The organism is Aquirufa novilacunae, assembly GCF_045310505.1.
In the GTDB taxonomy this organism is placed as follows: domain Bacteria; phylum Bacteroidota; class Bacteroidia; order Cytophagales; family Spirosomataceae; genus Aquirufa; species Aquirufa novilacunae.
The window spans coordinates 1-57,489 of record NZ_JBEWZG010000003.1 but is presented as its reverse complement, the minus strand read 5'-3'; the positions used below and the strand labels follow the sequence as shown (position 1 = coordinate 57,489).

General features: G+C 43.2%; 56 protein-coding genes and 1 tRNA gene. 19 read left to right on the top strand and 38 right to left on the bottom strand.

Annotated elements, in window-relative coordinates; genetic code table 11:
• Positions 1-59: 59 nt before the first annotated feature.
• The 6 genes from V7S74_RS08400 to V7S74_RS08375 all read right to left on the bottom strand — a co-directional run bounded on the left by V7S74_RS08400 (position 60) and on the right by V7S74_RS08375 (position 5,559).
• Entirely contained in the window at positions 60-977 is a 918-nt protein-coding gene (locus tag V7S74_RS08400; protein WP_406778311.1) for an ROK family protein, read from the bottom strand.
• Between the two features lie 63 nt (positions 978-1,040).
• A complete protein-coding gene (locus V7S74_RS08395; protein WP_406778310.1) occupies positions 1,041-1,505 on the bottom strand; it encodes a YkgJ family cysteine cluster protein in 465 nt (154 codons plus the stop codon).
• Entirely contained in the window at positions 1,492-2,076 is a 585-nt protein-coding gene (locus tag V7S74_RS08390; RefSeq protein ID WP_406778788.1) for a thymidine kinase, read from the bottom strand. The genes V7S74_RS08395 and V7S74_RS08390 overlap by 14 nt, the downstream gene beginning before the upstream one ends.
• Before the next feature lie 48 nt (positions 2,077-2,124).
• Positions 2,125-2,883: a succinate dehydrogenase/fumarate reductase iron-sulfur subunit gene (locus V7S74_RS08385; protein ID WP_406778309.1), complete on the bottom strand. Its 759-nt coding sequence runs from the start codon at positions 2,881-2,883 to the stop codon at positions 2,125-2,127.
• A gap of 9 nt (positions 2,884-2,892) precedes the next feature.
• Complete coding sequence (locus V7S74_RS08380) at positions 2,893-4,872, bottom strand: fumarate reductase/succinate dehydrogenase flavoprotein subunit (protein WP_406778308.1); 1,980 nt, start codon at positions 4,870-4,872, stop codon at positions 2,893-2,895.
• 21 nt (positions 4,873-4,893) lie between these two features.
• On the bottom strand, positions 4,894-5,559 hold the full coding sequence (locus V7S74_RS08375; protein WP_406778307.1) for a succinate dehydrogenase cytochrome b subunit: 666 nt from the start codon (positions 5,557-5,559) through the stop codon (positions 4,894-4,896).
• Between the two features lie 171 nt (positions 5,560-5,730).
• Here V7S74_RS08375 and V7S74_RS08370 point away from each other — a divergent pair, with 171 nt between their 5' ends.
• From V7S74_RS08370 to V7S74_RS08355, 4 genes are all read left to right on the top strand, one after another.
• Positions 5,731-8,544, top strand: coding sequence for a T9SS type B sorting domain-containing protein (locus tag V7S74_RS08370; protein ID WP_406778306.1), 2,814 nt, complete (start codon positions 5,731-5,733; stop codon positions 8,542-8,544).
• 1 nt (position 8,545) lies between these two features.
• Positions 8,546-8,881, top strand: coding sequence for a thiol-disulfide oxidoreductase DCC family protein (locus tag V7S74_RS08365; RefSeq protein WP_406778305.1), 336 nt, complete (start codon positions 8,546-8,548; stop codon positions 8,879-8,881).
• A gap of 46 nt (positions 8,882-8,927) precedes the next feature.
• Positions 8,928-9,809, top strand: coding sequence for an ACP S-malonyltransferase (gene fabD / locus V7S74_RS08360; RefSeq protein ID WP_406778304.1), 882 nt, complete (start codon positions 8,928-8,930; stop codon positions 9,807-9,809).
• A 122-nt stretch (positions 9,810-9,931) separates the two neighbouring features.
• Positions 9,932-10,002: transfer RNA gene (locus V7S74_RS08355), tRNA-Gln, on the top strand.
• A gap of 49 nt (positions 10,003-10,051) precedes the next feature.
• On the opposite strand, the gene V7S74_RS08350 is transcribed toward V7S74_RS08355, so the two are convergent.
• Positions 10,052-10,969 (bottom strand): sugar phosphate isomerase/epimerase family protein, encoded by a 918-nt coding sequence (locus V7S74_RS08350; RefSeq protein WP_406778303.1) that lies wholly within the window; start codon positions 10,967-10,969, stop codon positions 10,052-10,054.
• 83 nt (positions 10,970-11,052) lie between these two features.
• On the opposite strand from V7S74_RS08350, the gene glmM reads away from it, so the two are divergent.
• Both glmM and V7S74_RS08340 read left to right on the top strand, forming a co-directional pair.
• Positions 11,053-12,441 carry a phosphoglucosamine mutase gene (gene glmM / locus V7S74_RS08345; RefSeq protein WP_406778302.1) on the top strand — a complete coding sequence of 463 codons (1,389 nt, stop codon included), beginning with the start codon at positions 11,053-11,055 and terminating at the stop codon, positions 12,439-12,441.
• Complete coding sequence (locus V7S74_RS08340) at positions 12,442-13,584, top strand: cysteine desulfurase family protein (RefSeq protein WP_406778301.1); 1,143 nt, start codon at positions 12,442-12,444, stop codon at positions 13,582-13,584.
• Here the strand turns inward: V7S74_RS08340 and proS are convergent.
• A complete protein-coding gene (proS, locus tag V7S74_RS08335; RefSeq protein ID WP_406778300.1) occupies positions 13,581-15,053 on the bottom strand; it encodes a proline--tRNA ligase in 1,473 nt (490 codons plus the stop codon). The two genes, V7S74_RS08340 and proS, sit on opposite strands and share 4 nt — an antisense overlap.
• Positions 15,054-15,171: 118 nt before the next feature.
• Between proS and V7S74_RS08330 the strand changes: the two genes are divergently transcribed.
• Together V7S74_RS08330 and V7S74_RS08325 are read left to right on the top strand one after the other, a co-directional pair.
• Positions 15,172-16,134 (top strand): hypothetical protein, encoded by a 963-nt coding sequence (locus V7S74_RS08330; RefSeq protein WP_406778299.1) that lies wholly within the window; start codon positions 15,172-15,174, stop codon positions 16,132-16,134.
• Positions 16,135-16,143: 9 nt separating this feature from the next.
• Entirely contained in the window at positions 16,144-17,697 is a 1,554-nt protein-coding gene (locus V7S74_RS08325) for a hypothetical protein (protein WP_406778298.1), read from the top strand.
• Here the strand turns inward: V7S74_RS08325 and V7S74_RS08320 are convergent.
• The 3 genes from V7S74_RS08320 to V7S74_RS08310 are packed head-to-tail and all read right to left on the bottom strand — an operon-like array spanning position 17,694 to position 19,878.
• Entirely contained in the window at positions 17,694-18,212 is a 519-nt protein-coding gene (locus V7S74_RS08320; RefSeq protein WP_406778297.1) for a shikimate kinase, read from the bottom strand. The genes V7S74_RS08325 and V7S74_RS08320 overlap by 4 nt on opposite strands.
• Before the next feature lie 5 nt (positions 18,213-18,217).
• Complete coding sequence (locus tag V7S74_RS08315) at positions 18,218-19,300, bottom strand: BT_3928 family protein (RefSeq protein WP_406778296.1); 1,083 nt, start codon at positions 19,298-19,300, stop codon at positions 18,218-18,220.
• Positions 19,300-19,878, bottom strand: coding sequence for a DUF1599 domain-containing protein (locus V7S74_RS08310; RefSeq protein WP_406778295.1), 579 nt, complete (start codon positions 19,876-19,878; stop codon positions 19,300-19,302). Before V7S74_RS08310 ends, V7S74_RS08315 begins: the two co-directional genes overlap by 1 nt.
• Positions 19,879-19,953: 75 nt before the next feature.
• On the opposite strand from V7S74_RS08310, the gene folP reads away from it, so the two are divergent.
• Both folP and V7S74_RS08300 read left to right on the top strand, forming a co-directional pair.
• Positions 19,954-20,823, top strand: a complete 870-nt coding sequence (gene folP, locus V7S74_RS08305) for a dihydropteroate synthase (RefSeq protein ID WP_406778294.1) — start codon at positions 19,954-19,956, stop codon at positions 20,821-20,823.
• Positions 20,801-21,616: an aminotransferase class IV gene (locus tag V7S74_RS08300; protein ID WP_406778293.1), complete on the top strand. Its 816-nt coding sequence runs from the start codon at positions 20,801-20,803 to the stop codon at positions 21,614-21,616. The genes folP and V7S74_RS08300 overlap by 23 nt, the downstream gene beginning before the upstream one ends.
• Positions 21,617-21,727: 111 nt before the next feature.
• On the opposite strand, the gene mog is transcribed toward V7S74_RS08300, so the two are convergent.
• Genes mog through aroQ form a run of 8 tightly spaced genes read right to left on the bottom strand, consistent with a single transcriptional unit; the run spans position 21,728 to position 27,354 of the window.
• Positions 21,728-22,243 carry a molybdopterin adenylyltransferase gene (mog, locus tag V7S74_RS08295; RefSeq protein WP_406778292.1) on the bottom strand — a complete coding sequence of 172 codons (516 nt, stop codon included), beginning with the start codon at positions 22,241-22,243 and terminating at the stop codon, positions 21,728-21,730.
• Entirely contained in the window at positions 22,221-23,012 is a 792-nt protein-coding gene (locus tag V7S74_RS08290) for a tRNA threonylcarbamoyladenosine dehydratase (RefSeq protein WP_406778291.1), read from the bottom strand. Before V7S74_RS08290 ends, mog begins: the two co-directional genes overlap by 23 nt.
• Positions 23,013-23,014: 2 nt before the next feature.
• Positions 23,015-23,968, bottom strand: a complete 954-nt coding sequence (locus V7S74_RS08285; RefSeq protein ID WP_406778290.1) for a glycosyltransferase family 2 protein — start codon at positions 23,966-23,968, stop codon at positions 23,015-23,017.
• 21 nt (positions 23,969-23,989) lie between these two features.
• Positions 23,990-24,709 carry a tRNA1(Val) (adenine(37)-N6)-methyltransferase gene (locus tag V7S74_RS08280; RefSeq protein WP_406778289.1) on the bottom strand — a complete coding sequence of 240 codons (720 nt, stop codon included), beginning with the start codon at positions 24,707-24,709 and terminating at the stop codon, positions 23,990-23,992.
• The gene (locus V7S74_RS08275) at positions 24,696-25,319 is read right to left on the bottom strand and encodes a ribonuclease H1 domain-containing protein (protein ID WP_406778288.1); all 624 of its coding nucleotides are present in this window, start codon (positions 25,317-25,319) and stop codon (positions 24,696-24,698) included. Before V7S74_RS08275 ends, V7S74_RS08280 begins: the two co-directional genes overlap by 14 nt.
• Positions 25,320-25,889 carry a MarC family protein gene (locus tag V7S74_RS08270; protein WP_406778287.1) on the bottom strand — a complete coding sequence of 190 codons (570 nt, stop codon included), beginning with the start codon at positions 25,887-25,889 and terminating at the stop codon, positions 25,320-25,322.
• Positions 25,879-26,925, bottom strand: a complete 1,047-nt coding sequence (locus tag V7S74_RS08265; RefSeq protein ID WP_406778286.1) for an aminotransferase class V-fold PLP-dependent enzyme — start codon at positions 26,923-26,925, stop codon at positions 25,879-25,881. Before V7S74_RS08265 ends, V7S74_RS08270 begins: the two co-directional genes overlap by 11 nt.
• A 3-nt stretch (positions 26,926-26,928) precedes the next feature.
• Entirely contained in the window at positions 26,929-27,354 is a 426-nt protein-coding gene (aroQ, locus tag V7S74_RS08260) for a type II 3-dehydroquinate dehydratase (RefSeq protein WP_406778285.1), read from the bottom strand.
• Between the two features lie 73 nt (positions 27,355-27,427).
• Here aroQ and xerD point away from each other — a divergent pair, with 73 nt between their 5' ends.
• Positions 27,428-28,336, top strand: a complete 909-nt coding sequence (gene xerD, locus V7S74_RS08255; RefSeq protein WP_406778284.1) for a site-specific tyrosine recombinase XerD — start codon at positions 27,428-27,430, stop codon at positions 28,334-28,336.
• 103 nt (positions 28,337-28,439) lie between these two features.
• On the opposite strand, the gene V7S74_RS08250 is transcribed toward xerD, so the two are convergent.
• Genes V7S74_RS08250 through V7S74_RS08235 form a run of 4 tightly spaced genes read right to left on the bottom strand, consistent with a single transcriptional unit; the run spans position 28,440 to position 31,200 of the window.
• Positions 28,440-28,862 carry a hypothetical protein gene (locus tag V7S74_RS08250; protein ID WP_406778283.1) on the bottom strand — a complete coding sequence of 141 codons (423 nt, stop codon included), beginning with the start codon at positions 28,860-28,862 and terminating at the stop codon, positions 28,440-28,442.
• 3 nt (positions 28,863-28,865) lie between these two features.
• Entirely contained in the window at positions 28,866-30,086 is a 1,221-nt protein-coding gene (locus V7S74_RS08245) for an alanine dehydrogenase (RefSeq protein WP_406778282.1), read from the bottom strand.
• Positions 30,071-30,502: a tRNA (adenosine(37)-N6)-threonylcarbamoyltransferase complex ATPase subunit type 1 TsaE gene (gene tsaE, locus V7S74_RS08240; RefSeq protein ID WP_406778281.1), complete on the bottom strand. Its 432-nt coding sequence runs from the start codon at positions 30,500-30,502 to the stop codon at positions 30,071-30,073. The genes V7S74_RS08245 and tsaE overlap by 16 nt, the downstream gene beginning before the upstream one ends.
• On the bottom strand, positions 30,499-31,200 hold the full coding sequence (locus V7S74_RS08235; RefSeq protein WP_406778280.1) for an SDR family oxidoreductase: 702 nt from the start codon (positions 31,198-31,200) through the stop codon (positions 30,499-30,501). Before V7S74_RS08235 ends, tsaE begins: the two co-directional genes overlap by 4 nt.
• Before the next feature lie 38 nt (positions 31,201-31,238).
• Here V7S74_RS08235 and V7S74_RS08230 point away from each other — a divergent pair, with 38 nt between their 5' ends.
• The gene (locus V7S74_RS08230) at positions 31,239-31,970 is read left to right on the top strand and encodes an MlaE family ABC transporter permease (RefSeq protein WP_406778279.1); all 732 of its coding nucleotides are present in this window, start codon (positions 31,239-31,241) and stop codon (positions 31,968-31,970) included.
• On the opposite strand, the gene V7S74_RS08225 is transcribed toward V7S74_RS08230, so the two are convergent.
• From V7S74_RS08225 to V7S74_RS08215, 3 genes are read right to left on the bottom strand one after another with little or no spacing between them, the layout of a single operon-like run.
• Entirely contained in the window at positions 31,967-32,821 is an 855-nt protein-coding gene (locus V7S74_RS08225) for a transglutaminase family protein (RefSeq protein ID WP_406778278.1), read from the bottom strand. The two genes, V7S74_RS08230 and V7S74_RS08225, sit on opposite strands and share 4 nt — an antisense overlap.
• Complete coding sequence (locus V7S74_RS08220; RefSeq protein ID WP_406778277.1) at positions 32,818-33,543, bottom strand: proteasome-type protease; 726 nt, start codon at positions 33,541-33,543, stop codon at positions 32,818-32,820. The genes V7S74_RS08225 and V7S74_RS08220 overlap by 4 nt, the downstream gene beginning before the upstream one ends.
• A gap of 59 nt (positions 33,544-33,602) precedes the next feature.
• Positions 33,603-34,565, bottom strand: a complete 963-nt coding sequence (locus tag V7S74_RS08215) for an alpha-E domain-containing protein (protein WP_406778276.1) — start codon at positions 34,563-34,565, stop codon at positions 33,603-33,605.
• Positions 34,566-34,680: 115 nt separating this feature from the next.
• Here V7S74_RS08215 and V7S74_RS08210 point away from each other — a divergent pair, with 115 nt between their 5' ends.
• The 3 genes from V7S74_RS08210 (at position 34,681) to lolA1 (ending at position 38,825) form a co-directional block, all read left to right on the top strand.
• Positions 34,681-35,709 carry a quinone-dependent dihydroorotate dehydrogenase gene (locus tag V7S74_RS08210; RefSeq protein WP_406778275.1) on the top strand — a complete coding sequence of 343 codons (1,029 nt, stop codon included), beginning with the start codon at positions 34,681-34,683 and terminating at the stop codon, positions 35,707-35,709.
• Between the two features lie 61 nt (positions 35,710-35,770).
• Positions 35,771-38,221, top strand: a complete 2,451-nt coding sequence (locus V7S74_RS08205; protein ID WP_406778274.1) for an FtsK/SpoIIIE family DNA translocase — start codon at positions 35,771-35,773, stop codon at positions 38,219-38,221.
• A 1-nt stretch (position 38,222) separates the two neighbouring features.
• On the top strand, positions 38,223-38,825 hold the full coding sequence (gene lolA1, locus V7S74_RS08200; RefSeq protein WP_406778273.1) for an outer membrane lipoprotein periplasmic chaperone LolA1: 603 nt from the start codon (positions 38,223-38,225) through the stop codon (positions 38,823-38,825).
• A gap of 64 nt (positions 38,826-38,889) precedes the next feature.
• Here the strand turns inward: lolA1 and purQ are convergent, their stop codons facing one another.
• The 4 genes from purQ to V7S74_RS08180 all read right to left on the bottom strand — a co-directional run bounded on the left by purQ (position 38,890) and on the right by V7S74_RS08180 (position 43,453).
• Positions 38,890-39,576, bottom strand: a complete 687-nt coding sequence (purQ, locus tag V7S74_RS08195; protein WP_406778272.1) for a phosphoribosylformylglycinamidine synthase I — start codon at positions 39,574-39,576, stop codon at positions 38,890-38,892.
• A gap of 246 nt (positions 39,577-39,822) precedes the next feature.
• Positions 39,823-41,139: an adenosylhomocysteinase gene (ahcY, locus tag V7S74_RS08190; protein WP_406778271.1), complete on the bottom strand. Its 1,317-nt coding sequence runs from the start codon at positions 41,137-41,139 to the stop codon at positions 39,823-39,825.
• A gap of 52 nt (positions 41,140-41,191) precedes the next feature.
• The gene (locus V7S74_RS08185; protein ID WP_406778270.1) at positions 41,192-42,490 is read right to left on the bottom strand and encodes a UDP-N-acetylmuramoyl-tripeptide--D-alanyl-D-alanine ligase; all 1,299 of its coding nucleotides are present in this window, start codon (positions 42,488-42,490) and stop codon (positions 41,192-41,194) included.
• Between the two features lie 30 nt (positions 42,491-42,520).
• Positions 42,521-43,453 (bottom strand): sulfite exporter TauE/SafE family protein, encoded by a 933-nt coding sequence (locus tag V7S74_RS08180; RefSeq protein ID WP_406778269.1) that lies wholly within the window; start codon positions 43,451-43,453, stop codon positions 42,521-42,523.
• A 118-nt stretch (positions 43,454-43,571) separates the two neighbouring features.
• On the opposite strand from V7S74_RS08180, the gene leuS reads away from it, so the two are divergent.
• The gene (gene leuS / locus V7S74_RS08175; RefSeq protein WP_406778268.1) at positions 43,572-46,388 is read left to right on the top strand and encodes a leucine--tRNA ligase; all 2,817 of its coding nucleotides are present in this window, start codon (positions 43,572-43,574) and stop codon (positions 46,386-46,388) included.
• Positions 46,389-46,418: 30 nt separating this feature from the next.
• On the opposite strand, the gene V7S74_RS08170 is transcribed toward leuS, so the two are convergent.
• From V7S74_RS08170 to V7S74_RS08140, 7 genes are read right to left on the bottom strand one after another with little or no spacing between them, the layout of a single operon-like run.
• Complete coding sequence (locus tag V7S74_RS08170) at positions 46,419-46,781, bottom strand: hypothetical protein (RefSeq protein ID WP_406778267.1); 363 nt, start codon at positions 46,779-46,781, stop codon at positions 46,419-46,421.
• 1 nt (position 46,782) lies between these two features.
• Positions 46,783-48,144: an alkaline phosphatase family protein gene (locus V7S74_RS08165; protein ID WP_406778266.1), complete on the bottom strand. Its 1,362-nt coding sequence runs from the start codon at positions 48,142-48,144 to the stop codon at positions 46,783-46,785.
• Positions 48,141-49,298, bottom strand: a complete 1,158-nt coding sequence (gene eboE, locus V7S74_RS08160) for a metabolite traffic protein EboE (protein WP_406778265.1) — start codon at positions 49,296-49,298, stop codon at positions 48,141-48,143. The genes V7S74_RS08165 and eboE overlap by 4 nt, the downstream gene beginning before the upstream one ends.
• A gap of 1 nt (position 49,299) precedes the next feature.
• Positions 49,300-50,445, bottom strand: coding sequence for a 3-dehydroquinate synthase (locus V7S74_RS08155; RefSeq protein ID WP_406778264.1), 1,146 nt, complete (start codon positions 50,443-50,445; stop codon positions 49,300-49,302).
• A gap of 4 nt (positions 50,446-50,449) precedes the next feature.
• Entirely contained in the window at positions 50,450-51,325 is an 876-nt protein-coding gene (gene eboC, locus V7S74_RS08150; protein WP_406778263.1) for a UbiA-like protein EboC, read from the bottom strand.
• A complete protein-coding gene (locus V7S74_RS08145) occupies positions 51,325-52,344 on the bottom strand; it encodes a TatD family hydrolase (protein WP_406778262.1) in 1,020 nt (339 codons plus the stop codon). The genes eboC and V7S74_RS08145 overlap by 1 nt, the downstream gene beginning before the upstream one ends.
• A 1-nt stretch (position 52,345) precedes the next feature.
• The gene (locus V7S74_RS08140; protein WP_406778261.1) at positions 52,346-53,113 is read right to left on the bottom strand and encodes an EboA domain-containing protein; all 768 of its coding nucleotides are present in this window, start codon (positions 53,111-53,113) and stop codon (positions 52,346-52,348) included.
• A gap of 118 nt (positions 53,114-53,231) precedes the next feature.
• Here V7S74_RS08140 and V7S74_RS08135 point away from each other — a divergent pair, with 118 nt between their 5' ends.
• The 3 genes from V7S74_RS08135 to V7S74_RS08125 all read left to right on the top strand — a co-directional run bounded on the left by V7S74_RS08135 (position 53,232) and on the right by V7S74_RS08125 (position 55,989).
• Entirely contained in the window at positions 53,232-55,079 is a 1,848-nt protein-coding gene (locus V7S74_RS08135) for a YgiQ family radical SAM protein (RefSeq protein ID WP_406778260.1), read from the top strand.
• Between the two features lie 38 nt (positions 55,080-55,117).
• On the top strand, positions 55,118-55,345 hold the full coding sequence (locus tag V7S74_RS08130; protein WP_130895301.1) for a zinc ribbon domain-containing protein YjdM: 228 nt from the start codon (positions 55,118-55,120) through the stop codon (positions 55,343-55,345).
• Positions 55,346-55,458: 113 nt separating this feature from the next.
• Entirely contained in the window at positions 55,459-55,989 is a 531-nt protein-coding gene (locus V7S74_RS08125; RefSeq protein WP_406778259.1) for a hypothetical protein, read from the top strand.
• Between the two features lie 59 nt (positions 55,990-56,048).
• Here the strand turns inward: V7S74_RS08125 and V7S74_RS08120 are convergent, their stop codons facing one another.
• Positions 56,049-57,308, bottom strand: coding sequence for a DNA recombination protein RmuC (locus tag V7S74_RS08120; RefSeq protein WP_406778258.1), 1,260 nt, complete (start codon positions 57,306-57,308; stop codon positions 56,049-56,051).
• Positions 57,309-57,489 lie beyond the last annotated feature (181 nt).

Below are 57,489 nucleotides of genomic sequence, written 5' to 3'. Positions count from 1 at the left end.
TTAAAGTTGAATTTATCAAACAAATTCAATTCTAATTGGTTTGTTCTGGGTTGTTTGTCCTAAAAACACAGCGATGCTGCCCCTAAAAGCCCCGCATCGTTGCCTAATAAGGCTTTTTTAATGGTTAATTTTTCTAAATAAGCCGGTGTTAACCAGTAATTTAATTGCTTCTCCATGCTTGGTAAAATGAAGTCGTAAGAGGCTGATAATCCGCCACCTATGAAGATATTCTTGATATCTAGGATGCGAATAAGTGAAACTAACATATCGCCTAACATCGTGCCTACTTCATTCCAAATCGCCAGCGCTAACTCATCACCTTCTTCTGCACCTACTACTAAGGCAGTCGTAGAAATAGTTCCATCGGCAGGAAGAGAGGTTTTACCTGTATAGGCTGCACGCATAGCTGTTGCCATGTGCAATAACTCTTTTTTACCCACATTACGCTCTAAAACTTTTCCATCACGTGAAGGGACGTGACCTGGTTCCATCGCATTGCCATCGCCACCTAAGAAGATTTTACGATCGATAACCGCCGCTCCACCTACACCTGTTCCCAAGGTAATGAAAACAAAGTCTTCTGGCATACTTGCCTTCTCTGGAGAGAAGTAAAATTCGCCTAATGCAGCTGCGTTAGCATCATTTTCCATGAAAAATGCGTGCTCAGGGAAACGCTTTTCAAGCATCTCAATCATAGGTGCACCATCAATTTCAGGGATAGCCGTGATCTCAATTAAGGTACGGCGGTCTTTTGTTAAGATGCCCGGAAGACCAATGCCTACTTTCTTTACATTCTTGTGCTGGTACAATTGCAAGGCAATTGCATCCGCAAGACGCTCTAAAAAGTGGTGGGATTCTCTCCAAGTAGCAGTGTCATAACTTTGAAAATTGTTGATTTGACCGGTGTCTGCATGGACAATGCCCATTTTTACACCTGTTCCACCTACATCGATTCCTAAGTATTCTGCTGCTGCCATAATTTTGATTTATTGAGTTACGAAATTGACGATTTTTGCCGTGAATTTCAAATCAAAACAGGCTCAATTATAAATTTGCTCGATTTTTTCCAGGATTTGTGTGACTGCAGGGCAGATGAGCGCGTTTTTCTGCGTTAAGCCTAGAATGCCCATGATGTTTTTGCGATCGGTGTGCGGGTATTCGCGGCAGGCTTTGGGGCGGTGGTCATAAATACCACACTTGTTATCATGTAGGTCTAAGAAAGGGCACGGGGCTTTTGGGTAAACCCAGTCTCCATCGGAATCTTGAACTAAATATTCGTCCAAAAAGGCAGATGTTTTCATTCTAAACAGATGAGAAACCCGCTGAATATCGGTGTCATTCCACATCGGACTCGTAGTACGACAACAATTCCCACAGGTTAAGCAATCGGTCTTTTTAAATACCTCCTCATGCGCCTGCAAAAATTGCTGGTCTAGATTCTTCGGTTTTCGAGCAACTAGTTTCTGAATTAATTTCCGGAAGGAGGGATCTTTAGTTTTCGCCATGGAAGCAGGAACGGCATCTAGCCTCGTAGGATTCTGTTTCGCCTAATAAGACGGTTTGTTGTTGTTCTACCTTGCGATATGAATAATGAGCCGCTGCTCCACAGTTCACGCAAACGGCGTGTACTTTCGTGACGAATTCAGCAATCGCCATTAAACGCGGCATAGGCCCAAAAGGATTTCCCTTAAAGTCCATATCCAATCCCGCCACGATGATTCGCTTACCTTGATTTGCTAAGGCATCGCATACTTCGACGATATTTTCATCGAAGAATTGTACCTCATCTAAACCTATGACATCGCAATCGCCAGCCAATAGCAGAATTTCACCTGAATTATGGACGGGAGTGGAGCGGATGGAATTTTGGTTATGCGAAACGATATCTTCGTCGTGGTAGCGCGTGTCTGCCACGGGTTTGAAGATTTCGACACGCATTTGGGCGATTTTAGCACGCTTGAGGCGGCGAATCAATTCCTCCGTCTTACCAGAGAACATGGATCCGCACACGACTTCAATCCAGCCAGCTGGAGCCTTGCGTTCGGTGGATTTAAAAAGATTGGGTTCTAAAAACAAGGGCGTAAAAAGCCCCTGAATTTGCACTCAGGGGCCATTAATTGAAAATTATTTAGACGAGAATGTCGCCGAGAAATATTCGCGGTTCATGCGAGCGATGTTCTCAATTGAGATGCCTTTAGGGCATTCAGCCTCGCAAGCACCCGTGTTAGAGCAAGCTCCAAATCCTTCTTCATCCATCTGAGCCACCATCGCTTGTGCGCGAGTAGCTGCTTCCACTTGACCTTGAGGTAATAAAGCTAATTGAGATACTTTAGCAGATGTAAACAACATCGCTGAAGCATTCTTGCAAGCTGCTACGCAAGCTCCACAACCGATACAAGCCGCTGCTGCAAAAGCCTCATCTGCATTGTCTTTCGGGATAGGAAGTGAATTTGCATCTTGCGCGTTACCTGTATTCACAGAAACGAATCCACCTGCCGCAATAATACGGTCAAAAGCAGAACGATTCACCACTAAGTCTTTGATTACTGGGAATGCACTTGCTCTCCAAGGCTCCACCGTAATTGTTTCGCCATCTTGGAATGAACGCATGTGCAATTGACAAGTCGTTACGCCGCGGTTAGGACCGTGAGGACGACCGTTAATGTACATTGAGCACATCCCGCAGATACCTTCACGGCAATCGTGGTCAAATGCTACCGGATCATCTCCTTCTTCGATCAAACGGTTGTTTAACACGTCAATCATTTCCAAAAATGACATATCTGTGGAGATGCCGCTTACTTGGTAGGTTTCAAACTTACCAGCTACGCTTGCATTTTTTTGTCTCCAAATTTTGAGTGTCAGGTTTAAATGTCCTTCCATTGTATCGAATTATTTATAAGATCTTTGAGCAATTTTGATGTTTTCGTATTTCAATTCTTCTTTGTGAAGTTTGAAAGTCGATTGTTTTTCGTACTCCCAAGCAGCTACGTAAGCGTAGTTCTCGTCATCACGAAGGGCTTCCCCGTCTTCAGTTTGGTATTCCGTACGGAAGTGACCACCACAACTTTCGTTGCGATCTAAGGCATCAATACACATTAACTCGCCTAATTCTAAGAAGTCAGCCACACGGCCAGCTTTTTCTAATTCAGGGTTAAGGTTATCGATTTCACCTGGAATCTTCACATCCGACCAGAACTCTTTCTGCAATGCTTGAATTTCCTTGATAGAAGCTTTCAAACCTTCTGCGCTACGAGCCATACCACACTCATCCCACATGATTTTACCTAAACGCTTGTGGAAATAATCAACTGGCTTTGAACCTTTGATGTTCATTAAAGTTTCTAGACGATCACGCACTGCTTTTTCTGCTGCTACGAAATCTTCTGAATCCGTTGACATCGCTGGCGTGCGAATCTCAGATGCTAAGTATGCACCGATTGTATAAGGAATCACGAAATAACCATCCGCTAAACCTTGCATCAAGGCAGAGGCTCCTAAACGGTTTGCTCCGTGATCAGAGAAGTTAGCCTCTCCTAAAGCGTATAAACCAGGAACCGTAGTCATCAAGTTGTAATCAACCCAAAGTCCACCCATGGTGTAGTGAACCGCTGGATAAATACGCATAGGCACTTCGTAAGGATCTTCTCCCGTAATTTGCTTGTACATATCAAACAAGTTACCGTATTTCTCTTTTACGACTGCCTTACCCATCGCTTGAATCTCTTCATCTGATGGATTGTGCATATTGTTTTTATTCGCCTCACCCTTACCGTAACGAACAATCGCCGCTGCGTAATCTAGGTAAACCGCCATTTTAGAAGCACCTACGCCATAACCTGCATCACAACGTTCTTTAGCCGCACGAGACGCGATGTCACGTGGTACTAAGTTACCGAACGCAGGGTAGCGACGCTCTAAGTAGTAATCTCTTTCGTCTTCTGGAATCTCGTTCGCTTTGCGGTTATCGTTTTGTTTCTTAGGAACCCAAATACGACCATCATTACGTAAAGACTCAGACATCAATGTTAATTTCGACTGGTGATCACCTGATACCGGGATACACGTCGGGTGAATCTGTGTGTAACAAGGGTTAGCGAAGAATGCGCCTTTTTTGTGTGCTTTCCAAGCCGCTGTTACGTTCGATCCCATCGCGTTCGTAGATAGGTAGAATACGTTTCCGTACCCACCTGTACAAAGCAATACGGCGTGTCCGAAGTGACGCTCTAAAGCACCTGTAACAGAATCACGAGCGATAATACCACGTGCTTTGCCGTCGATCGTAACGACATCCAGCATTTCGTGACGTGTGTACATTTTTACGTTACCCATTCCCACTTGGCGTTGCAAAGAAGAATAAGCACCTAATAACAACTGCTGACCTGTTTGGCCGGCTGCGTAGAACGTACGTTGTACTTGTGTACCACCGAATGAACGGTTAGAAAGCAATCCACCATACTCACGAGCGAAAGGAACTCCTTGTGCCACGCATTGGTCAATAATGCTTCCAGATACTTCAGCTAGACGGTGAACGTTCGCTTCACGCGCACGGTAGTCACCCCCTTTAATCGTATCGTAGAATAAACGGTAAACTGAGTCACCATCGTTTTGGTAGTTCTTTGCTGCGTTGATACCCCCTTGCGCGGCGATAGAGTGCGCACGACGTGGAGAATCTTGGAAACAGAATACTTTTACTTTATATCCTAATTCAGCTAACGATGCAGCGGCAGAAGCTCCTGCTAGGCCTGAACCTACCACGATGATTTCTAAGCTACGTTTGTTCGCAGGGTTTACTAGAGAAACGCTGGAACGAAATTTTGTCCATTTGTCGGCTAACGCGCCTTCTGGAATTTTGGCATCTAATTTTGTCATATCAATCGAATCGCTGAACTGTTATTGAATTAAATGGAAATAAAATGCTACTGGCATCGCAGCAAAAACCGCAGGAATCACGATAGAGAAAATAGCTCCGATCGTTTTAATCGTGGGGGTATATTTTGGGTGATTCCAACCGATCGATTGGAAAGCACTTTGGAAACCGTGTAATAAGTGATATCCTAAAGAAATACATCCTAACACATACACAATCACAACTACTGGGTTAGTGAAAACCGATTGCATCTCCGCATATAAGGTATGGTCTTCTAAACCTTCTGTTAAGCGAGAGAAGTACCAGAAATGCTTCAAGTGAAGAATTAAGAACAATAATAATAAAGTTCCTAAAAGGCCCATCGAGCGAGAGTACCACTTACTGTTTGCGGCACCATCTACTTTAGCGTAGGCCACAGGACGCTTTGATTTATTTTCAAACCAAAGACGCAAGCCATCAAAAATGTGTAATAATAAACCGGCGAACAAGACAATCTCCATCGTGCGGATAACTGGGTTCGTTCCCATGAACTCTGCACCTTCGTTAAAAGCCGCTCCACCATCATTTAAGAAGATTAAAGCGTTCAAACTGCAGTGAACTAACAGGAAGCTAATTAAAAACAGGCCCGTAATGGCCATCAGGAGCTTTTTCCCGAGAGATGAATTAAGTGATTTTGCTAACCAAGCCATAAATAAATGTATTTGTTAAGAGGAAATAAAAATAAACGAACAGGTTCGAATTTTTTAAGCATTCAAAACTACAATCGAAACGCCGCTCTATCAAATTTAAAACGTAAAAAATCCATTTTTTTTGAAAAAAACGAATTGCCTTCTTAACTTACAGCTAATCAAAAATGTTTTATGTTTTACAAAAGAATAAGCCTCTATTTCCTGTTTCTGTGCGGTTTTAGTTTCGTGGCGCAGGCAACCCATTTAAAGGGCGGCGAGATCACGGTAAAACGGGTTTCGGATAAAACATTAACCTTCGAGTTTACGCTCACCACCTATACGGAAAACAACCGAGCGAATGTGGAGCAAAATGCGGTCAACTTCTGTTTTGGAGACGGTTCTTCTATTTTATCCGCTAAGCGTTCTGCAGGTTATCCCATTAACTTAGGGAACGGGACCATGAAAAACGTCTACAAGATTCAATATACCTATCCCGCTGCTTCGCTTTTTTATAAAGTCTCTGTGGCTGTTCCTAATCGAAATGATGGCGTTTTAAATATCACCCGGTCTGTGGATGTGCCTTTTTATGTGGAAACCATCTTTTCTATTAATGCGGGTCTAGGTCTAAATTCAACACCAGTTTTGTTAAATCCCGCAGTTGATTTAACAGCCGTGGTAGGACAACCATTCATTCACAATTCGAACGCAGTAGATGCGGAAGGGGATTCTCTAGCCTACCGCTTATCTGTATCTAGAACGGGTGCTGAGTTGACGTGTGATCCGGCCGGAAGAGGTTTAATTGCTCCTAATTTCAAGCAACCGAATGAAGTATCTGCCACGCCGTCTTCTTTCACCATTAATGCGAAAACGGGTGATTTAGTCTGGAGATCTCCACAAGAAGTAGGGATGTATAATTGCGCCTTCATCGTGGAAGAGTGGCGAAATGGCGTGAAGATATCGGAAACTGTCAGAGATATGCAGATCGAGGTGAAGGACTTAGATAACCGAGGACCTATTTTAACGGTGCCTGCGGATGTCTGTGTTCAGGCGGGAACTCGTATCAATCAGCTCATTACGGCTATTGATCAAGTGTCAAAAACGGGTCGTGTAGATCCAATTACAATTACGAGTACAGGAAACGTATATGCCATCGATACTACTTATGCGGTTAAACCACCGAATGCCACATTTACGTCAGCCCCTCGCCAAACCAGTTTGAATGCCGTAGGTACTTTTAACTGGCAAACGGATTGTGTGCACATTCGGAAGGAAGACTATGATGTGTTCTTTAAAGCAGAGGATTTTCCTCCAGTGACGAATTCAGGGGTGAGTAATCTGGTGGACAGTAAGATTTGGAAGATTCGGGTGCTGGCTCCAGCAGTGAAGAACGTGACGGCTACTGCCGGGATAGGAACTCAGATAGTTTTAAGGTGGACTTCCTATGCTTGTTCACTTCCTAATGCTAGCTTGATTCTTTATAGAAAGCAAGGTGCTTGTGATGCGGTAACGAATGCATCTTGTACCACGGGTATGACGCAAACAGGTTATACAGAATTAGCTAGATTGCCTATTACGGCGACTACGTATACCGATAATGCCATCGTAAAAAATACCAATTACTCGTATGTATTGGTGGTGGCTTTCACGAATTCGAAAGGGGTAGATGATTTCAGCCCGATGTCGAATGCCGCTTGTTATTTAATCGCAAGTGCGTCGCCGATTATGACGAATGTATCTGTTTTGAAGACGAGTACGACGGCAGGGGAGAACCTCGTGCGTTGGACCCGTCCGGTGAAATTAGATACCTTGCAATATCCAGGTCCGTATAGCTATCAGTTAATGCGGGCTGTGGGAACGGGGGCTTTTGGTGCCATTGGTTCACCTATCAGTGCTTCGATTCGCACCGCTGTGAATGATACGTCTTATACGGATGCTGGTTTGAACACGACGGCTTTGACTTACCGTTACCGGACCGATTTTTATTATACCTTGAATGGGGTTCGTACCTTATTAGAGGCACCTACTCCGGCATCGAATGTGCGTTTGAGCTCCCAGGTGGCTATTGCATCAGTTAAATTAGCTTGGTCAGCTACTGTTCCCTGGACAAATGAGTTCAGAACGCATCGAGTGTACCGGGAGACGCCACGTGGATCGGGTAATTTTAACCGCATCGCCGATGTTCCGGTGACGACGGCTGCTTCGTTTAAGTATATCGACACCGGAGTCGATAGTTACGGGGCGGATGGGACGTTCACTATTTCGATGAAGACTGATTCCTCGTATTGTTATTATGTAGAAACTTTGGGCTCTTATGGGGCTGGTTTGCCGGCGATGGAGCTGATTAATAAGTCACAAATCATCTGTGGCATTCCGCAGTCTGACTTATTCCCTTGTCCTCCTTCGCTTCAAGTATATACGGTAGATTGTGCCTCCTTAGATGCGAAGGCTGATTGTTCGTTTACGAGCTTCACGAATCAGTTGAATTGGACGCCTACGGTATCAGGTGTATGCGATCCGGACATTGTGTCATATAAGATTTATTATGCCAAAGACTCCTCGTCTCCCTATACCTTATTAGCCACCACGTCTACCTTGAACTTCTCACACATATTACAGAATTCGTATCGAGGATGTTATTACGTGACGGCTGTCAGTGCCTTAGGCAAGGAGAGTACGCCTAGTACGAAGATTTGTGTAGAGAACTGTGCTTCTTTTGATTTGCCTAATTTATTTAGTCCAAACGGCGATGGCCTGAATGATACCTTCAAACCAATGCGCTGCCCGCGCTTCGTGACAAATGTGAATGCGAAGATCGTAGACCGCAACGGTCAATTGATTTACCAATACTCGGGACCTTTAGCTGGTTTTGGATGGAATGGAACGAATTCGAATGGCGTTCAGATGGCGGCATCGTCCTACTTCTATACTTGTGATGTAGTCTTCGATTTATTTGATAAAACGGCTCAAACGAAAAGTTTAAAAGGCTGGGTAGAACTAGTTCGCTAAGATGGACGGAATCGTTTTGATCGATGGGGGATGTCGTTTTTGTCGCTTTGCCTCGAAGGTTTTACGGCGTATGGTTTCAGGAGATCTGCAGATTATTCCAGAAACCTCCTTTACTGAATTTCCGCTGCCGGATATCGATAGTATCAAATGGGTAGTCGGTTCTGAGGTCTATGTGAAGTCAGATGCCCTGTCTCGTATTTTAGCTTTTTCCCATTGGTATTTTCAGCCCCTGCGTTTAGTGTTTATTTTGCCTGCTAGTCTCTTGGATAAAGGCTATGATTGGGTGGCGAAGAATCGATTATTTTGGGGTAAATCGGTGGACGATTGTGCCATTTAGGGCTTTTGGCCTATCTTTGTAAAAAATTAATCACAAAATTACTCCTATGAAAGCATATATTTTCCCAGGTCAAGGTTCGCAGTTTCCGGGTATGGCGAAGGATTTATACACGAATTTTCCAGTCGCTAAGCAAATCATCGATGAGGCAGATGCCATACTTGGTTTCTCGTTATCTTCTGTGATGTTCGAGGGAACGGACGAAGAATTAAAGCAAACTAAAGTGACGCAGCCTGCGATTTATTTGCATTCTATTTTGATTGCCAAATTAGGCAAAGACTTCGCTCCCTCCATGGTAGCTGGTCACTCCTTAGGCGAATTTTCTGCCTTAGTTGCTGCTGGAGGCTTAAGCTGGCAAGATGGATTACGTTTAGTGTATAAGCGTGCCTTGGCGATGCAAGAAGCTTGCGAAATCGAGCCAAGCACGATGGCAGCCGTTTTAGGTTTGCCAGATGCAACGATCGAGGATATTTGCAAGGCTTATGGTCCTTCTGTGGTAGCGGCGAACTTTAACTGCCCAGGTCAAGTGGTGATTTCTGGTTCTGTTGAAGGAATAGAAGCCGTAGGTGCTCAATTAAAAGAAGCAGGAGCGAAGCGTGTATTGCCACTTCCAGTAGGTGGTGCTTTCCACTCACCCTTCATGGAGCCAGCTCGTGTAGAATTAGCAGCGGCCATCGAGGCAACAGAAATCGTTCGTCCTATTTGTCCGATCTTCCAAAACGTAAATGCAAAGCCTTCACAAGATCCAGCCGAAATCAAAGCTAACTTGATCTCTCAATTAACGGGTGCAGTTCGTTGGACACAGTCGGTGGAGGCGATGGTAGCCGCAGGAGCAACTGAATTTATCGAATGTGGACCAGGTAAAGTATTACAAGGTCTTGTTCGTAAGATTCACGCGGAGGCGGTCGTTTCTTCTATTGAATTTGAATAATCGAATTTGAAGTGCTGATTTTGAGCGCTTAAGCAAAAAACGGGGGAAATAATTCAATTATTTTTCTGGGAACGTTTGATAATTTGGGCCTAAGCCCTTACTTTTGCATCAGATTTTGGAATTGACCTATGGTGTAATGGTAACACACCAGTTTTTGGTTCTGGTTTTCTAGGTTCGAGTCCTGGTAGGTCAACAGAATTTTAAAAGAGCTCATCGCAAGATGAGCTCTTTTTGTTTTATGGCTAAATCAAGCTTTTCATCTTCTCTAGCCCGGTCTTCGCCACCTTTAGTGGATCCTGCGCCCAAAGCTCTTTATTGAATAGTTCCAGCGATAAGATAACCGGTTTATCAGATGGCTTCAAACGCTTGATGATTTCCTTGATAGGTGCCTCGCCGTCGCCTGCGTAGATGCGGTCGCCATCCGTGATGGAGGTCGGTTTAATCGTAGTCACGTAATCATTCACATGGAAGACGTCGATCGAGTTTTCACCCACAAGGTGAAGGCAGTCGATAGAGGATTCGCCTTTGTAGATGTGGAATACGTCTAATAGAAGTTTTGCATTCGCTTGGCCGGCTTCAGCTGCCACGAATAGTACGTCAGCCACGCGGTTAAGGTTTTTCGAATGTCCCCACATCTCGAGTTGCGGTGTCACGCCGGTGCTGGTTCCTACATCCAGGATGGTGCGGTAGCGTTCTGCAGCACGACGAAGGTCAAGTCCTGCCTCTTTTGTGGCGCCCATAGGAGGGGCGGCGGTGCGAAAGCAGCCTAATTCGGCTAGCATACCCATTTCGCGTTTCATTTGTTCCACGCCTTGCTTGCGAGTCGCCTCATCATCTACAATCCATTGGGCGAAACCAATGGCGTTTTGGATGTTTATCCCTAGGTCATTGATGCGTTTTTTTGCCTCTACTAGTGTGCCTCCTGATTTCAAATAGGCCTCTAGGGTAGGCACCCAAATTTCACAATGTTTATAACCAGCTGCGGAGGCAATTTCGAGTTCTTTGATGAAGCCTAGTTTTTGGCCCATAATCGTACTCATGTTCAGAGAGAACTCGAATTTAGGAGACTTAGGGGCTGCTGAGGTAGAGAAGGGCAATAAGGCTGCTCCTGCAGCAGTGCCAGTGGAGAACAAAAGTTCTCTGCGGCTGATTTTTGTCATAATAGGTTTAGCTAAATTTTCATCGAAAAATAGGGATATTTTCTTTAATTTTGATCATCTATTCATTCTAATTCTTATTTGCTTTGGCACTAATAAAATCAATCTCTGGCATACGTGGTACGATCGGTGGAAAACCCGGTGAAGGTCTAAGTCCTATCGATGTAGTAACTTTCGCAGCGGCTTATGGCACCTGGTTAAAGAAAAAGGGACATCCGTCGAATTCGATCGTATTAGGTCGCGATGCGCGTATCTCTGGTGAGATGGTTAGTTCCTTAGTGGCGAATACCTTGATCGGTTTAGGCTGGGATGTCTTAGATATCGGTCTTTCTACGACCCCCACAGTTGAATTAGCGGTGCCCTGGACGAAAGCGGCAGGTGGTATCATCATCACCGCGAGCCACAATCCGGCACAATGGAATGCGTTGAAATTATTGAATGATCGTGGAGAATTTATTTCGGATCAGGATGGCAAAGACTTATTGACGATCGCCGAAAATCAAGACTTTGATTTCGCGGATGTGATGAAATTAGGTAAGCTAACGCAAGACGCTAGTTTCCTACAGCAGCACGTGGATCACGTGTTAGGCTTAAGTTGGGTGAATCAGCCGGTGATCGCAAAGGCGAACTTCCGTGTCCTAGTGGATGCGGTGAATTCGACGGGAGGAATCGTGGTACCTATGTTGTTGAAGGCTTTGGGTGTTCAGCACGTGGACGTGATTTTTGGGGAGGCGACAGGTCATTTTGGCCATAATCCAGAACCACTTCCGGAGAACTTGACAGAGATGATTTCCAAAATTAAAGGCGGCAACTACGATTTAGGTATCGTGGTGGATCCAGATGTGGATCGCCTTTGCTTTATTTCGGAGGATGGAATGCCTTTTGGCGAGGAATATACACTCGTTGCGGTAGCGGATTATGTGCTATCCGTGAAGCCAGGTAATACAGTTTCGAATCTTTCTTCTACGCGCGCTTTAGCGGATGTGACGCGCAAAGCTGGCGGCGAATACTTCGCGGCGGCGGTAGGAGAGGTGAACGTGGTGACGCAGATGAAAGCAGTAAATGCAATCATCGGTGGCGAAGGAAACGGAGGCGTGATTTTCCCAGAGTCGCATTATGGACGTGATTCTCTAGTGGGAATCGGATTGTTCTTGACGCATTTGGCAAACAAAGGCATCAAAGCCTCTGAATTGCGTGCCAGCTATCCGGCGTATGTGATTTCCAAAAACAAAATCGAATTATCTGCTGACCTAAACGTTGATTTAATTCTTGCGACTGTCGCTGAAAAATACAAGAATGAGCAGGTGAATACGATTGATGGCGTGAAAATTGATTTCCCAGATCGCTGGGTGCATTTACGCAAATCGAATACGGAACCGATCATTCGAATTTACGCGGAGGCATCTTCGGAGGCCGAAGCAGATACACTTGCACAACAAATTATAGACGTGATCAAAGAGATTGCGAAAGCCTAGATGTCAGACAAAACACCTATTTACCTAGATAATGCGGCGACCACTCCGGTGGATCCTGCGGTTTGGGCGGAGATGCAGCCCTATTTCGAGCATTTCACGGCGAATCCCTCGTCGATTCACTCCCACGGCCGCCAAGCGAAAGTGGCAGTTGAAAAGGCGCGCAAAACGATCGCGACCTTATTGAATGCCTCACCTTCGGAGATTTTCTTCACTTCTGGTGGAACGGAAGCCGATAATACGGTGTTGCAATCGGCTGTTTTGCACGGCGGATGCAAAGTGATTATCACCTCACCATTAGAACACCATGCAGTCTTACACACGGCGGAGGCCTGGGCGAAACTGGGTTTAGCGGAATTGAAATTAGTGCGGGTGAATGCAGATGGCGGGATTGATTTAGCGCATTTGGAGGAATTATTGTCTACTTCGGAGAAGGCGATCGTGAGTTTAATGCACGGCAATAATGAGATTGGGAATTTACTTGATTTGAACGCGGTGGGTGATCTTTGCGAGCAATACGGCGCCTTATTTCATTCGGATACCGTCCAAACCATGGGTCACTACAAACACGATGCGTCAGCCTTGAAAGTACATTTCATGGTAGGTGCGGCACACAAGTTCCACGGCCCTAAAGGCGTCGGATTCTTATATGCAAAAGCAGGAACTAAGTTCCATCCTTTAATGCACGGTGGCGCACAAGAGCGTAACCAGCGTGGGGGCACAGAGAATGTCTACGGGATGATCGGTATCGCCAAAGCCCTAGAAATGGCTTATGCTTCCATGGAAGAACATGAAGCTTATATCAAAGGCTTGAAAGCCTATTTCATCGAAGGATTACAAAAACAGTTCCCAGCTATCTCATTTAACGGTGCTTCTGGAGATGTAGAAAATAGCCTTTACACGGTTCTAAATGTACGTTTCCCATCCGTGGCTGATGGCGACATGCTTTTATTTCAATTAGATATCGAGAAGATTTCCGCTTCAGGTGGTAGCGCTTGTTCAAGCGGTACTTCCGTAGGCTCACACGTGTTATCGGCCTTGAATCCGACAGCGACGGGTGCGGCGGTTCGTTTTTCTTTTAGCAAAAATAATACCCGAACGGAGATCGATCGGGTATTAGAAGTTTTGAAAAAAATCGTGGCCTAGTAGGCGCGAGCAAAGATTACTCGGCGGCTGGAAGGTGCTCCTGTTAGGATGCATTTTCCAGCTTCTTCTTTTGCATCCAGAGGGATACAACGAATCGTTGCTTTTGTTAATTCTTTAATCTTTTCTTCCGTCTCGGACAATCCATCCCAGTGCGCTGAAAGGAATCCACCATTTTCGATTTTAGCGGTAAACTCTTCCCAGTTATTTACCTCGAAGGTATTCGCTGCTCTGAAGTCGAACGCTTTTTGATAGATGTTCTTTTGGATATCTTCCAAAGTGTCCACAATCACGTCTTCTATTCCTTCAAACGGCATACTCGTTTTCTCACGTGTATCGCGACGCGCTAATTCAATCGTGCCATTTTCCATATCACGGTTTCCGATCGCTAAACGAACGGGAACCCCTTTTAATTCGTATTCAGCAAATTTAAATCCAGGACTTTGGTTCTCAGCAAAGTCAAACTTCACCGAAACACCGCGCTTCTTCAAGGCCTTCACTAATGGATTAATACGTGCCTTGATATTTTCCAATTGCTCTTCCCCTTTGTAGATCGGTACGATCACAACTTGGATAGGAGCTAATTTCGGAGGCAACACAAGGCCTTGGTCATCTGAGTGCGCCATAATTAAGGCACCCATTAAACGCGTTGAAACGCCCCAAGATGTCCCCCAAACGTAGTCTAATTGATTTTCCTTGTTAACGAATTTTACGTCGAAGGCTTTGGCAAAGTTTTGGCCTAAAAAGTGAGACGTACCCGCTTGAAGCGCCTTTCCATCCTGCATCATTGCTTCGATGCAATAGGTTTCATCTGCACCAGCAAAACGCTCATTCGCCGTTTTAATCCCTTTTAAAACGGGCATTGCCATGAAGTTTTCTGCAAAATCAGCATAGACCTCTAACATTTGCTCCGTCTCTTCAATCGCTTCTTTTTTCGTCGCATGTGCCGTGTGGCCTTCCTGCCACAGGAACTCAGCTGTACGCAAGAATAAACGCGTACGCATCTCCCAACGCACCACATTCGCCCATTGATTAATCAATAAAGGCAAATCACGGTAGGATTGAATCCAGTTTTTATAGGACGACCAAATCACCGTCTCCGACGTCGGTCTAACAATTAATTCTTCTTCTAATTTCGCATCCGGATCAACGATCACGCCGCCACCATTTGGGTCATTTTTTAAACGGTAGTGGGTAACAACCGCACATTCTTTGGCAAAACCCTCTACGTGAGAGGCCTCCTTCGAAAGGAAGGACTTAGGGATGAAAAGGGGGAAATAGGCATTCGTATGGCCTGTCTCTTTGAACATATCATCCAAAGCGCGTTGCATCTTTTCCCAAATGGAATAGCCATAAGGTTTAATGATCATGCAGCCTCTGACCGCGGAATTTTCCGCTAAATCTGCTCTCTTCACTAATTCGTTATACCATTCAGAATAATTGTCTGCGCGGCTTGGTAGGGATTTACTCATAAAAAATGTTAAAATCGTAATGAAGTGTTCCTTTTTTCGTTTACTTTACATCAGTAAAATGGAACGTTGCAAAGATACGTTTTGTTAGGCTTTTAATTGACATCATCCGCTAAAAACCATGAAAAATCAATCCTTTGCTTATTTATTGCTTGTAGGATTTGGAATCCTTTCCAGCTGCGTGAATGTAAATACCATTTCTTATGCTTCGGATGATTTATATGATGAGGCGAATCGTTCTGTTCAAATAGCGAAAGTTCAAGCTGCAAAAGCGGCTAAACAAAAGAAATACCTTGATTTTCAAGATTTAGAGGAATCCGATGTGGAGGTGATTGAAGAAGAGGAGGGTTTAGCTCAAGAGTCGATTACGCGCGTAAATCCTAATTTATATCAATCGGCCTATCAGCAAGGTCTTTCAGATGGTTTATTTAATAGTCCCTATTTAGGATACGGTTACCGATATACTCCGTTCAATTATTGGAGTCCGTCTTATTCCTATTTTGTCAATCCTTTTAGGCCATTTAGTATTGGGATCGGTTTGGGTTTCTCCGCCTTTAATCCCTATTCATTTTACAGTCCATTTAACGACCCATTCAATCCGTTTTTTGATCCATTTTATAGCCCCTATTACAGTTCTTTCTATCGCCCATTTGGATTTAATTCCTTCTACCGGAATTACAATTACTATGGACCAGGCGGAAATTACACAGGATATAGTGGTCAATATATGACGAATGATACGCGGGAAAAACGGAATTTTGGACCACGTGATGATCGTTCGAATAACCGAAATTCAGGAGGAAATTACACTAATTCACCACGTGGAGGTAATAATTCCTATAATACGCAAGGAAATAACTTGCCGCGTGTGAATATGCAATCCGTTCCTTCAAACTCGGGTTCATCTTCTCAACAGTATGTAGCACCTCGTCGTAATTCAAATTATGAATACCGGGCTGCTCCGGTTGATGGAGGTGGTTCTCAGCGTAGTAATTCGACTTCAACGCCTTCATACAGTTCTCCAAGCTCTGGTGGTTCGAGTTCTGGTGGTGGCGGAGGTGGTTCTAGTCGCGGTCCTCGTTAATTATTGATCATGAAAAAAGCATTCATTTTACTATTCAGCGTCTTTGCGCTGCAGCAGGCCGTGGCCCAAATCTACACCTATCCCAGCTTAGGGAAGCAATTCTCGACTTCATACTCGACGGGTACAGCTCGTATGCAGGCATTAGGTGGTGCTTCGAGCGCTTTAGGGGCTGATTTAAGTGCCTTAACTGGTAATCCAGCAGGTTTAGGATTTTACACTCGTTCTGAAGTAAATATGAGCCTGGCTTACACAGGTATTCAAACTAAATCGTCTTATTTAGCTACCGCAGATGAGGCCTCCGAAAGTCAAATTCAGATGCCTACGCTAGGGATGGTGATTTCGAGCAATAATCTGGGTGGTGGCGAATGGCATGGGTCTTTTGGTTTTGGTTATTCCCGACAAGCGATCTTTATTCAGCCGATTCAGATTTCAGGAACAAATAACCGAAGCTCCCTATTAGATAATTTCATAGAGAAAGCGAATGACAAAGGAGCAACCGGTGCTACTTTGGACGATGAATATGACTCGTATTCGGGGACTGCGTCTTCTGCTGAGGCTTTAGCTTATCAAACCTATTTGATCAATCCGAATTCCGTAACAGGAGGTACGCCATTCGAGCGTTTTCAGCCTTTATTGCCCACGAATCAATATGGTACAGCCTCTAATTCAGGTGCTTTAACTTCCTGGGATTTTGCCTATGGGGCGACGTATCGGGATCAATTGTACTTAGGGGCAGCGTTGCATTTTTCTAAAATCTCATCGAGTTCATCTACCACCTGGGAAGATGAATTTGTAGGGGCGAAAAATGTGGCTGGCTTTCAATACGCGGAAACGTTACTGACGAATGGTTCTGGTATCGCACTTAGTTTAGGGGGTATTTACAAATTGAATCCATCGCTTCGTTTGTCTCTAGCCTTTAGATCTCCGACCTATTATGATCAGATGAACGAAACCTACGATGCACGTTTATTTCCAAATGTCATCGGGATTCCAGCCATCGGCTCTACAGGTAATCCTATCACGATTACGAAAGTAAATCCGATGCGATTAACGACGAATGAGTTTACCTATCAATTTTTAAGCCCGATGAAGGTTTCTGGAGGTTTCGCCCTGTTCTTCTCTAAGAAGGGTTTCTTAACGGCAGATCTGGAGTATGTAGGTTATGGCGGAATGAAGGTCTATTCTGCTGAATTAGGTGGGGGAGCTAATCAAGCCTTTCAGACCAAATACAATGGTCAAATAGCGCGTAATTTTGAGGGTGCTTTGAATATCAAAGTGGGATCTGAAATTCGGATTTCTCCTTCTCTCAGTGTGCGAGGTGGGGCTGCGCTTTTCGGAGGGGGCTATGCTGCTAGCTATGATACCATCGATCGCAATGCACTTCAATTTTCAGGAGGTATTGGCTACCGTAAATCAAATTTCTACCTTGATTTAACGGCCATCCAGCGTACACAGAAAGATGCCTACACGCCGTATACGCTAAAGAACGCAGCTGACTTCAGTTCTGCCACTTTAGATATCACGACTACCCAATTTATGCTGGGAGGCGGGATTTACTTCTAAACAGGGAGGTATTGGTCTAATAGCCAAAGCAATTGGCTGACCGTAATCTCACCATCTACCTGAATGTCTGCTTTTTGGTAGAAAGGTAGGCGCTCATCAAAAGTCTTTTTGATGGTGGCGATGACTACTTCTTCGCTTTGGGACTTATCCAACAAGGGACGATTATTGCCTTGCGCTTTGTATAGACGTTTTGCCAAGTCGTTTACATCCACGTTTAAGAAAATACTAACTCCATTGTCTTTAATGAAGTCCATGTTATCATTAAAACAAGGAACGCCACCGCCAGTAGCGATGACCATTGATTGATCTGGTTGAAATCCACGAAGGGTCTTTTTCTCTATTTCACGGAAATGTGCTTCGCCAAAATTGGAAAAAATCTCAGAAACCGTCTTCTGTTCACGGGTTTCAATCAATTTATCCATGTCCATAAAGGAGTATCCAATATTCTTTGCTAACTCTTTTCCCAAGGTACTTTTACCCGAGGAGGGCATTCCCACTAAATAGATATTCTTCATTCGTTTTATTCTAGGCTTTGTTGAATTTCATCCGCAGAGGGTAGGGAATAGGAAGACCATTTTCCTTTTACCGTTCCGTCCTTTAACAGCCACAATCCTGGGCTAGAGCGAACAATGGTTTTTAGTATTTTCGTATCCGCAGAAAGCGCTGGAAACGCTAACTGGTATTTGTGTCGCAAGGCGTTCACGTCAGCATCCGTAGAGGCAGAAACCAGCCAAACGGTGATGTTTTTCAAACCTTTCGTTAATTTTTCGATTTCTGGTAATGCCCCCTCATTCATGTGGTGGATGTTAGGGATAATGACCATCAATTTAGCTCCTTTGAAGCTTTCCTGGGTGTAATTCGTCGTGTCGCCTTCCGCCCACAATTGATAATCCGTAATCAAAGGTCTGGCCTCTTTCTCATTCGTCGCTTTCATCGAAATGAACTGCGCCGTCGTATCCGTGGGCATCTCATTTAATTCCGTTTCTACCCCTTTGATTTTGTACACATAGGAAAATTTCAAAGGCTCGCGTTCCTTCATATTGGTCGGAATATGGTCGCCTATGGCATAGGGTAAACCATCGCTGATGGGTAAGTGGAAATAGCAAAAAACACCTAGTGCCATACTAGCAATGGCTGTTGTTGCGACCCATTTGCCTGTATTCTTGTTTTGTGGTTTCTTGGAAATTAGTAAAATACCCGTCAAAACGAGTAAGAAAATATCTTTTCCAAAAGACGTCCAGGGCGTTAGTTTGATCGTTTCTCCAAAACAGCCACAGTCAGTTACCTTATTAAAATAGGCTGAATAGAAAGTGAGGAATCCGAAAAAGGCTAGGATACCTACAAAGGCATATAAAGTTTGCTTTATCCGGTAATTTAAGGCCAAAGCAACGGCTAGAACGATTTCTAAACTGCTGAGTAAAATCGACAAGATGAGCGCGTATGGAATCCAGAATTTCCAAAATCCTGCCATAAAAGCAAAGTCCACTGAGAACACCTCGAAGTATTCTTCTAGCTTCAGTTGGGTTCCGATCGGGTCATTTAATTTGATGAGTCCCGAAAAGATGAAAATCCCGACCAATAAAATCTTGGCGATTTTAGACATTATTGCTGTTGTTGCTGCTGTTGCTCGCCCTTCAATGTGATTAAGCAGAAGACGGCATAATTGAGCATATCTTGGTAATTCGCTTCTACACCTTCAGAAACAAGGGTTCTGCCCTCATTGTTTTCAATTTGCTTCGTGCGGAAAATCTTCATTAAGATTAAATCCGTCATGCTACTAACACGCATGTCACGCCAAGCCTCGCCGTAATCATGGTTCTTATTACGCAATAATTCAAGCGTTATTTCTACTTGCTGATCATAAAAGCCGCTCAATTCCTCTGGGGCAAATTCCATTTGGTCTGAACCCTCTAAAGACTTTTGAATGAGTGCGATGATGCAATAATTGATGATTCCGATGAATTCTCCTTCGATGCCATCTTCGATTTTTTGAGCTCCTTTTTCTTGGATGCTACGGATTCGTTGGGCTTTGATAAAGATTTGATCGGTTAAGCTAGAAAGTCGTAAAATTCTCCATGAAGTGCCGTAATCTTTGTTTTTTTTATCAAACAAGGCTTTGCAGTATGAAATTACTTGGCGATATTCGATTTCGGTTTGGGAAGGCGTTGAGTCCCTGTTCATAGATACAGTTTTTATACGATGCTCGCGTTTTTATAGCCTACAAAATTATTTAAATTATCCTAAAATTCACTCGATTTGGACGCTCTTTTTTCCACTAGTCAAACAATCCGCTTAAATGGCCAATTGATTGATTTTTCAGCGCCTAAAATCATGGGGATTTTAAACATCACTCCGGATTCTTTTTTCGAAGGAAGTCGTGTGTCATCGGTTGATGCAGCCTTAGAGCAAGCTTCCTCGATGATCGCAGCAGGAGCTTTGATTTTAGATATTGGTGGGCATTCCACACGACCAGGTGCGGCTCCAGTAAGTCCGGAGGAAGAAATTGCACGTGTGTGTCCGATTGTTTCAGCTATTTCCGCTGCATACCCTGCCGTGATTATATCGATCGACACTTATCGCGTGGCGGTGGCTAAGGCGGCTTTAGCGGCTGGGGCTCATATTTTTAATGATATCGGTGCAGGCCAAATGGATGAAGGCGTTTTCGATTACATTGTCGAAAATCAAGTTCCTTATATTCTCAGTCACAGCGTAGGTCGTTTCGAGCAAGTACATGAAGTGCCAGATTACCAGAATGTGGTAGCAGAGGTATTACATAATTTATTGCCTAAAGTCCAGGAACTGCGTTCCCGTGGATTCAAAGATTTGATTGTTGACCCTGGTTTTGGTTTCTCAAAAGCCCTAGATCATAATTACTCCTTATTAGCTCATTTACGCTCCTTTAAATTGTTAGGCGCTCCTATCCTAGCGGGCCTGTCTAGAAAGACGATGATCTGGAAGGAATTAGGCATTTCAGCGGATGAAGCATTGAATGGTAGTACCGTTTTACATACGATTGCGCTCCAACAAGGCGCCTCAATTTTGCGTGTTCATGACGTGAAACAGGCGAAAGAAACGATTCATTTAGTCCAAAAACTACAGCAAAATGGCCTATCCCATTTATTATAAAGGCGCGTGGCAAGACCCCGACAAAGTAACAGTCTCCATTAAGGATGTGGGCTTTCTTCGTGGTTTTGGTATCTTCGATTTCTTCCGGATCATGGAGGGTAATCCCATCTTTATGTCGGATCACCTAGATCGTTTTTTGAGTTCAGCTGCGAAGATGGGTTTGCCTCATTCGTATACGAAAGAGCATTTTGGCGCTTTAATTCAAGAAATCGCCGCGCAATCTGTCGATCCTTGCTTAGGAGTGAAGCTCGTTTTAACGGCTGGTTTTAGTCCCAATGGCTTCGATCCATCTGGCGATTCAGAATTATACATTTTTCCTGGGGTCTTCTCTTTTGCGGAACCGACTTCTGGATTGCGATTGATTAGCCGCGAATATAAGCGGGAGATGGCAGATATTAAATCTTTGAATTATGCCTTCGCCTTGCGCGAAATGCCTGCTGTGCGAGCGGCTGGAGGAGACGATTTGATTTATCATACACCTGAATTTGGGGTGTCGGAGTCGTCTCGTTCTAATTTGTTTTATGTCAAAGACGGTGTCATTCACACCCCTGGAGATCATATTCTAGAAGGAATTACTCGTAAAAAAGTGATTGCCCTAGCTTCGTCAGTTTACGAAGTTCGAGTGGGAGCCTGCTCGCTAGCCGATTTTATGAATGCAGATGAAGTGTTCACAACGGGTTCCACCAAACGCGTTTTACCTATTTTTTCCATCGATGGAAAGCAGATAGGAAATGGGAAAAGGGGTGAGGTAACGGAGACGTTGTATGGGATGCTTCTTAACTCAGAGGCTTGAGAAAGCATAAAGTACAAAGAATCAAAGTTGGAATCCTCTTCGAGGATGAATTTGTGAAATATACCTATACTTTTTTTATTCTTTATTCATTGTGCTTTGTAGAGCTTCGCTCTACTTCGGCCTAAAAGCCTTCATATTCTCCTCCCTACACACCAAAAAAGGTCCGCCGATCAAGTCGATGCAATACGGGATGGCTGGGAAAACGGCCTCAAGACATTGTCTGATGGCTTTCGGTTTTCCAGGAAGATTTAGAATTAATGTTCGATTTCGAATGCCCGCAGTTTGACGACTAAGAATGGCGGTAGGAACATATTGCAAGGAAACGGAGCGCATGAGTTCGCCGAATCCGGGCATCATTTTTTGGCAAACTGCTTCTGTTGCTTCTGGGGTTACGTCGCGTAAGGCTGGGCCAGTTCCGCCAGTAGTTACTAGAAGGCAGACTTCTTTAGACATTTCGATCATCTTCGCTTCGAGTTGATCTTGTTCGTCTGGAACAACGGCGTAGACTACCTCGAAATCAGATTCCAGGTATTCTTTTAATAATTCTACCACGGCTTTGCCCGGAATATCTTCGTAGATGCCCGCGCTTGCTCGGTCGGACACATTAATTACGCCTATTTTGATCATTCTTTTTGGGTAATTTAAGTTTCTTTTCCATCGGAATCGGCTCGTCTAGGAGATCGCGAATGACGATAGATGCGACTACGCCTCCGAAGGCTGCTGGTAAATAAGAGATCGTACCATAGGCGGACTTTTTGAAGTTGCTTCCGTCAGTCAGGATGAGTGATTCATCTTTGACTTTTTCCAAAGAGAAAACGGCCTTAATTCCTTTACCTACTCCCATCTTGCGAATGCGTTTACGCACTAAAGAGGCTAGATAGCATTCACGTGTGTTAAGTAGATCGGCTGTTCTGATTTGAGTAGGATCCATTTTGCCTCCTGCACCCATGGAGCTGGCGATTTTGAATCCAAGGTCGTAGGCTGTTTTCAATAACGTTACTTTAGGAGTTACTGAATCGATGCAGTCCATCACGTAATCGAATTGATTCGTTTCTAACAGGTTTTTCGCCTCTTCTGGGCTTAAAAATGTTTCGATGGAGGTTAATTTCAAAGCTGGATTAATGGCTAACAATCGGTCAGCCATAATTTGAGCCTTCGAAACTCCATGGTTAGTCGCTAGAGCGGGTAATTGGCGGTTGCGATTCGTAGGATCCACCACGTCACCATCCACGATGGTCATGGTTCCTACGCCGGAACGAGCAATAAATTCTGCGGCAAAAGAGCCTACGCCCCCTAAACCGACCACTAAAATATGAGAAGCTTGTAATTTTGCGATCCCCTCTGGACCGATCAAAAGTTCGGAGCGGCTGAGCCAGCTCAGATCATTGTTTGGCATAATTAGGATATTTCTTCCTTGATTTGATAATTCGTTGTTTTATCCGAGTTAGTAATCAGTAATTCGCCGATGAAACCGGCTAAAAACAACTGAACACCTAGGATAATGGCCACCAGGGCCAAAAAGAAGAGCGGATTGTCCGTCACATTGCGGTACTTGAGATTATAGGCAATGTTGTATAATTTCACACCAATCAGGTAAACAGTTAAGCAAGAACCCGTTAGGAAAGAAAGAATGCCTAAACTACCGAAAAGGTGCATTGGGCGCTTGCCAAAAATCTGCACAAATGAAATCGATAACAGATCTAAAAATCCGAATAGGAATCTTTCTAGCCCAAATTTCGTTACGCCATATTTGCGTGCTTGGTGCTGTACCACTTTCTCGCCAATCTTAGTAAACCCGTTCCATTTTGCTTGAACCGGAATGTAACGGTGCATTTCGCCGTACAAACGAATCGTTTTCACGACCTCTAATTTATAGGCTTTCAGACCACAATTGAAGTCGTTCAATTTAACACCCGAAAGTTTACGCGTGGCCGCGTTGTATAATTTGGTAGGAATTGTCTTTGATAAAGGGTCGTAGCGTTTTTGCTTCCAGCCTGAAATTAAATCATAATTCTCCTCCGTGATCAATCGATATAATTCTGGGATTTCGTCAGGTGAATCTTGTAAATCAGCATCCATGGTGATGACTACCTGCCCTGAAGCTTTGGTAAAACCCTCATGAAGCGCTGCTGATTTGCCGTAATTCCGGGCAAATGAGATGGCCTGAAGGGAGCTGTATTGCGTAGATAATTGCTTTATAACCTCCCAAGAATTGTCATTACTACCATCGTTTACGAAGATCATTTCGTACGAAAAGGCGTTTTCTTTCATCACCCGATCGATCCAAGAACATAGTTCTGGAAGCGATTCGGCTTCGTTATAAAGAGGTACTACGATGGATAGCTGTAACATACGAGCAAAAGTACGAAATAATTATGAAGGAAAAATGATATAATAGGGTCTTAATAATTCGATGAATTCTGTGCTGTAGTCGCCTTGTTCCGTTTTGATGGGTAGGCTGTGCTCTTCGTTTAACTCTTCTTTCCTCGATCCCCTCGCCATAACCCTTAGCACAGGGCTATCCGGTTTCGAAAGCACATTCACTTTCTCGTTGATGTATAAGCCTAGATTTTCTAGGGATTGTTCGAATAGCGCCAAAACATCAGCTGGATACAACACCGCAAATTCGCCCTCCGCAGCCAGCAATCGATCGATTGAATTCGCTAAATCCGCTGGACTCAAATGATCTGCATGGATTGCCATGTGCCTAGCAGGATCCGTTGCTGGAAGATGATTCGTGAAAAAGGGAGGATTGGAACAGATGAAATCGAATTTTACCTCTGAATGGTAGGCGCTAATGTCAGATTGTATGACTTGAAGGCGGTCTTTGAAGGGATTTTGCTCGAAGTTTTCTGAGGCCAAAATAGCTACTTCAGGATGGATTTCGAGCGCTTTAACGCTGCACTCAGTATTCGCTTGCGCCATCATAGAAGCTAAAAGTCCACACCCTGTTCCAATATCAAGGCATAAACCACCTGCGTGCAAAGATGCCCACGCACCGAACAGGCAAGCTTCTGTGCTGATCTTCAATCCCGGATTTCCGTGATCTAGTGAAAACTGTTTGAACTCGAAAGTGGATCTATTTTCGGCCATAATCTGCCGGATTTTCGCCCCAATCTTCGGTCTCCCACTTCAAGACTTTCGTCGAATAGTGATTACTTTTTAACCAAGTGATGGCATTGTCCACCATCTTGAAAAGCTCCTCTGTTCTGGCATTGCGCTCTAAATTCGTTTTGATGGCTCGATTTCGTACCCAGGCAATAGCGGTTCTCGAATCTGAATACAAAGGGTAGGGGCAATCTAATTTCTTTAAGTAGGCTAAACCGTGAACGATGGCTAAAAACTCACCTAAGTTGACGGTGCCTTCTGGGAAAGGTCCACGTGCAAATAAGACTTCCTTTGTTTCGGTATTTACACCTTGGTATTCCAATACGCCCGGGTTGCCGGCGCAGGCCGCATCTACCGAAATACTTGGAATGATGAATTTAGCCGCGTTTAATCGAGGAGTTTTAGTCTTTGATGAAGGTGATACACTAGCCCAATAGTTCTTTTTAGCCGCGCTTTCTGCCTCGACTTTTGACTCAAAAGACTTATATTGCGCACCCGCATAGCCTTTGATGTTTTTCTCGGTCTCTGCCCAGGAATCAAAGATTCCGGTCTGATGACCCGCCCAAATCACATAGTATTTTTGTTTTTTGGCCATCTACATCAAACGTGATTTAAAGATCTTAATCGCGATCGCAATCAAAATTACCCCAAAGATTTTACGCAAAATCTGCGTCCCTGCATTCCCTAATTTCTTCTCAATCCAAACGCTAGAGCGTAAAACGATATAAATAAACACGAGGTTGATAAAGATACTAACAATGATATTTTCCTCCTCAAACTGTGATTTCAAAGAGATCAAAGTCGTCATCGTTCCAGCTCCCGCAATAATCGGAAACGCTAAAGGCACGATCGAATGGGTATTCGTCTCAATTTCCTCACTCTTAAAAATGCTGCGGCCCAAAGTCATCTCCATACCGATCAGGAAAATGATCAATGCACCCGCCATCGCGAACGAATTCGTATCAACCCCTAATAAATGCAAGATGAATTTTCCCGCAAAGAAAAATCCAATCATGATGATTCCAGAGGCCAAAGTCGCTTGACCCGGGTGAATATCCCCATTCTTCTTACGCAATTCGATGATGATGGGAATAGATCCCAAAATATCGATGACCGAAAATAAAATCAGCGAGGAGGAGAGAATCTCTTTTGAATTAAAGTTCATGTCTGATGGTTTTGATGAGTGTTTCAATGTCTTCCACGGTATGTGCCGGGAAATTAGCAATTCGGAAACTCGAATTTTTCCATTCGCCATATCCTTTGCCCAGTTCGATGTCCGCAGCTTGACAACGGGCATGCAAGGCCTGAATCTTCTCTGCTGGCCCTTTTAAGGCTAAAACAGTAGGCAATCGTAAGTCTTCTCTTTGTATTAAATAACTAAATTCGCTTTGTTGATCCCAAAAATCTGTCCAGATTTTCATTTTTGCCAACGTAGCTTGATGCGTTTTTGATAACGATGGAAGCTGTTTTGTTAGGCGATTAACCAGATAAATGCTCAAGACATTCGGTGTCATTTGCGTTTGAAAGAGGCGTCTGTTCTCTTCTAAAAACAAGACATCGTTGTAATGAGTAGCGCGTCCCACTTCTTTCGCGCGCGCTAAAGCTTTAGGGGAGCAGATCAGTAGACCCAATCCTGCTGGAATTCCGATACATTTCTGAACCGAGGCCAACCAAACATCTGCCTCTAACCAAGGCAATTCAATGCCTCCCATCGAGGAAGTGGCATCCACGGCTATGATGGCGTCATCGGCTAATTGAAAATCAGACCGACGTATTTGCTGGCAAGTCCCATTTGAAGTTTCACTTTGGACTAAACATAAAGTGTCACTTTCTATTGGTCCTAATTTTTGACCCACTTCGGCTAGACTTTGTTCTAGTGTAAACTCAATTGACTCTGATGTCGCTTTCGCATACTGTGCCCATTTCTTGCCAAAAGCGCCATTATACAGGTGTGTGGATTTTTTTCTAACCAAAGACTGAGTCACAATCTCCCAAGCTTCTGTGGCTGAGGAGACAAAATAGATCGTATAATCTGTGGGAATATTCCACTTGAAATGGAGCTCCTGAAAGGTAGCTTCTAGCAGTTTCTCGAAGCGTTCACTCCGGTGATTTATACTCACAATACCCTGATCAAAAGCCTCTTGAATGTATCCAAGGGCCTCTGGATGAACCTTTGAAGGACCAGGGTAGAAAGATAACATGGTTTATAGGAAAGAATAAAGGCCTAATTCGTAACCACGCAGACCTAAACCTACGATGATTCCCTTTGCCTTAGGGCTTAAATAACTGTGATGTCTGAAATCTTCACGCGCATGCACATTTGAAATATGCACTTCAATTACCGGCGTTTTAATCGCGGCCACTGCATCACCCAAAGCCACCGAAGTATGTGTATAGCCGCCAGCATTGAATAAAATGCCGTCGTAGCTGAAACCTACCTCGTGTAATTTATTGATCAGAACCCCCTCTTCGTTGGATTGAAAATAGGAGATATCTAGTTGCTCACCGAACTTATCTTGTAAGATTTCCAAAAACTGCTCGAACGTCTGTGCCCCATAAATCTCAGGTTCACGTGTGCCTAATAAGTTCAAATTAGGGCCATTCAGGATCAATATTTTCTTTCTTACCATATTAATAAGGGGACATGCGGTGTAAAAATACGTAATTACTTTAAATTTACGGGATTCATGGTACAAATTCTATATGTGGGAGACAGAAATCCAGTCTTTTGGGGATTACTTAAAAATAGAGCGGGGCTTATCTAAGCACTCCCATGAAGCCTATTTACGAGACATTCAAAAACTAGCTACCTATCTTTCTGTTTCACCCATTGCTATTGATCAGGTAGATGAATCCCATATTTTGGCCTTCTTAAAAGACTTACACGCTTTAGGAATCGAAGCAAGTACGCAGTCTAGAACCCTGTCAGGCATCCGGGCCTTTTTTCAATTTCTCGTATTCGATGGAACCCTAAAAGCGGATCCCACAGTGCACGTGAAAAATCCCCAAATGGGCCGCAAACTTCCCGATACCCTTTCTTTCGACGAAATCACTGCCATTCTCGAACAAGCCGATCTTTCCAGTCCGGAAGGAGTAAGAAATCGAGCAATGTTAGAATTCTTATATGGAGCAGGATTGCGTGTTTCGGAGTTAATAGGGCTGAAAAGAGAGGATATATACGAAGATCAAGGCTTCGTCAAAGTTCGCGGGAAAGGCGACAAAGAACGTCTCGTTCCCGCTGGTCGTGATGCATTTAAATACCTTAATCTCTATCTGGAATCAGTTAGACCTTCCTTACCAGTGAAGAAAGATTCGACGCACGTTATTTTCCTGAATAGGAGAGGCTCTGGCCTAAGTCGGGTGATGGTATTTTTAATTTGTAAGGATCTGGCTGCAAAAGCCGGAATCACAAAAGTGATAAGTCCACATACCTTCCGTCACTCATTTGCAACCCATTTAATTGAAGGGGGCGCGGATTTACGTGCCGTTCAGGAGATGTTAGGTCATGAATCGATCTTGACAACGGAGATTTATACGCACTTGGATCGAGCGTATTTGACGCAGATGGTAAGGGATTTTCATCCGTTTTCTACTTTAAAGCATAAAGAATAAAGCACAAAGAATAAAAAGGAAGTCTGAAGTAAGCACTTCATGAATCCATCGCCATAGGCGATACCAACTCTATGCTTTATTCTTTGTGCTTTATGCTCTCTTTTTAAAGTTCTCTAATCTCTGAACCTTCCTCAGGGAAAGGAATAAACACAAAATTGGTAAACTGTCCATCCACCACAAAAAGGCAAGCGAACTCTTCGATGTCTTTGAAATTTTGGACGAATAGTTCCCTATTTTCTTCGGCGATCAGTTTGCGTTGCACGAATTCTTCCATCATGGAAGCGTGGTAATTCCACTTGTTTTCGTGCAATTCGCCTACGCCGATCAGCTTTTGGCCTATTTCGATGGGACGTTGTGAGGTGACGAAGATGGGGAAATCGGAGAAGCCGCGCTTCTTGATTTGGTAAGAGGCTTCCTTTAAAGCGTCTGCGACTTTGATGAAGTCGGACGAAATAAGGCCTAAATATTTCCCGTTCAAGTCAGGGGAATTGGGCGCGTTTGAGAGGGCGGTGTAATCTTCGATCATGATTTAACTCTTACTTAGTAATAATAATTGAATGTCTTTCACGGGTTTGTGGAACAATTTCCCCGTGCTTGCTTGCGTTACGAAGCCTCGGTAGCAGAATACGCCTTTCATGAAGGATTTTCCCTGCCAAAGCATTTCCTCCACTCCCCCCGTCTTTCCAGCCTTCAAGATGAAGGAAGTCATTAGGTTGCTGATGGCTAAACTAGCCGTATGTGCAACTAGGGAAGGGATATTCGGTACGCAATAATGTGTTACTCCGTATTTTTCGAAGGTGGGTTTTTGGATGGTGCTCGCTTCAGAGGTTTCAAAACAGCCTCCTTGGTCAATGCAAACGTCAAAAATCAAGGTTCCTGGATTTAGCTTGCTAACCATCTCCTCCGTTACAATACAGGGAGTAATTCCACTGTCGGAGCGAAGGGCTCCTACGATGATTTGGGCCTCTTGAAGGGCTTTCGCTAGATTTTCCGAGTCGATGACTTGAGTTACGACAGGGAAACCGAGCGCCGCTTTTAGGCGTTGTAACTTGTAAATATCTTTATCGAATACTTGGAACTGCACGCCTGCGCTCGCTGCCGCTCGCGCAACCTGCTCCACCACCTGCCCAGCACCTAAAAGCACCATATTGCAGGGAGGAACCCCAGTTACATTGCCTAAAAGCAATCCTTTCTTCTTTTGAATCAAATCTGTCGCAATCGGCAGAATCAATTGCCCAGCGATCTCCGCCATGATTTTAATGAAAGGAAAACCACCACCATTGTCTTCGACGAATTCGAGTCCGATGGCTAATAGTTTTTTGGCGTTAATCGCATCGATTAATTCGGAGGATAAATGCTGGTAAGAGGCACTAGAAATAATGGCCTGTCCCTCTTTCATGCGCGCTATTTCCGCGATGGTGGGAGGGGTAATTTTTAAGGTTAAGGCACTCTGCCAAATCATCGCCACATCCTCACTCACACTGGCTCCGGCTAATAGATAATCTGAATCGCTAAATCCGGCTCTTTCGCCTGCCCCTTTTTCGATCACAATTTCATGGCCATTATTGGTTAATAAGGTCACCGCCTGCGGGCTTAATGAAATGCGATTTTCGTTCGGATCGGATTCCTTGGGAAGGCTGATGCGGATGCTTTGGGCATTCTGCTTCGTCCACGCCATCGCCTCTAAAGGCGCGATTCCTTGCTTCGAAAGTAATTCCTGAAACGGATTATGTTCTAGTATCTTCGCCATACGACTTGTAATTTACGGTGCGCATCATCCACGTGTGACACGTTTAATTCGAGGTGTTCAAAGGTCCAAAACTCCTCCGCCTGCTCCGGCCATTCAATTAAACATAAATGACCTGAGTCTAAATATTCTTCTAATCCGATGTCAAAAGCCTCTTGGGCGTTCTTCAGACGGTATAAATCAAAATGATAAACCGGTTGCCCCTTCGCGTCCACATACTCGTTCACTAAGGAAAAGGTGGGGCTTTGAACTGATTGAGCCACGCCTAATTGATGGCAGATCTCTTTAATTAAGGTCGTCTTTCCAGCCCCCATTTCACCACGAAATAACCAGACGTTAGGGTAGTCTTTTGTCTCTCTGATTAAGCTAGACGCTATTTCAGGTAATTCTGTGATGCTGTACTTGTCCCAGGGTCTCATAATTCGATATCTCCTAATTGAGGTCTGATCAGTATTTCTTCTAACACGGTCGAAGGATTCATCGAGTAAGCCGAGTATATGGTCGAAGCCACGTCATCTGCCGGGATAAATCGCGTTTCAGGTAATTCCACTCCATCCCAAGCCGGCGTTAAAGTAGCGCCTGGTAAGATGGCCGTTACTTTGATTCCTTGTGTTTTCGTTTCTTCTCGCAAGACTTTAGTGAAGCCTAGTAAAGCAAATTTACTGATGCAATACGATCCACCAGCCGTATAAGCGGTGATGGAGGCGGTAGAGCAAATCGTAAAGATGTGCCCTGATTTTTGGGCCTGAAATGTCGGCAAAAAGGCTCTTGTTAAGTGATAGGCACTGTATAAGTTCGCCTCGATTTGGCTTTCCAAAACCCCATCTTCCTCATTCTGAATCTGTCCAGGCATAAAAAAACCGGCATTGTTGATTAGGACATCGATGGATTTGGTTTGGCCTAAAACCCAGGATGCAAAATCTTGACATTGCGTTTTAACGCTTAAATCTGCCACAAAAGTGTGCAAAGCGTTCGTATTGAATTCAGTTGAAAGGGCTTTTAATTTATCGCCATTTCGAGAGCAGGTAAAAACCCTAAATCCTTCAGATAAGAATTTTTTTACCAAAGCTTTGCCAATTCCCTGGCTACCCCCACTAATTATTGCCGTTTTGTTCATTATCTTTGAAGAATATCGATGTGTAATATACCAATCAGATGTCAAAATTAGGTAAATATTTAATCTTCCTGGGTAAGCTTTTTACAAATCCAGAAAAATTTCGGGTATATCTCGCCTTGACATTTCAGGAATGTGTAGACATCGGTATTAATTCTGTGTTAATTGTGGCGATTGTGTCCACGTTCTTAGGGGCCGTAACCTGCGTTCAAACAGCGGCAAACATGGACAACCCTTTCGTTCCACAATATATTATCAGTCTAATTGTACGTGATTCAACCATTTTAGAGATGGGTCCTACGATTACTTGCGTCGTATTAGCGGGTAAAATCGGATCGAATATCGCGGGTCAATTAGGAACGATGCGCATTACTGAACAAATCGATGCCTTAGAGGTAATGGGGATTAACTCCCGGTCTTATTTGGTTTTGCCTAAAATCGTCGCGGCGATGATTACGTTCCCCATGCTTGTGACTCTGGCTTGTTTTCTAGCTATCTATGGTGGGTATCTAGCGGGTTGGTTAACAGGTTCCATCTCTCCGCAAGAATACATTAAAGGTTTGCAATTCCAGTTCAAAGGAAATTACATGATTTTTGCCTTGACAAAATCAGTGGTTTTTGCCTTTCTAATTGTTACGATTTCAGCTTTTAAAGGCTTCTACACAAAAGGAGGAGCATACGAAGTAGGGACTTCGAGTACCGCTGCAGTGACTAATTCGTGTATTGCGATTTTGATAGCAGATTATCTTTTGGCCCAATTATTAGTCGGCTAAATTCTTTCAATAAACACATTAGTGCTTAATAGCGATGTCGCGGCTCCTCGATAGGAACCAAAGACAGGTGTGATTTCTTCCGGCAAACATGATGCGGCTAATGGAATGTGATTTCCTGAAACGACCTCATGCTGCGTCGGGTCATAGCCTCTCCAGCCACCACCAGGCAAATAAACTTCCACCCACGCGTGCAAATGATGTGTCTGATTAGGCACATCCACTGGTGCCACCCCAATGTAATAGCCAGAAACAAAACGCGTCGCTAAGCCCATCGCTCGACATAAGGCAGAGAATAATACCGCATAATCGCGACAAGAACCCTTTCGGTTAATCAACGTGAATTCTGGTGAATTAGGGGCTCCTTCCTCTCTAATCTCATAAGCAAAATTACTGAAGATGAATTCGTTCAAAGCAGATAGATAGGCAGATGTGCTGTAGCGAACTCCTGAGGCAATTTGGCGTGCCATTTGTTCTACCGTGGGTGTTACACCCTCCAAGCCTAAATAGGGGCTTAAGGTTTTTTGATAGGAATTCGAATAGGTAATGGGTAATGTTTTGCTTTCAAAGGGGAAATAGACAAAATCAAATGGATTGAATTCAGTCGTTTCTACCGTCGCTTGCACCTCAATGGAGAGGTAAGAGGTAGGTTCTTTAAAAAATAAGATGTTTTGAATATTTCCCTCTGGGTCTAAATTCTTGGAGATTTGGACAGGAGCAGGATCTATTTGTAAGTTAAATTCTTGGACAGATAAAAGGGCACTTTTTCTTGGGTGCAAATACAGGATATGCGGGTCCAACGTGACCGATTCACTGTATTCATAGCGTAAATGGTGCTTGATGCGAGCGATCATTTCGAGGGAGAGATTAAATCTTTCATCCAACCTTCATCGATTCTCGCTAAAGATTGACGCAAAGCCTCATTCCAGTCATCAGAAATGGCCTCCATGTCTTCTTTGTGTAATCTGACCTCTCTTGCCTTGAAACTACCTTTCTCATAAACCACCACATCGATGGGATAATCTACATCGTTCGCACTCACTTGTGTCGCATCAAAAGAAAGGAATCCCATCTTCAATGCCTCTTTTAAGGAGGTTTCGTGCGTCAAATTTCTATTTAGAAGTGGTTTTCCGTAATTGGAATTACCAATAATTTGGTATTTTAAACCATCATTAATTTCAATCCAATTGCCTTCCGGGAACACGAGGAACAATTTATGCTCACTGTCTTTCGGCATTTGGCCTCCTACAATGGCATGTAGATTAAACGCATAACCTTCTTTTTCTAAAGTCTCCCGGTCTTCCGCTGCGACTTGTTTAAGTTTAGTCCCAAAGGACGTTGCGGCCTGAAACATATAATCATAGCTTTCTTCCTCGTCCTCGATGGCTTGATTAAAATAGGTAACCGCCTTATCTCGCACGGAACGTAATCCGGCCGTCATGATGAAAAGGGAATGGTTTTTAATCTCGTGAATAGAGATTTTTTTATTTGAATATACCTCGTTTCCAGCGGTGATACGCGTGTCTGCGATGGCAATCAATCCTTCCTTAACGGTAATTCCTAAACAATATGTCATACGATGATGGGTGGCAAATGGGAGCGCAATATTACAAATTTTTGACTTAAATGACGGATTTAATTCACGGGCTTCAGGTCAAAATAGGTGTTGTGAATCGTTTGGCCTATATCATTATTCGCTAATTGGAACTCATCTAAATATTGATGCAAACCGGTCTTTAAAATATCTTCAATCTCCGTGAATTGGACCTCTGATAAAATTTTGGAAAGTTTTTTCTCTGCTTGATTTGAATAGCCATGATCGAATGAAGTGCCTGAAATGGCATAAAGCGATTGCTCCGCTTCTGTTAGACAGTGCACGACAGAACGTGGGAAACCTTTGTCAAGAATCAAAAACTCCACGATGTTCGTTGGATTAACCACCTTGTATTGCTGCCGGAACATGTTGTAGGCAGATACTGACTTTAACACCGACGACCACAACAAAAGGTCCAAAGGCGAGCCCACCGCATCGACATTGGGTAATAGCGTGAAGTACTTCACATCTAAAAAGCGTGTCGTCTTGTCTGCCCGTTCTAGTAATTTACCTAATTGACCAAAATGCCAACCTTCCCCACGCGTAATCGTCGAGTCAACAATGCCATAGAATAGTTGACTTCCTGATTTGATTTCCTCTAAAAAACCTTGGTAGCGGGCCAATTCCCAGCTTTTGCTGCCTTCCACTCGGTCTTTCACTTTCCAATAGATTTGGTTCACATATTCCCACATCTCTTTGGAAATACTCTCTCTAATCGTACGGGCATTTTCACGCGCAGAATAAAGACAGGATAGAATGGAATTCGGATTATTGACATCAAAAGTCATGAAGTACAAGACGTTCTCTCGATTGGCTTCTGAATAATGCTCAAAGAAATTATAATGATCAGCGGTTGCCACAATTAAAGGCTCCCATTGTTCGGGAACGTTAGGCGGTAAATCTAATGCGAGATTGAAATTCACCGAGATGAAGCGGGCATAATTGTCGGCTCTCTCGATGTACCTGTTCATCCAATAAATGGAATTGGCTACACGACTTAACATAGGCTATAAATTTTATAAAATGCTTGATATCTTAAAATTAGGATTTTTTTTCAGAGTGAGGCATGAGCCCGTCCTTTTTTGTATTTTTGTCCTTTAATTCGACAAAAAAATCCACATGTTTTATCAAATTTTCATAAAACCACTTTTCTTTCTTTTCAATCCGGAGCGTGCACATTATGTAGCAGCTGATTTAATACGCTTTACGTTGCGCATTCCTGGAATGTCTTCCCTCTTTAAAGTCTTGTTTCAAGTGGAAGATAAACGATTAGAACGGACGGTTTTTGGACTTCGTTTCCCTAATCCAGTGGGTTTAGCGGCGGGCTTTGACAAAAACGCTTTGTTGGTAGATGAATTTGCAGAATTGGGTTTTGGCTTTATTGAGGTGGGAACCGTAACACCAAAGCCGCAAGATGGAAATCCCAAGCCCCGTTTATTTCGCCTGATTGAAGATGAGGGAATTATCAATCGAATGGGTTTTAATAATGAAGGTTTAGCTGCGATGAAAGCGCGTTTAGAAAAACGCAAGTCTAAAGTAATCGTAGGTGGAAATTTAGGGAAGAACAAAGTGACTCCGAATGAGCTTGCGGATGATGATTACCGCCAAGGGTTTGAGGCCTTGTATGAGGTGGTGGATTATTTCGTGGTGAATGTGAGTTCTCCCAATACACCTAATTTGAGAGCGCTACAAGAAAAAGAGCCCTTAAAACAACTGCTACAGACTTTACAAGATTTAAACGCAGCGAAGCCGGCACAGAAGCCGATTTTATTGAAAATCGCTCCGGATTTGAGTGATGATCAACTAGATGACGTGATCGAAATCGTGTTAGAAACAAAGTTAGCTGGGGTAATTGCTACAAATACGACCTTATCTCGCGGGGGTTTACAATCGGCTCATAAGGAAGAGACGGGAGGTTTGAGCGGTAAACCTTTGACGAAACGCTCGACTGAAGTAGTGGCCTATTTGCATCAAAAATCAAACGGCCAATTCCCAATCATCGGGGTGGGCGGAATTCATTCTGGGGCAGATGCTGTGGAGAAATTAAAAGCCGGAGCCTCCTTAGTGCAAATCTATTCTGGCTTCATCTATGAAGGTCCGGGTTTAATTAAAGAAATTAACCAAGAAATTTTAGCCGCTGGCCTCTAATTTGATTTTGTAAATCGAATCAAAAAAGCGAAATTTATAAGATTAACTCCTTGTTCCTTCAATGGCAAAAAAGATCAGTAACCCTACGAGCACCTTACAACTTAATTTTGAGCAAGATAAGCCCAAAAGAAAAATGGACGGCGCTGTTCTATATCGCTTTCAGTTAATTGTTGCGGCATTTTTATTCTTAATTGGTACGTTATTATTGGTCTCTTTTGGTTCTAGTTTTTTCGTAGGCGTTTCAGACCAAAGTGAAGTAGAGCGCGGAGTTGTGGATACCATCAAAGGTTCAGATATTCCGATTAAAAACTTAGCAGGACTTTTAGGGGCAAAAATTGCCCACTTCTTTTTATTCAAAACTTTCGGTTGGTCGACCTTGTTGTTGATCCCATTATTCTATTTATCTGCCCTGAAAGTGGGCTTTAAGAAAGAGATTTACTCTCTAGAACGCCTTTCATGGCAGGTGCTTTTCTACATTTTATGGCTTAGTTTATTAGCTGGATTCTTTGTTTTCTCGTTGGATTTGCCCCATTCTATCGGTGGTGGTGTGGGTTATTTCCTAAATGAAAAGCTGTACCAGTTGCTTGGGTATTTATCCATTTTTGTGATTGGTTTCGGTGGTTTTATCTTCTTAGTTTTATTCTATCAATTGAATCCTAAGAAAGCCAAAGTGGTAGCTCCCGTAGCGAAAGAAGAAGAGGAGGAAGAGGAAAGTCTGTTTATCGATGAAGATGGCCCGGCTATCCATGCGGACAATGATGATATAGAGGAATTTAGGCCAATCGTTCCTCCGGTGGTGGAAGAAGTTGCTCCAGAGCCTGAAACTTTGCCAGAGCCAGAGCCTGAGCCGCTTCCTATGCTTGCAGAGGCTGTAGAAGAAAAGAAAGAGGATGACTTAGACTTCACCTACAAAGTAGCCGATGTAGCTGACGAAGTAATCGAGGAGGAACCTACGCCAGTTTCGAGAGAAATTAAGGCGAACGATTTAGTCGAGCAGTTTGGCCTATATGATCCGACTGCAGATTTGCCTAAATACCAGTTTCCTACGATTGATTTATTAAAGGAATACGACCAAAAGAATCAGACATCGCAAGTGACGATGGATGAGTTGAAGGCGAATAAGGAGAAGATTGTGGAGACTTTATTGAATTACGGCATCGGAATTCAGAAGATCGAAGCGACGATCGGGCCCACGGTTACTTTGTATGAGATTGTTCCAAAGGCAGGCGTTCGTGTGAGCAAAATCACTTCATTAGAAGATGATTTATCGCTTTCATTAGCTGCGATGGGCGTTCGTATTATCGGTCAAATGCCAGGTAAGGACACCATTGGTATCGAGGTAGCTAATAAAAACCGCGAAATGGTTCCAGTACGTGCGGTGATTGGTTCTGAGAAGTTCCAAAAGTCCACCTTCGATTTGCCTATTACCTTAGGAAAGACCATTTCAAACGAGATTTTTGTAGCTGATTTAGCCAAAATGCCTCACCTTCTTATGGCCGGAGCCACAGGTCAAGGTAAGTCAGTAGGTCTAAATATGTTGTTGACTTCCTTAATCTATAAGAAGCATCCAGCGACTTTGAAATTCGTATTAGTGGATCCGAAGAAGGTGGAATTATCGCTCTTCAATAAACTGGAGCGTCACTTCTTAGCTTGTCTTCCAGATTCTGCTGAGGCTATTATTACGGATACCAAAAAAGTGGTTAATACGTTGAATTCACTTTGCAAGGAGATGGATTTGCGTTACGATAAATTGAAGGACGCAGGTTGCCGTAACATTAAAGAATACAACCAGAAGTTCATTAACCGTCGTTTGAATCCGAATGAGCATGATTTCATGCCTTACATCGTCTTAGTCATTGACGAGTTAGCGGATTTAATGTTAACGGCAGGAAAAGAAGTGGAGCACCCGATTGCCCGTTTAGCTCAGTTAGCTCGTGCCATTGGTATTCACTTAGTTGTAGCCACGCAACGTCCATCGGTTAACGTGATTACGGGTACGATTAAGGCGAACTTCCCAGCGCGTCTATCGTTTAAGGTAATGTCCAAAATTGACTCCCGCACCATCCTCGATGCCGGCGGCGCCGATCAACTAGTGGGAATGGGAGATATGTTATTGTCCATGGGCTCTGAAGTGATTCGTTTGCAATGTGCTTTTGTAGATACTCCTGAGGTAGAAGATATCTGCGATTTCATTGGCAATCAACAAGGATATACATCAGCCTACTTATTACCTGAACCTGATTCAGAGGAAATGGGTGGCCAGGATCGCGGTGATTTTGATCCGAGCGATCGGGATTCCTTCTTCGATGAGGCAGCTCGATTAGTCGTGATGCACCAGCAAGGAAGTACCTCGTTAATTCAACGTAAGTTGAAGCTTGGCTATAACCGGGCAGGTCGATTGATCGATCAATTAGAGGCGGCTGGAATCGTTGGTTCTTTTGGTGGATCGAAGGCGAGAGAGGTATTAGTTAAGTCAGAAACAGAGTTAGAAGAAATTTTGAAAAATTTATAAGATGAAAAAGATAGCCTTATTTATTTGTTTAGGTTTTAGTGTTTTTGCGCAGTCTAACAAGGCCGTGAGCCTGATCGACGGGATGCAGAAGAAATACAAGGCCATGGGTTCCTTTTCTGCGAATTTTACCTACCAAACCGAAGGAGCAGGCACCATGTCAGGTTCCATTACCGTGAAAGGGACGAAGTTTCGTTTAAAGACTGCAGGTCAAGAAATCTTTAATAATGGCAAAGAAGTAGCGACTTACATTAAAGAAATTAACGAGGTAAACATTTCCAGCTTTGATCCATCGGAAGGGGATTTGAATCCGGCTAAGATTTATACCTTCGACAAGAAAGCCTATAAGATTGCTTTGAAAGGGGAGTCTGCAGGTATTGCGACGGTAGAGTTATCTCCTGTAGCGAAAGGCACTCAGGTGAAGAGTATTGCGCTTAAAATCAATACCAAAGATCTTTCAGTCAACGAATGGACAATCATTAACAAAGCCGGAAAGAAACAATTCTTCAAAGTGGCTAAATTAAATCCGAAAGCTAACGCTGAAGACAAATTCTTTAGCTTCGATAAGAAAGCCTTTCCAGGTGTCGAAGTAAACGACCTTCGCTAAGATAAAGCAACAAATAAAAAAGGCTCTTCTTGCGAGGAGCCTTTTTTTATGGGGTTTCGGTAGCTTATACCGTTTGCAAAATCAATTGCTTCATTATCTCTAATCCATCCGTATTGTTCAAATCCGGATCAGCTGCTCTTTCAGGGTGAGGCATCATCCCAAATACATTTCTTCCTTCGTTACAAATACCTGCAATGTTCAGTAGACTGCCGTTCGGATTTGAATCCTCAGTAACCTGTCCATTCTCATCACAATAGTAGAACAAGATTTGGTCGTTTGCCTTCAAAGAAGCTAAAGTCTTCTCATCCGTAAAATAACGGCCCTCTGCGTGTGCGATAGGTATTTTGTAGGCTTTATTCGTATCTAACTCCTGCGTTAACAACGAATTGTTAGTCGCAGCCTTCAGGTAGATGTTTTTTGAAATGAATTTTTGCGAGTTATTTCTCAAAAGCACTCCCGGCAATAAATGCGCCTCTACTAATACCTGAAAACCATTGCAAATTCCCATTAAATAGCCGCCATTCTTGGCATGCTCAATCACATGGTCCATGATAGGGGAGAAACGGGCAATAGCGCCAGAACGTAAGTAATCTCCGTAAGAGAAACCGCCCGGAACGATAATGAAATCACAGTTTTGTAGATCCGTTTCCTTGTGCCAAAGCTTAACAGCCTCGTGACCTAAACTTTGAATAACTCCTACTGTATCATCGTCACAATTGGATCCAGGGAATACGACTACGCCAAATTTCATATATTCTTTGCTATTATTTGTGCAAAAATACGGCTTTTGGTGGAAAAATGCAGACGCTCGGTAGCATTTATTTTACATGTAGCTTCCAATTAATTAGGTGGATATTTCCCATATAAAGAAATACTAGCCGCCGGATCTAATGAACAGGAGCTCAGGAATAGAATACCAGATTACCAAGTACTTTATATAAGCAAAAAGCCGCGACTTTTCGAGTCGCGGCTTTTAAAACTGATCAGGAAATAAATCCTAGTATCTGTAGTGCTCTGGCTTGTATGGACCTGCTTGATTTACACCAATATAATCCGCCTGCTCTTTTTCCAAGGTCTCTAATTTAGCACCAATGTGCGCTAAGTGTAAAAACGCTACTTTCTCATCTAAGTGCTTAGGAAGAATGTATACTTTGTTCTCGTAGTTCGCTGAGTTAGCCCAAAGCTCTAATTGAGCTAACGTTTGGTTACAGAACGAGTTCGACATCACGAATGATGGGTGACCCATCGCGCAACCTAAGTTTACTAAACGACCTTCTGCTAAAACGATGACGTTTTTGCCATCGATCGTGTACATATCTACTTGTGGCTTGATTTGATCTTTTGTAGAACCGTAGTTATTGTTCAACCACTCCATATCGATTTCGTTATCGAAGTGACCGATGTTACAAACGATTGCTTTGTCCTTCATTGCTTTGAAGTGACGATCACGAATGATTTTCACGTTACCTGTTGCCGTTACAAAGATGTTTGCGCGAGTCGCTGCCTCATCCATTGGAACTACTTCGTAGCCATCCATCGCTGCTTGTAAAGCACAAATAGGGTCGATTTCAGTCACTAATACACGGCAACCAGCACCACGTAATGAATCTGCTGAACCTTTTCCTACGTCACCGTAACCAGCTACTACCGCTACTTTACCTGCTAACATTAAGTCAGTCGCACGACGAATCGCATCTACTAATGACTCTTTGCAACCGTATTTGTTATCAAATTTAGACTTCGTTACCGAGTCATTCACGTTGATCGCTGGCAAGAATAACGTGCCATTCTTCATACGCTCGTATAGACGGTGAACACCAGTCGTAGTTTCTTCTGATAAGCCTTTGATGCCTTCGATTAACTCAGGATACTCATCAAAAACCATATTTGTTAAATCACCACCATCATCTAAGATCATGTTCAATGGTTGACGATCTTCTCCAAAGAATAGAGTCTGCTCGATACACCAGTTAAATTCCTCTTCGTTCATACCTTTCCAAGCATAAACAGGAATGCCCGCTGCTGCGATAGCCGCTGCTGCGTGATCTTGTGTAGAGAAGATGTTACAAGATGACCAAGTAACGTCAGCTCCTAAAGCTGTTAAAGTTTCGATTAAAACCGCTGTTTGGATAGTCATGTGAAGACATCCTGCGATACGCGCACCTTTTAAAGGTTGTGCAGCACCGAATTCAGCACGTAATGCCATTAAACCTGGCATTTCTGCTTCTGCTAATTGAATTTCTTTACGACCCCAGTCTGCTAGTGCAATGTCTTTAACTTTGAATGGTACATAGGTACCCGATTGTGATGCCATTGTGTGTATTTTTTGAAAGGTATTTTCTTAATAAAGTGCAAATTTAATGCAATTATTTGGAATTTTCTAGAAATGCCAAAACACTTTCCAGCTGAATTCCTCTAGAACCTTTAACTAAAAGAAAACTGTCAGTTATCGGATGATCTTGAAGCCAAGTATGTAGGCCAAATTTATCTGGGAAATAATAAGCGGATGGTAAATGAACTAAGGCGTGTTGCATGTGCGAACCCACAAGTAAGACCTTTTCAAAGCCTAGTGGCGCAATTAATTGGCCTAGAGCCGTATGTTCTGAGGCGGAAGAATCTCCTAATTCAAACATATCGCCTAAAATGACCATCTTAGGAGTTCCTTCCGTTTCTGCAAAATGAGAAATAGCCGCAGACATGGAAGATGGATTCGCATTATAGGCATCCATCAAAACTTGGTTTGATCCTATTTTGATAAACTGAGAGCGGTGATTATTCGGAATATAGGTCTCTATCCCTCTATTGCATTGTTCGTCACTCAGTTGAAAGAATTTACCCACGGCAATCGCTAATTGGATATTTTCGAAATTGTAGATGCCAGGTAAGTGGGAATCAATTATTTCTCCAGAAGCAAGGGCATAGCGAACCATCGGTTTTGCTTCTACTAAAGTCGTAGGAAGAGCCTCGTTGACGATGACCGACTTATTCATTCCTCTTTCCTGGTACATTTCTGTCACGGCACTTGCTTGCTGAGGAAGAAACGTAATTCCGCCTGATGCTTTTAAAAAATCTAAAAGTTCACCTTTCCCTTTGCGAACGCCTTCTATTCCGCCAAATCCTTCCAAGTGTGCCTTCCCGATATTCGTAATTAAACCATGGGTAGGCTGCGCGATATCTACTAATTCTTTGATATCTCCTTGCTTATTTGCGCCCATCTCGATGACCGCAATCTCGTGTTCTTTTTTAATGGAAAGCACAGAAAGTGGAACACCAATATGGTTGTTTAGATTGCCTGTAGTGGCAAAGCAATGGTATTTTTGAGATAAAACAGAGAAGATTAATTCTTTCGTGGTAGTCTTGCCATTAGATCCAGTTAGACCTACGATGGGGATCGTTAAGGTCAGGCGATAAGCAGTGGCTAAAGCTTGTAAGGCTAACAGGCCATCTTCGACAAGTAATGTGCGTTCTCCAGCTAAATAATCCGCATCATCGATAATTGCGTATTGAGCGCCCTTCTCCAAGGCCTCTTTCGCCATGGCATTGGCATTGAAATTAGGTCCTTTTAAAGCGAAGAATAAATTCCCAGCTTGGATTTTACGGGTATCGGTAGAAACTCCGGTGGAGGATAAAAACTTTTCTAAAAGTGTAGCTGTGTTGACAATCATTAGCCTATTGTGACAATTGACTGCAAATATCTACAAAAATTTTGGAACCCCTAAGATAATCTGACGTAGACTGACGATGATGATGACGATACCCACGAGAATCATCATGGATTTCACCGGTAACTTATTTGCTAACCGTGCTGCGATAGGAGCTGCAATGACACCACCTAGAATTAAACCGATGATGACATGTAAATAACCTAGGCCGATCACAGCGAAAAAGGTTAAAGAGGATGCGAGTGAAACGAAGAATTCGGTTAGGTTCACACTCCCGATCGTGTATTTCGGGTGACGTCCTGAAGCGATAAGGGTAGAGGATACGATAGGTCCCCAGCCGCCACCACCGATGGAATCTAAATAACCACCAAACAAGGCTAACCAACCAACTCGTTTCAATTGTTTCTTTTCTTGGCGTTTAATGATCGCTTTACGGATAATAATAGCCCCTAAAAAGAGCGTATAGATAGAAACGATGGGTTTAATATATCCAGCGTATTGTTCTAAACTTGAAAGTAAGTAGGCTCCTAAAATGGCTCCAATGACACCCGGAATCACTAACGTTTTAAACAATTTGGAATTCACATTACCAAACTTCAAGTGCATATAACCAGAAACGCCTGACGTAAATACCTCTGAAGCGTGAACGCTGGCAGAAGCTGCGGCAGGGGTGATGCCCACGGATAAAAGAAAGGTGGTGGCTGTTACGCCGTATGCCATACCTAAAGCTCCGTCAATCATTTGGGCAATAAAACCACCCAAAACATAATATAGAATCGAGGAGTCCACCGTATTGAAAACGGCTATTACTTTCTCTGCTGTTAAATAGGTAAATAAAAGATGCCCCACGATCATCAATGCAAGGGCATTACTGATGTGAATAATGACTTCGGTGATACTGCGATCCCGCATCCAGATGGTTTGGATGGCATTAAAAATACTCGGAAAATTTCTTTTTGGAGGCATAGATTTACTAATTCCCTACAAAGCTAATAGACTTTATTTAATCTACCAACAAAGTAGAGTAAATATTTTTTCATAAAAAAGGCGTAATTTGCATCTCCTTTTACAATAAAAACATTTTATGCGTACAGAGTATCAGTTCAGAGAGATCGAGAAGGCGTGGCAAGGATTTTGGGAAACCCATAAAACTTTCCAGGCTCAGGTGAATCCGGCAAAGCCGAAATATTATGTCCTAGACATGTTTCCTTATCCATCCGGAGCAGGTTTACACGTGGGCCATCCGCTAGGCTACATTGCCTCTGATATTATGGCGCGTTACAAGCGTCTACAAGGGTATGAGGTGTTGCACCCAATGGGTTTCGACTCTTTTGGACTTCCTGCTGAGCAATATGCGATTCAAACGGGTCAGCATCCGGCGATTACGACGGAACAAAATATCACGCGTTACATTGAGCAATTAAAGAATATGGGCTTCTCCTTCGATTGGTCGAGGGAAGTTAGAACGTCTGACGCGTCCTATTATAAGTGGACGCAGTGGATTTTTATGCAATTATTTAATTCTTGGTATAACCAGGAAAGTGATAAAGCGGAGTCCATTGAGACGTTGAAGACTATTTTAGGGGCCAAAGGTTCCATCGGCTTAAAAGCTGTTTGCGATGAAGATGTTCAGCGAATTTCGGCATCCGAATGGAATGCGATGTCTGCGGACGAGCAATATGCCTATTTATTGAGTTTTCGTTTAGCCTATTTGGATGATTCAGTAGTGAACTGGTGCCCGCAATTAGGAACCGTTTTAGCGAATGACGAAGTGAAAGATGGCGTTTCTGAGCGTGGCGGTTATCCTGTCGAGCAAAAGAAAATGCGTCAGTGGTCAATGCGCATTACGGCCTATGCAGATCGTTTATTGCGTGGTTTGGAGGAAGTAGATTGGGCTGATTCCTTAAAGGAACAACAGCGCAACTGGATCGGGAAATCAGTGGGAACGGATGTGGAATTTGCCATTGAAAACGTTTCAGACAAGAAAATAAAGGTATTTACGACGCGTGTGGACACTATTTATGGTGTTTCCTTCATGGTCTTAGCGCCTGAGCATGATTGGGTGGCAGAACTAACCACTGTTGAGCAGAAGCAAGCGGTTGAGGAATATGTGAATTGGGCCAAAACCCGTTCAGAACTCGACCGTGTCTCTGAGGTAAAAACTGTTTCTGGTGTTTTCACTGGAACTTATGTGATCAACCCTGTGAACCAAGAACGCGTTCCCTTATTCCTAGCAGACTATGTATTAGCGGGTTACGGAACAGGTGCGGTGATGGGAGTTCCATCAGGTGATCAGCGTGACTGGAACTTTGCGAAGCATTTTGATTTGCCTATTCCTGCTATTTTAGATGCCCAAAAAGACATCGACATTCAAGCGGATAACACCAAAGAAGGCAAATACATTAATTCAGGAATGATTAATGGCATGGGCTATAAGCAAGCGACTGAAACCTTGGTGGCTTGGTTAGAAGCGCAGGGAATAGGAAAAGGAAAAGTACAGTATAGAATGCGCAATGCCGTATTCAGTCGCCAGCGTTATTGGGGAGAGCCGGTTCCGGTCTACTTCAAACCAGCAGCCAATGGTGAATATTTGCCTTATTTGATAGAAGAATCAGAATTGCCATTGGAATTGCCTAAGATTGATAAATACCTACCTACCGAGACAGGGGAGCCACCTTTGGGTCGTGCTGCTGCGGAATGGAAGTACCAAGGTCAATACGATTACGAATGGTCGACGATGCCAGGTTGGGCAGGTTCTTCGTGGTATTGGTACCGCTATATGGATGCCTTAAACGAGGGAGAATTTGCTTCGAAAGAGGCAATTAACTATTGGAAAGCCGTTGATTTATACATCGGTGGATCGGAGCATGCGACGGGTCACTTGTTGTATTCTCGTTTTTGGAACAAATTCTTAAAAGATTTAGGCTATGTGCCAGAAGAGGAATTTGCGAAGAAATTGATCAATCAGGGGATGATTCAGGGTCGCTCGAACTTCGTTTATCGCTTGAAGGATGCAGCGAAAGTGACTTTTGTATCTCACGGATTAAAAGATCAATACGACGTTGCGGCACTCCATGTGGATGTGAATATCGTAGAAAACGATGTATTGGATATTGAAGCCTTCAAAAAATCCCGTAATGATGTTCCTGCAGATGCAGAATTCATCTTAGAGGACGGCAAATACGTGTGTGGTTGGGAAGTGGAGAAGATGTCTAAATCGAAGTTTAACGTCGTTAATCCCGATGATTTAATTGCCAAATACGGCGCCGATACCCTGCGTGTCTATGAAATGTTCTTAGGGCCATTAGAGCAATTTAAGCCATGGAATACGAATAGTATCTCTGGTTCACACAACTTCTTACGCAAGGTATGGCGTTTATTCTTTGACGATCAGGCAAATACCTCGAAAGTGGTGGATACGCCTGCTACCCCTGAAGAATTAAAAGTATTGCACACGGCGATTCGTAAGGTCCAAGATGATTTAGACCGCTTCTCGTTTAATACGGTGGTTTCTACCTTAATGATCTGTGTGAATGATTTAGGGGCCTTAAAGTGCGCGAAGAAATCCGTTCTTCGTGAATTAGTTATCTTATTGTCACCTTATGCGCCGCATATTTCAGAAGAATTGTGGGTGGCTTTAGGAGAGGAAGCAGGAAGCATTTCTTCCGCTAAATTCCCGGTGTTTAATGCCGCTTTCTTAGAGGAGAATGATTTCAATTATCCGATATCATTCAACGGCAAGGTGAAATTGACGCTTGCATTTCCTGTGACGGCGACACCAGCAGAAATCGAGGCAGCCGTTTTAGCAAATGATCAGGTTAGCAAACAGTTGGAAGGTAAAACTCCTTCCAAGGTAATCGTCGTCCCGAAACGGATCGTGAATATCGTTTTAGGTAAATAAAAAAAGCTCCTCGATTTGAGGAGTTTTTTTTTATTCTCTTGGTCCGCCACCGCCGGGTCTCGCCTGGCTTTGCATCGTTTTGTATTTCTCTAATTGCTCTGGCGTTAAAATCGCTTTGAATTGCTCTGCTTGTGCATCGTTGATTTTTTTCATCTCAGCCATCATTTCTTCTCTCTCCATACCTTGCTGACGTAATTCCATCATCTTGTTCATCCGAGCTTCGATGAGAGGTTCAATTTTAGCTACTTGATCTTTCGATAAACTTAATTCTGTTGTCATGCGATCTACTTGACGCTGAATCATCGCTTGAGGATCCATTCCTTGTGCATGGATGTTCGTGCTGAATGCCATCATGGCTACCACAAAGGCAAAAATGGTGCTAATCTTTTTCATGTTATTTTGGGAATATGGTTTCCCAAATATATTGATATACTTGGGTAGGTTGTATTTGTTGATCAATATTTTGCGACGAAATGAAAACAGGATAGTAAGCCTCATCACAGAACGGACTTCCGTGAGAGCCCTTAACTAGGGTTGCATCAAGAGGAATTACGTCCATTCGATAGCGGAACCCTAACAGCTTGCGAGCTAATTTATAGGCCGCTCTGAGCTTTATAAGCGGATTTTTAGGATCCATGAACATTTCGACAGGATCGTAACCTGGTTTTTTGAAGATGTCCACGCAGCGTGCAAAGTCGGGAGCTTTGGCATCATCTAACCAATAATAGTAGGTAAACCATTTATCAGAATCTGCGACCAAAACGATATCACCGCATCGCTCATGGGCTATTTGGTACTCATCTAATTCTTTTCCGCTAAGCACTTTCGCGATTCCAGGTACTTTTTCGAATAGCGCCTTGATCTCCTTTACATTCTTACAATAGATATGAGCGATTTGGTGATCAGAAACAGCAAAGGCCTCACTTGCACCCGGATCTAATAATTCCAATCCTTGTTCTTCTCTTATCGCAATCTTCCCTGCCTCTCGCAAAATACGATTCAAGTGAATAGGCGTATTTACGTCATTTATGCCGTACTCCGAAAGTAGAATAATCTCCGCATTTTTCGACTCAAAATGGTTAATCAATTGCTCTAAGACTTGATCAATTTCTTTCAATTCTTTCGCAATCGCCGGTAAATCCACTCCAAATTTCTGTAAACAATAATCTAAATGCGGCAAATAGATTAGGTTCAACGTGGGATTGTATTTCTCATCCACATAAATGGAGGCATCTGAAATCCATTGGGTTGATTTGATATTCGCGTTAGGTCCCCAAAAATTGAACAACGGGAAGGTACCTAGCTTAGCTTGTAATTCGTCTCTTAGACTTGCTGGATGTGAGTAGCAATCTGGAGCCTTAACGCCGTCCGAATGGTATTGGGGGCGTGGAGTAACTGAATAATCTGCGCTGGAGTACATGTTGTACCACCAAAACATTTTGGCGCAGGTAAATTTTGAATCCTTTTTCTTCGCCGCTTCCCAGATTTTTTCAGCTCCGACTAAGGGATTTGATTGCTTCCAAAACTTCACTTCAGAATCCGTTTTATCGTACCAACCATTTCCCACGATACCGTGTTCGGATGGATTTTTCCCTGTTACATACACACTTTGGGAAGTCGTTGTAACAGCAGGAAAGGGAGGTTTGATTTTTTGAAACTGCCTTTTCTGGATGTAAGCATATAAAAATGGCGTGTATTCAGCCGAAATTACACTTTCGCTGAGTCCTACCACATCGATTACAGCGGTTTTTTTCATGAGCCTAACAGTTCTTGAATCGTTTTGATTTCGCGGCTAATGGAATCCGCGATGGGTACTTGAAATGCAGCTGGCAACACTCCCCAGGTATAGGTTTCGATTTCCAAATGGTTAGTAAATGGATTTTCCTTCTGAATGGCAAGAGTCTCTCTAATCTCTTTTTGAGTCGAGCCTAATAATCCATAGTTTTCCAAAAACAAGGGCACATGGAAATGTACTCTCCATTCGTCATAGGTCTCCGGCTGATAGGCATCGAAAGCCTCATCCAAGTCTTTGAATTCTTCGTAGGTGCCGTTTTTGCGCAAGGCTTTGACCTGATGCAAATACACCGGTTCCCTATACTTCTTTAATTCGTCTATTTTCGCCTCTTCCTGATTTCGAAGATCGATGTGCAGTGCGGAACTGATTTGAATCTTGCCTACCGGAATATTTTTTGACTTTAATTCAGCGATACTTGTCTCCGGTTCATCAAAACTTACCCCATAGTGACAGATATCAAAACACAATTGCACATGTTTGCGAATGAGAGACGCATCTCCTGAAGTCAATAAAACCTCCTCGTACCAGTGTACAAACTCGGTATGGTTACTTAGTAAGCCATCCGGTTCTGGTTCGATATCGATGTGAATTACCTTACCCGTTTTTTTTGCGATTTGGTCTAACACCTCTACTACCTCTAGCAAATGCTTAGTTGACTTCAGCTTCGCATCCTCCCGTTCTTTCTCCGTTTTAAACCAATAACGATAGGAGAGTGGGGAAGTGGAAATACCCCCTTCGTTCTCCTCTAAAAGCTGGGCTAAAATATGAGCTAAACGTATCGTATAATCCCTGCGCTCCGTCGTCGTCCAATCGGGTGCGTGTACTTGGTCTTTAACAATCGTGTTGTGAAAACCGCCGTAAGGGAAGCCATTGAGCGTAAAAACGTATAAATTTTCTTCCTTCAGCCAGTTCTTTAATTCACTAATAAGGGAAGAATCTTGCAAATCGATACTGGCTTGATTTGCAAATCGCAGACCTAAACCCATCTTCTCGTCAGGTGAAACCTGTGCTTTTACCGCAGGAACATGCGCCTGTAATTGCGCAAAGTGCTCCGTCCAAATCTCCCCTGTATGGATATTACTACAATAACTCAGGTGTCCGTAGGGCGTTTTCATATTACGCGATTTGGGCTAAATAATCGACTGATTTCTTGATGATTTCGAAATCCATTTCATGCACTTCGACTCCCTTGCCTAGTTTTTCGAGTAAAGTGATGGTTAATTGGCCACCTAAATGCTCTCTAAACTCGTTCAGTCCGTTCATTAAGTTTACTTTATCGTTTTCTGTCAAAGCCGGGTGGAAAATAGCAAAACCTAATTTTTGTAATAAATCTATAACACGGTCTACCTCTTCTTTTGTTAAATATCCCATCAAGTGGGAATAAACGCTGTCCAAGGCAATACCTATCGCCACCGCTTCGCCGTGACGGATTTTGAAATCACTTAAGTATTCTAATTTATGCGCCGCCCAATGTCCAAAGTCCAAGGGTCTAGCCGATCCTAATTCAAATGGATCACCACTGGCGATATGTTGCATATGCAGCGAGGCACAGCGGTATATTTGCTCGATCATGACTGATTTGTCACGCTGATTCATCGCATCGGCATTTACTTCTAACCAGGTAAAGAAGCTGATGTCTTTGATGAGGGACACTTTCACTGCTTCTGCTATTCCAGAACGCCAATCGCGATCCCCTAAGCTTTCAAGGAAAATGTAATCATTGAATACAGCCACCGGAGGTGCAAAAGTCCCTAGGAAGTTCTTTTTGCCTAAGTAGTTCACGCTATTTTTAACTCCCACACCTGAATCGTTTTGAGACAAAACAGTCGTAGGAATTCGGATGAATTTAACGCCTCTGTGGGAGATTGCCGCTGCATATCCAGCCATGTCTAAAAAGGCACCTCCTCCGATGCAAGCCACAAAAGAATGCCGATCAATTCCGTGCTCATCTAAGGCCCGTATCACTTCTTCGTAAAACCTTGGGTCATTTTTGCAGACCTCTCCTCCGGGTAATACTAAGATTTCAGGGGCTAGATCAGCTGGTGAATGCGTTTGGAAATAGGCTACAATTTCAGCTGTGAGATTGGGTTGAATATCCGTTACCCCTTTATCTATGACGAAAAGAATTTTCTTGCGAAAAGTAGGGTTGCCGTAGTTTTGAATGAAATCCGCAAAAACGCGATTTTCCGCCGCAAACAGGCGCTCTGTGAAGAATACCTCGTAGGAATACGGTACTTGAAAATGTTGTTTTAAGGATTGCATAGGTTTACGTAACGGCGAATTTCTTAGCTAAACCCAAAGATACGGGTAATAAGGCTAAAACAAAGAGGGCCATGATCCATTGTCCGCTCGATGCTATCCAAGCTGCATTCATCAATATAAGGGTCAATACCCCCGTTTTTACTGTTAATCCGATGTTTTTGCCGATTGGTTCTACGATCGCTATGCGTAATTTTCTGAAAATCAGGATAAAGTGGGCTAGCACAAAAACGAGCGCAAATTCAATTTTTTCTGCAAAATAAAGTTGTGAGGCATGGACAAGTAAAAACAAGAATCCAGCAAAATAAAGAGTAGTTGCTTTGCCACCATGTACTTCACCCCGACTTACAAGGGTAATAGCGGCAATGTAAATCAGAGGAATGAGGATAACAGGAAAATGCTCTAAAACACCTAATTCATATACGCTCATCCCTAAAAGCAAATTATAGGCACGGCATAAACCCATATTGATTGGGCCAAAAATCCGCATATGCTTCCCTTTCCAATCGTAAAATAACGCTAAAAGGGTAATCAAAATGGCTACAATCCCACTCAATCGACTTTGCCAGAACGCGAGAAAAATCCCCGCCGACAGCAATAAAATGCCACCAGCTACGGCTTCAGAACGTTTAATTCGCCCGCTAGGCAAGGCTCTCTCAGGTCTTTCCGTTGCGTCTAATTCGTGATCAAAAATGTCATTGAATACCACGCCACCGGCATAGAGGCACATACTAGAAAGTCCTAAAAATAGGGCAGGGTAGAACTGATAATCTAAGCTACCAAAAGTAAAGCCCACGATCGCTAAACCCGCCATAATATCGGACAAGGCAGTCACGACGTTTGCAGGCCGAGTTAATTCAGCAAAAGCTCTTAATTTACTCATTAGCGGATGAAGATGGAGTTTTTGTCAACTCGAGGAGCTTGGCCACCACGTAAAACGGTGTTACCATTGAACTTCAAAGATTGATCAATTTCTAAGCCATGAATGAAGTCTGCTTCGTTGATCTGTCCGCTTTGGGCGAAGGAATCCAGGGCGTTTTGGTAAGTCACCTTCTGAATATCTGCTACTGAAATGCCTTTAATTTTCATCAAGGCAGCTGTTTTAGGAATCGCTAAGGGATCTGAAATGCCCCAATCCGCAGCGGAATTCACCATAATTCGCTCTGAACCGTATTGTTTTACAATCTCTACCATTCGCTCATTTCCCATCTTTGTAAATGGATAAATGGTGAAAGCCGCATAGAAACCTTGATCTAAAACAGACTTCACCGTCTCCTCATTATTGTGATCAATCACCACCATATGAGGCGCTAAGCCATGTTCTAAAGCGATGGCCATGCTGCGTTCCGTTCCCTTTTTCTTATCTCTATGCGGTGTATGGACTTGCACCGGCAAATTCATCTCTTTCGCTAATTCAAGTTGCGCACGGTAGTATTTTTCTTCCGCCGCTGTTTGGTCATCAAAACCAATTTCACCGACACCTACCACACCTTCTTTTTGCAGGAAAAGGGGTAAAATGTCCATCACTTCCTCCGCTAGGGCTTCATTATTCGCTTCTCTGGAGTTCAACCCGATGGTACAATAATGCTTTATGCCAAACTGAGACGATCTAAAACGTTCCCAACCCACTAAACTCGCAAAATAATCCTTGAACGAAGCTAAACCAGTTCGAGGTTGACCTAACCAAAAAGCCGGTTCAATGATGGCCACCACACCCGCATCGGCCAAAGCTTGGTAATCATCCGTCGTACGCGAAGTCATGTGCACGTGTGGATCGAAAAACTTCATCCCCTGCGTGTAGGCTGCAAAGCCGCCTTCCACTTCTTGAGCCGTTTGTTTTTCTTCAGAGGATCCTTCGAAATGCGATGGATTTCTTGGATGTTCGTTTGGATTTTGGCACATATTAATAGGCTGTTTCTTCTTTTTCTAACACCTTCCAGGCTTCTAGAGGGCTATTGTTGAGAACTAACTGGGCTGCTTTTTGATCGTTTGGATCCTGGCTTGCAGCTAGTCTTTCGAGGTCTTGTTTTTTTGTTTTTGTATCAAATTCACGAATCAATCGCCAAACCTGTGAAGGAACGCGCCTTCCAGCTGACCATCTCTCCTGCGCAAAATCTGCTAAGGTATCTGCCAGAGCTTGATTAGCCCGCTCATCCAATCCCTCAATCAGGTGAATCGGCTTGTCATTAAAGATGCATTTTAAGACTAATTGATTCCAAGCTAATTCACTGAAATAGGTTTTAGGATACGGATTACCAAAAGCAATTGCATCAAATACCGGCCCCATATTCGATCTTACAGCATCCGTGGCACGATGTAACCAGATTTCTGGTTTAATTAGAGCAGGTAATGCACGATAAAGAGCGACTAATTCATTCATCTCTGCCGTATCGAATAAGGTCTCGATTTGAGACTTGCCCTCCTGTTTATCTGCTAATTGAAGTAAGAAATAAACGCGAACGAGTTGATCTACAGTTCCGTGTTGCCAATTCCACCCTGTCAATAATCCTAGATCTTTCTGAATGGGGGTTTTTGAAACCTTCCGCGGCACCATTACGAAGGCCAAAGCCAAGCCTTTTGCATCAGCTTCTCTTTTTTCCTCTATCCAGGCTAATTCTGTCGGATTAGCAAGGGATGCAATGGATTGATAGATTAATTCGGCGGTAGTCAATTTAAAATAGGTTTGATTCTTCTCTTTGAACGAATTTACTAAAAAAATGTGAATTGGTTCCTGATTTTTGGCAGGATGTGCAATAGGTTTAGCCCCTAAATTCCGTTAATTTTGTTTTATGGAAGAAAGACCGATAACTGACTGGCTGCCCCTCACGAAAAAAGAGGTAGAAAAACGTGGCTGGGATGAACTGGACGTGATTTTAATTTCAGGTGATGCCTATGTGGATCACCCGGCATTTGGCACGGCAGTGATCGGGCGAATCATGGAAAGCGAAGGTTTGAAGGTGGGCATTGTAGCACAACCCAACTGGAAAGACGATTTACGTGATTTCAAGAAACTGGGTAAGCCCAAATATTTCTTTGGAGTGACTGCCGGTTGCATGGATTCCATGGTGAATCATTACACGGCGAATAAGCGCCTTCGTTCGAATGATTCTTATACTCCAGGTGGTGAAGCCGGATTTAGACCCGATTATGCGACCACCGTTTACACGAAGATTTTAAAAGAAATATACCCAGATGTTCCGGTTTTGATCGGTGGAATCGAGGCTTCTTTGCGCCGCGTTACACACTATGATTACTGGGCTGATAAATTATTCCCTTCCATTCTTGTCGATTCAGGGGCAGATATGCTCGTTTATGGGATGGGGGAGCAGCCTTTGCGCGAAATCATGCGCGGAGTGAAGGAAGGAAAGAAATTAGGTGAGTTGACCCATATTAATCAAGTCGCTTTCTTAGGAAAAACAGCACCTACCTGCGACTGGGAAACGGTTGAATTAGCGAGCCATGAAGTTTGCTTAGAAGACAAGATCAAATATGCTGCTAACTTTAAGATAGTAGAAGTTGAATCGAATAAGTGGCAAGCCAACCGCATCATCCAAAAAGTAGGAGAGGACGTCCTAGTCATTAACCCTCCCTTCAAGACGATGGAAGAGGTCGAGATGGACAAATCCTTCGATTTGCCTTATACTCGTCTACCACATCCAAAATACCGTAAGCGTGGACCTATTCCCGCTTTTGAGATGATTAAATTCTCGGTCAATATGCACCGCGGATGTTTTGGAGGTTGTAGCTTCTGTACGATTTCAGCTCACCAAGGCAAGTTTATTGCCTCTCGGAGTGAGAAATCAATCATGAAAGAAGTTGAGCAGATCACCAAAGCCCCTGACTTTAAAGGTTATATCTCTGATTTAGGTGGTCCATCTGCCAATATGTACCGTATGAAAGGGAAGGACGAGGAGATTTGTGCGCGCTGTGTGAGCCCATCTTGTATTCACCCAGTGATTTGCAATAACTTAGATACATCGCACAAACCTTTGACGGATATTTACCGCAAGGTGGATAGCCATCCAGCCATTAAAAAGGCATTTGTAGGCTCTGGAGTTCGTTATGACCTTCTGGTAGATGATTTCAATAAGAACAATCAGGATGGAAATCACGATGAATACATGGAGCAATTGATCACTAGACACGTGTCTGGTCGTTTGAAAGTGGCTCCGGAACATACGTCTGATGCGACTTTACGCATCATGCGAAAGCCATCTTTCAAGTATTTCCATGCGTTTAAGAAGAAATATGATGAGATTTCTGCCAAATTTGGCTTAAAACAACCCCTCATCCCGTATTTCATATCCTCTCACCCAGGTTGTGAAGAAGAGGATATGGCTAACTTAGCTGCAGAAACAAAAGACTTAGGGTTCCACCTAGAACAGGTGCAAGATTTTACCCCTACACCCATGACGGTGGCTGAGGTAATTTATTATTCAGGCGTTCATCCTTACACTTTGCAGCCTGTAAAAACGGCTAAAACGAGAGAGGAGAAGCAAAATCAAAACAAATACTTCTTCTGGTACAAAGCAGAATACAAGGATTGGATTCGCAACCGCTTAACGCAGTTGAAGCGTCCCGATTTAGCTCAGCGCCTTTTAGGATTTAGAAACAATAAAAATAGCTGGAATAAATAATTCAGCCTTTCATTAATTAACCAAAAAACAAGAATACAATGGATGAGAATGAAGAATTAATCGTTCGCGATAGCAATGGTGCTGTTTTGAAAGATGGCGATTCGGTTACAGTAATCAAAGATTTAAAAGTACGTGGTTCTTCCAGCGTAATTAAGCGTGGTACCATGGTGAAGAACATTCGACTAACAGACGATGCTGACGAAGTAGAAGGCAAAGTAGAGAAATCGATGATGGTCTTGAGAACGGAGTTTTTGAAGAAAGCATAAGTTAGTCACTAGTCAACAGTCGCTAGTCACTAGTCATTAGTCTGTGGACAGTGGTCTGTTGACAGTAATCGGTAGTCAGTAATCAGTAGTCGGTAAACCTTAAATTCTAATATATGAAAGCGAATGTTATGTTATCACTTGTTGTAGTTGGGGGATTGTCATTCACTACTTATCAATCAATGGGCGAAACAACTGCGAAATCTACTCCAAAAACGTTAACAGTGGCAGAAAGCAAAGCCGCGTTGAAGAAATGGGAAGCTAGTCCAGATGGCATTCAATTCAAAAATTGGGAAGCATCTCCAGCAGGTAAAAAAGTACATGCAGGTGCAGCCAAAATCAGAAAATTTGTTCGTACTAACGCTAATATGCAGGGAATTGTGACTTCGTTATCTCTTCCTGATGGATCTCGATTAGGTTATGGTCTGATGGTTAAGATTGATCGTGAAGACTACATTCTTTCCTTAGGTCAAGTATCTAAAGCTGAATTAGCTCAATTAAAGAGTCTAAAAGTAAACGACAAAATTGTCATCAGAAGTCGTTTTGTATCCAAAGCATCTAAGTATGCTTACCCAATCGTTAACGGTGACTATCTTGAAAAAGACAGCAAGGTGGTTTACAAGCGAGTGGCTAAAGGAGGTTGCTAAATAGGAGAGTAGAGATTATAGAGTAGAGATTATAGATATCAAATTCTACTCTTTACTCTCTACTCTAATTCTTCTGGTTCGTCGTCCTGAACTAATCCTTGATTTAATTTCTTGGTGGATTTGATACCTAGTTTGTGTAAGTTTTGAGCTCTATTAATCAAGTTGCCTTTTCCAGTGCTCAGTTTGTTTAAGGCATCGTTATGGGCATCTTCAGCCTTTTTGATGTATTTCCCTACATCTTCCATGTCTTTCGTGAAGCCCACAAATTTGTCGTACAGATCTCCCGCTTGACGAGCAATTTCAATCGCATTTCTAGTTTGATATTCCGTTTTCCAAACGGAAGCAATCGTTCTTAATGTCGCCAAAAGGGTAGAAGGGGAGACCAATACAATTTTGCGATCCCAGGCATAGTTAAACAAGCTGGTATCCTGGCTAATAGTAGCCACAAAACCCGATTCAATTGGGATAAAAAGCAAAGTAAAATCAGGACTAGTCAAATCTAAGGCAGTATGATAATCCTTAGAAGAAAGCTCCTTAATATGTGTTTTCAAGGATTCAATGTGCGCTTTTAAAGCAATATCTTTTTCCACAGTTCCTTCCTCAGCGCTCGTGTATCGCTCATACGCCACTAAGGAAACCTTACTATCAATGATTAAGTTTTTATTGTCTGGTAAAAAAATCACCGCATCAGGTTTAATCGTATCCTGGTCTTGGTTTTTAGTGACAAATTGAGTCTGGTATTCCATCCCATTTTTCAATCCGGAGCTTTCTAAAACGCGCTCCAAAATCATCTCTCCCCAGTTTCCTTGCGATTTATTCGACCCTTTGAGGGCATTCGTTAAATCTTCTGTTTTTTGAGTAACCGTCTGATTTAAGCTTGTTAGGTTTTTAATTTGCTCCATGAGCACGGTACTTTGCTCTAAGCTGTTTTTTTGGCCTAAGTTGACCTTCTCCTCAAATTCTTTTAATTTCTCCTTCAGTGGGTTTAAAACGTCGTTTAATTTCACCTGCTGTTGATCACTTAACATCTTTCCTTGTCTCAGCACCGATTCATTACTGATATCCACTAGCATTTTACGGAGTTTGTCTTCATCCGCTTTTTGACTTTCTACCGTCAATTTTAAGGTCTCATTTTGTCCTTCGAGTTGTGATAATTTGCCAAAAAGGGATCTATTTTCAGCCTCCAAACTAGCTTGTTTCGCTTGGTCTTGACTTGCTTGTGCTAATTGACTCTGTAAAAGGGTTAATTTCCCTTGAAATAGGAGGTAGGTAGCGCCTGCGCCGGCTACTAGGGCTAGAATGATGTAGAGAATTGTCATGCTGTAAAAGTAAAGCATAAAGGATAAAGGACAAAGAATAAAGCTGATAATCAGTCGCTAGTCGCTAATCACTAGTCACTAGTCGCTAGTCGCTAGTCTACTCTATACTCTCTACTCTAATTCCGACTAAGTCACGAAGTGACGACTAAGCCGCATAGCGGCGACTGACGACTGTTGACTG

Coding starts and splice junctions, on each gene's coding strand:
- V7S74_RS08400 (WP_406778311.1), bottom strand. CDS start 977: ATGGCAGCAGCAGAATACTTAGGAATCGATGTAGGTGGAACAGGTGTA.
- V7S74_RS08395 (WP_406778310.1), bottom strand. CDS start 1,505: ATGGCGAAAACTAAAGATCCCTCCTTCCGGAAATTAATTCAGAAACTA.
- V7S74_RS08385 (WP_406778309.1), bottom strand. CDS start 2,883: ATGGAAGGACATTTAAACCTGACACTCAAAATTTGGAGACAAAAAAAT.
- V7S74_RS08380 (WP_406778308.1), bottom strand. CDS start 4,872: ATGACAAAATTAGATGCCAAAATTCCAGAAGGCGCGTTAGCCGACAAA.
- V7S74_RS08375 (WP_406778307.1), bottom strand. CDS start 5,559: ATGGCTTGGTTAGCAAAATCACTTAATTCATCTCTCGGGAAAAAGCTC.
- V7S74_RS08370 (WP_406778306.1), top strand. CDS start 5,731: ATGTTTTACAAAAGAATAAGCCTCTATTTCCTGTTTCTGTGCGGTTTT.
- V7S74_RS08365 (WP_406778305.1), top strand. CDS start 8,546: ATGGACGGAATCGTTTTGATCGATGGGGGATGTCGTTTTTGTCGCTTT.
- fabD (WP_406778304.1), top strand. CDS start 8,928: ATGAAAGCATATATTTTCCCAGGTCAAGGTTCGCAGTTTCCGGGTATG.
- V7S74_RS08350 (WP_406778303.1), bottom strand. CDS start 10,969: ATGACAAAAATCAGCCGCAGAGAACTTTTGTTCTCCACTGGCACTGCT.
- V7S74_RS08340 (WP_406778301.1), top strand. CDS start 12,442: ATGTCAGACAAAACACCTATTTACCTAGATAATGCGGCGACCACTCCG.
- proS (WP_406778300.1), bottom strand. CDS start 15,053: ATGAGTAAATCCCTACCAAGCCGCGCAGACAATTATTCTGAATGGTAT.
- V7S74_RS08330 (WP_406778299.1), top strand. CDS start 15,172: ATGAAAAATCAATCCTTTGCTTATTTATTGCTTGTAGGATTTGGAATC.
- V7S74_RS08325 (WP_406778298.1), top strand. CDS start 16,144: ATGAAAAAAGCATTCATTTTACTATTCAGCGTCTTTGCGCTGCAGCAG.
- V7S74_RS08320 (WP_406778297.1), bottom strand. CDS start 18,212: ATGAAGAATATCTATTTAGTGGGAATGCCCTCCTCGGGTAAAAGTACC.
- V7S74_RS08315 (WP_406778296.1), bottom strand. CDS start 19,300: ATGTCTAAAATCGCCAAGATTTTATTGGTCGGGATTTTCATCTTTTCG.
- V7S74_RS08310 (WP_406778295.1), bottom strand. CDS start 19,878: ATGAACAGGGACTCAACGCCTTCCCAAACCGAAATCGAATATCGCCAA.
- V7S74_RS08300 (WP_406778293.1), top strand. CDS start 20,801: ATGGCCTATCCCATTTATTATAAAGGCGCGTGGCAAGACCCCGACAAA.
- mog (WP_406778292.1), bottom strand. CDS start 22,243: ATGATCAAAATAGGCGTAATTAATGTGTCCGACCGAGCAAGCGCGGGC.
- V7S74_RS08290 (WP_406778291.1), bottom strand. CDS start 23,012: ATGCCAAACAATGATCTGAGCTGGCTCAGCCGCTCCGAACTTTTGATC.
- V7S74_RS08285 (WP_406778290.1), bottom strand. CDS start 23,968: ATGTTACAGCTATCCATCGTAGTACCTCTTTATAACGAAGCCGAATCG.
- V7S74_RS08280 (WP_406778289.1), bottom strand. CDS start 24,709: ATGGCCGAAAATAGATCCACTTTCGAGTTCAAACAGTTTTCACTAGAT.
- V7S74_RS08275 (WP_406778288.1), bottom strand. CDS start 25,319: ATGGCCAAAAAACAAAAATACTATGTGATTTGGGCGGGTCATCAGACC.
- V7S74_RS08270 (WP_406778287.1), bottom strand. CDS start 25,889: ATGAACTTTAATTCAAAAGAGATTCTCTCCTCCTCGCTGATTTTATTT.
- V7S74_RS08265 (WP_406778286.1), bottom strand. CDS start 26,925: ATGTTATCTTTCTACCCTGGTCCTTCAAAGGTTCATCCAGAGGCCCTT.
- aroQ (WP_406778285.1), bottom strand. CDS start 27,354: ATGGTAAGAAAGAAAATATTGATCCTGAATGGCCCTAATTTGAACTTA.
- xerD (WP_406778284.1), top strand. CDS start 27,428: ATGTGGGAGACAGAAATCCAGTCTTTTGGGGATTACTTAAAAATAGAG.
- V7S74_RS08250 (WP_406778283.1), bottom strand. CDS start 28,862: ATGATCGAAGATTACACCGCCCTCTCAAACGCGCCCAATTCCCCTGAC.
- V7S74_RS08245 (WP_406778282.1), bottom strand. CDS start 30,086: ATGGCGAAGATACTAGAACATAATCCGTTTCAGGAATTACTTTCGAAG.
- tsaE (WP_406778281.1), bottom strand. CDS start 30,502: ATGAGACCCTGGGACAAGTACAGCATCACAGAATTACCTGAAATAGCG.
- V7S74_RS08235 (WP_406778280.1), bottom strand. CDS start 31,200: ATGAACAAAACGGCAATAATTAGTGGGGGTAGCCAGGGAATTGGCAAA.
- V7S74_RS08230 (WP_406778279.1), top strand. CDS start 31,239: ATGTCAAAATTAGGTAAATATTTAATCTTCCTGGGTAAGCTTTTTACA.
- V7S74_RS08225 (WP_406778278.1), bottom strand. CDS start 32,821: ATGATCGCTCGCATCAAGCACCATTTACGCTATGAATACAGTGAATCG.
- V7S74_RS08220 (WP_406778277.1), bottom strand. CDS start 33,543: ATGACATATTGTTTAGGAATTACCGTTAAGGAAGGATTGATTGCCATC.
- V7S74_RS08215 (WP_406778276.1), bottom strand. CDS start 34,565: ATGTTAAGTCGTGTAGCCAATTCCATTTATTGGATGAACAGGTACATC.
- V7S74_RS08210 (WP_406778275.1), top strand. CDS start 34,681: ATGTTTTATCAAATTTTCATAAAACCACTTTTCTTTCTTTTCAATCCG.
- V7S74_RS08205 (WP_406778274.1), top strand. CDS start 35,771: ATGGCAAAAAAGATCAGTAACCCTACGAGCACCTTACAACTTAATTTT.
- lolA1 (WP_406778273.1), top strand. CDS start 38,223: ATGAAAAAGATAGCCTTATTTATTTGTTTAGGTTTTAGTGTTTTTGCG.
- purQ (WP_406778272.1), bottom strand. CDS start 39,576: ATGAAATTTGGCGTAGTCGTATTCCCTGGATCCAATTGTGACGATGAT.
- ahcY (WP_406778271.1), bottom strand. CDS start 41,139: ATGGCATCACAATCGGGTACCTATGTACCATTCAAAGTTAAAGACATT.
- V7S74_RS08185 (WP_406778270.1), bottom strand. CDS start 42,490: ATGATTGTCAACACAGCTACACTTTTAGAAAAGTTTTTATCCTCCACC.
- V7S74_RS08180 (WP_406778269.1), bottom strand. CDS start 43,453: ATGCCTCCAAAAAGAAATTTTCCGAGTATTTTTAATGCCATCCAAACC.
- leuS (WP_406778268.1), top strand. CDS start 43,572: ATGCGTACAGAGTATCAGTTCAGAGAGATCGAGAAGGCGTGGCAAGGA.
- V7S74_RS08170 (WP_406778267.1), bottom strand. CDS start 46,781: ATGAAAAAGATTAGCACCATTTTTGCCTTTGTGGTAGCCATGATGGCA.
- V7S74_RS08165 (WP_406778266.1), bottom strand. CDS start 48,144: ATGAAAAAAACCGCTGTAATCGATGTGGTAGGACTCAGCGAAAGTGTA.
- eboE (WP_406778265.1), bottom strand. CDS start 49,298: ATGAAAACGCCCTACGGACACCTGAGTTATTGTAGTAATATCCATACA.
- V7S74_RS08155 (WP_406778264.1), bottom strand. CDS start 50,445: ATGCAATCCTTAAAACAACATTTTCAAGTACCGTATTCCTACGAGGTA.
- eboC (WP_406778263.1), bottom strand. CDS start 51,325: ATGAGTAAATTAAGAGCTTTTGCTGAATTAACTCGGCCTGCAAACGTC.
- V7S74_RS08145 (WP_406778262.1), bottom strand. CDS start 52,344: ATGTGCCAAAATCCAAACGAACATCCAAGAAATCCATCGCATTTCGAA.
- V7S74_RS08135 (WP_406778260.1), top strand. CDS start 53,232: ATGGAAGAAAGACCGATAACTGACTGGCTGCCCCTCACGAAAAAAGAG.
- V7S74_RS08130 (WP_130895301.1), top strand. CDS start 55,118: ATGGATGAGAATGAAGAATTAATCGTTCGCGATAGCAATGGTGCTGTT.
- V7S74_RS08125 (WP_406778259.1), top strand. CDS start 55,459: ATGAAAGCGAATGTTATGTTATCACTTGTTGTAGTTGGGGGATTGTCA.
- V7S74_RS08120 (WP_406778258.1), bottom strand. CDS start 57,308: ATGACAATTCTCTACATCATTCTAGCCCTAGTAGCCGGCGCAGGCGCT.